The organism is Massilia luteola (assembly GCF_034420155.1).
GTDB lineage: Bacteria > Pseudomonadota > Gammaproteobacteria > Burkholderiales > Burkholderiaceae_D > Telluria > Telluria luteola.
Genome location: NZ_JAXOFN010000016.1, coordinates 57,672 through 113,889 on the forward strand (window position 1 = coordinate 57,672; position 56,218 = coordinate 113,889).

A 56,218-nucleotide genomic window follows, 5' to 3' on the forward strand; every position below is an offset into this window, starting at 1 on the left:
GATGCGCGCGGCGACATTCCAGGTGCGCTGTGGGGCCGCGCGGGCATCGAGGGCGACGTCAACAGCATGGCCGCGTTTCATCGGGCCGATGGCCGCATGAAGCCCGCACAGGACATCCGCGCCATGTGGCGGAGCGCCGGGATCCATGCCGGCCGGCCCGCGGTGTTTTATTGCGGCACCGGCTGGCGCGCATCGCTGGCGTTCTTCTACGCCTGGCTGATGAACTGGGAGCGCATCGCCGTGTACGACGGCGGCTGGTGCGAATGGAGCCGCGACGGCGCCAACCCGGTCGTGTGCAGGGCCGGTTGCCATGCCGCCGGCGCGCCGCCGGACGGCGCCGCACAAGCCATACCGGCCTGAAAAAAGCAACGCGGAGTTATCGATACCAAAAAAGCATTGTCGGCACAGCCGAGGTGGCATAGAATCGCCGAAAGTTATCGATAACCAATCGACGGCCCGTCACGCACTCCCCGCGATGCCTGCCGCGCCCCGCCGATAAACCCTGTTCCACCACCATCACGACCATGCTTAAACCAATTTCCTGCCGCCTGCTCGCCATCGACGAGGGACGCCAACAGTTGTCCCTCATCGACACGGCCACCGACACCTTTCACTGGACACTCGACCTGTCCCCCTACCCGCTCGCGCGCGACCTGCAACGGCTCGACGCGCGGCGCGTGCTGGTCGGCTACGACCGCGGCTTCTTCGAACTGGACATCGAATCCGGCCGGGTCCTGGCGGCCTGCGCGCGCTGGACGGACGTCACGGCCGTCCGCCGCCGGCCCGACGGCAGCACGCTGGTGACGGGCTGGAACCTGGACGGCACGGGCGGCGTCAACGTGCTGACGCTGGACCGCGACCTGCATCTCGCGGCCATCGCGCGCCGCGACGGCGATTACGTGCGCCTGATGCGGACGACGCCGGACGGCACCTATCTGCTGTGCACCAACGACCACATCCTCGAGACGGGGCCGGACCTGTCGGAACGGCGCCGCTTCGCCGCGCCGGGCTTCGAGCACGCGTGGAAGGCCGAGCGACTGGAGGACGGCACGACCCTCGTGGCGGCGGGTTATGGGGCGTTCATGGTGGCGTTCGACGCGGCGGGCAACGTCGTGCATCGCTTCGGCGATGCGGCCCAGGTGCCGGCGGAAGTCGATCCGTTTTTCTATGCGAGCTTCGAGCAATTGCCAAATGGCCACCTGCTGGTCGCGAACTGGCAGGGCCATGGGCCGGACAACGGCCACAAGGGACGACAGCTGCTCGAGTTCGACGCCGGGCGCCAACTGATCGGCGCCTGGTCGGCGCCGCAGCGTATTTCGTCGCTGCAGGGCATTCTGGTCGTGTAGCGGCTCGTCAACGATACTCGCCTGCGTTGCGGCCCTGCAGTTGCTGGGGAGGCCGCAACGCCAGGCAACAAAAAACCCGCTGTCTCGATGAGAACAGCGGGTTTTTTGATGTTCCTGAATGTTCAGGAACGGTGTTCTGGCGGAGGCGGTGGGATTCGAACCCACGATACAGGTTTAAGCCCGTATGCTTCCTTAGCAGGGAAGTGCCTTCGGCCACTCGGCCACGCCTCCAGTCAGCTTCAACGTTTATGCGTCAGCGCTGAGTGCACGCATATTAATGGCCACACCTCGTTTGGTCAAGGAAGCACGGCCATTTTTTTGAAAAAAGTTAAGCTTGTTCCAGGTTAAAAGCCTTATGCAGCGAGCGGACGGCAAGCTCCATGTATTTCTCGTCGATCAAGACCGAAATCTTGATTTCCGACGTCGAGATCATCTGGATGTTGATGCCCTCTTCCGACAGCGTGCGGAACATCTGCGACGCGACGCCCACGTGGCTGCGCATGCCCACGCCCACGGCCGACACCTTCGAGACCTTGGCATCGCCCAGGATCCGCGCGGCGCCGATTTCGGCCTGGATGCTTTCCAGCACGCCCATCGCGCGCTGGTAATCGTTGCGCGACACGGTGAAGGTGAAATCGGTTTTACCGTCGACCGACTGATTCTGTATGATCATGTCGACCTCGATGTTCGCTTCCGAGATCGGACCGAGGATGTGGTAGGCGACGCCCGGCTTGTCCGGCACGCCCAGGACGGTGATTTTGGCTTCATCGCGGTGGAAGGCGATGCCCGAGATGACGGCTTGTTCCATGTTGCTTTCTTCCTCAAACGAAATCAGGGTACCCGAGTTGGCTTCTTCTTCGAGCGGCATCAGGGGGTCGGTCAGCGACGACAGCACGCGCGTCGGCACGCGGTAGTTGCCGGCGAATTCCACGGAGCGCGTCTGCAGGACTTTCGAGCCCAGCGACGCCAGTTCCAGCATTTCCTCGAACGTGATCTGGGACAGGCGGCGCGCTTCGCTCACGACGCGCGGGTCGGTCGTGTAGACGCCGTCGACGTCGGTGTAGATCAGGCATTCGTCGGCCTTCAGCGCGGCCGCGATGGCGACGGCGGAGGTGTCCGAACCGCCACGGCCCAGCGTCGAGATATTGCCATCCTCATCCATGCCCTGGAAACCGGTGATGATCACGATTCTGCCGGCATCCAGGTCGGCGCGCACGCGGGTGTCGTCGATCGACTGGATGCGGGCCTTCGTGAAGGCCGAATCGGTCTTGATGCCCACCTGCCAGCCCGTGTAGGACACGGCATCCTTGCCGCGCGCCAGCAGGGCCATCGCCAGCAGGCCCACGGACACCTGTTCGCCGGTCGATGCAATCATGTCCAGCTCGCGCGGGTCCGGCTGCGACATGATCTCTTTCGCCAGGCCGATCAGACGGTTGGTTTCACCGGACATTGCCGACGGGACAACGACGACTCTGTGGCCGGCGTCGTGCCATTTGGCGACGCGGGCCGCGACGTTTTTAATGCGTTCCGTCGAACCCATCGACGTACCGCCGTATTTGTGGACTATTAAGGCCATGACTGAAGGGATTTCCGCTTGTAAAAAATCAAATGAGCCTTTTACTCTACATGCTGCGCCGCAGAATCACAAGCCGTCAGGACACGAAATCTATACCGAATAGGAATATGGTAATGCGGAAAGAGCATTAGCCCGGGATGGCTGCCGTGGCGCTTTCCCAACGCAATGCGACGCGTCCCGGCCCGTCCGCCACATGCCGGCAATCCATGCCGAGGCCCGCGGCGAACAGCAGGTCGACGCCGGCGTTGACGATGGGCAGGCGCCCCCGCTCCCAGGCCGGGATGCCGCTGGCCTGGTAGTGCATCTTGAGGCTGCGCGTCGGGCGGTTGTGTGCCAGCCTGAGCCGTTCGCCGCCCTTGCGGAAATCGATGGCGAGAGACTGCCCCTGCAGCCAGGCGGAATCGACCCCGCGCTCGGCGGGGTCGAAGTGCAGCGTGCCGCCATAGTCCGGAAAATCGATGGCCGCCTCACCGTGCCAGACGAAGGCCTGGGCGTGCCTGTCGATGATGCCGGCGTCGTCCGGATCGCGCAGGCCGGCGAGTTCCGGCGGGTGCGGCACGAGGTGCAGGAGGTCGCGGTGGCGGCGCACCTGCACGTCGGGGTGCTCGACGAGCAATTGCGCATCGTCGCGCGCGGACAGGATCTGCGCCACCATCTGCGCGAGCCACGCCGTCGACGGCATCGCCAGGCGGCGTGTCGTGAACCAGTGGCGCAGCAGGTTGTCGATGCGGTCGCGGCTGAGCAGGCGCGCGCGCGCGAGGTCGAGCGCATCGCCCGCCAGGCAGGCGGCGAGGTCTTGCTGGCCCAGTTCGTCCAGCAGGCGCTGGGCCGAGCGCGTGTGGGCGCTGCTGCGCGCGACTCTCTGCTGGTAACCGGGAAACGCGACGGCGAGCGCCGGCATCACCTGGTGGCGCAGCGCGTTGCGGGCGTAGCGCGGATCGGTGTTGGACTCGTCCTCGACCCAGGCGATGCCCAGCTCGCGCGCGCAGCGTTCGAGATCGGCGCGTGCGACGCCAAGCAGCGGCCGCGCCATCGCCAGGCGCTCGTCGCCCAGCAGGCCGGGGGCGCGGTTGGCGGGGTCCATGCCGGACAGCCCGGCCGGACCGGAACCGCGCAGCAATTGCAGCAGCACCGTCTCGACCTGGTCGTCGAGGTGGTGGGCCGTCAGCAGCACGCCCGCGCCGTGGGCCCGGCACATCTCGCCCAGCGCCGCGTAACGCAGCTTGCGGGCGGCCGCCTCGATGCCGCTCTTCCCTTTCGCGACGACGACAGCGCGCCAGTCGAACAGGATGCCCAGCCCGGCGGCGGCGGCCGCGCAATGGTCGCGCCAGGCGTCGGCATTCGGGCTCAGGCCGTGGTGGACGTGCAAGGCGCAGACATCCAGTCCGTGCGCGTGCGCGAGGCGCAGCAGCACCATCGAGTCGAGGCCGCCGCTGAGGGCGACCGCGACGCGCGGCATGGCGGCGGGGAGATAATCTGCGCGCAGGGCCTCGACGGCCTGCGCGAACTGGGCGGCCGGACCGGACGCGGCGCCCGGCCCCTGGATACGACGGCTCACTCTTCGCGCGGCGTCGTTTCCTTGAACTTGCCGTAGGACATCAGCTTGGCGTGACGGGCATCGAGCAGGTCGCGCGTCTTCATGCCCTGGAACTGGCGCAGCGTGTCGGCCAGCGCGCGCTTGAGCAATTGCGCCATCTGCTGCGGATCGCGGTGGGCGCCGCCCAGCGGTTCGTTGACGATCTTGTCGATCAGGCCCATCGCCTTGAGGCGGTGCGCCGTCAGGCCCAGCGCGTCGGCCGCTTCGGCCGCGCGTTCCGACGTCTTCCACAGGATCGACGCGCAGCCTTCCGGCGAGATCACGGAATAGGTCGCGTACTGCAGCATCAGCACGGCGTCGCCCACGGCGATCGCCAGCGCGCCGCCCGAGCCGCCTTCGCCGATGATCGTGGCGATCAGCGGCACCTTCAGCTCGGCCATCACGTACAGGTTGTGGCCGATGGCTTCCGACTGGCCGCGCTCTTCCGCCTCGAGGCCGGGGAACGCGCCCGGGGTGTCGACGAAGGTGAAGATCGGCAGGTTGAACTTCTCGGCCAGCTTCATCAGGCGCATCGCCTTGCGATAGCCTTCCGGCTTCGGCATGCCGAAGTTGCGCATCGCGCGCTCTTTCGTGTCGCGGCCCTTCTGGTGGCCGATCACCATGCACGACTGGCCGTTGAAGCGGGCCAGGCCGCCCACGATCGACTGGTCGTCGGCGAACGTGCGGTCGCCATGCAGTTCATGGAAGTCGGTGAAGATCGCGTTCACATAGTCCATCGTGTACGGACGCTGCGGATGACGCGAGATCTGGGAAACCTGCCAGGGGGTCAGCTTGGCATAGATGTCTTTCGTCAGTTGCTGGCTCTTCTTGGCCAAGCGATCGATTTCTTCCGAGATGTCGACGGCGGAATCATCCTGCACGAAGCGCAGCTCTTCGATCTTGGAATCGAGCTCGGCAATCGGCTGCTCGAAACTGAGGAAAGTTGTTTTACTCATTGTACCTCCGGGTGTGTTCGTGGCCGCGGAAGATCATCCGCGCGGCGGCAAGGGCGTTATTCTATACCGGAACCGGATCCAGACTACGCCACAAATACCATGTGGCAACTGTCCGCCAGGGTTCCCAGTTGGCCGCCACCTCGCGCGCATCGCTGCGCGAGACTGGCTCACCGGAAAAATAATTCTGGCTGATGCCCTGGATCAGGCCGGGATCGTCCAGGGGCAGGACGTTCGGTCTGAGCAGATTAAATATCAAAAACATCTCGGCTGTCCAGCGCGTGATGCCGCGGATCTGGACCAACTCGGCGATCACGGCCTCGTCATCCATCTGCGACCACTGGTCCGCGTGCACACGCTTCGCCTTGAAGTGATCGGCCAGGTCGAGGATGTATTCGGTCTTGCGCTTCGACAGCCCGCAGCCGGCGAGCTCTTCCGCGCCAGCCTTGATGACCTGGGACGGCGTCATCTTCGGGCACAGCGCGCGCAGCTTCGTCCACGCAGACTCGGCGGCCTTGACGGTCACCTGCTGGCCGACGATGGACCGGGCCAGCGTCGTGAACGGATCGGGGTGGCCGCGCAGGTGCATGTCGCCGAACTGCGGGATCAGCTTGTTCATGATGCGGTCCCGACGCATGAGCTCGGCCTTCGCCTCCGCCCAATAGGCTGGGACGGAAGGCTGTACGTCCGGCGGCGCTGGGGCGGCGCCCGCGAGTTCCTTGGAAAGTGCCATGCTCGTTATCTGTCCGGGCGCTCTGGCGTCAGGCGCGACGCCAGTTGGTGCTGCCGTCCGGCTTGTCTTCGAGCACGACGCCGCCCGCCGTCAACCCGGCGCGGATCGCATCGGCCTCGGCAAAGTTGCGTGCCTTCTTGGCCGCGGCGCGGCGCGCGATCGCGTCGACGATCGCGGCTTCATCGAGACCGTCCTCGCGCGGGCTGCCGGCCTGCAGGAAGGCTTGCGGGCTGCGTTCGAGCAGGCCCAGCACGCCGGCCAGCGCCTTCAGCTGGCGCGCGGCCGTGAGCGATTTGCTCTTGTTGACTTCCGACGCCAGGTCGAACAGCTCGGCCACCGCCAGCGGCGTGTTGAAATCGTCGTCCATCGCTTCGCGAAAGCGCAGCGCGTGCGGTTCGTCCCAGTCGACGCCGACCGCCGCGCCGCCGATATCCGCTTCGGCCAGCGCCGTGTACAGGCGGGTCAGCGCGCCCTTGGCGTCGTCGATGTGGGCGTCCGAATAATTCAGCGGGCTGCGGTAGTGGGCGCGCAGGATGAAGAAGCGGATGACTTCCGGATCGTATTGCTTGAGGACGTCGCGGATCGTGAAGAAATTACCCAGCGACTTAGACATCTTTTCGTTATCGACCCGCACGAAGCCGTTATGGATCCAGTAATTGGCCATGGGTGCGCCGAACGCGCCTTCCGACTGGGCGATCTCGTTCTCGTGGTGCGGGAACTGGAGGTCGGCGCCGCCGCCGTGGATGTCGAAGTGTTCGCCCAGCATGGCGCACGACATGGCCGAGCATTCGATGTGCCAGCCCGGACGGCCCTTGCCCCATTTCGAATCCCATTTCGCCTCATCCGGCTCGGATTCCTTGGCGGCCTTCCACAGCACGAAATCGAGCGGGTCGCGCTTGCCCGTGTTCACGTCCACGCGCTCGCCGGCACGCAGGTCGTCCACCGACTTGCCGGACAGTTTGCCGTAGCCCGGGAAATTACGCACCGCATAGTTCACGTCGCCGTCGTCGCCCTGGTAGGCGAGTTCCTTCGTCTCCAGCCTGTCGATGATGGACAGCATCTGCGGCACGTACTCGGTCGCGCGCGGCGCGGCATCCGGCGCCAGGATACCCAGTGCGGACGTATCCTCGTCCATCGCCTTGATGAAGCGCGTCGTCAGCGCCGTCATGGTCTCGCCGTTCTCGACGGCGCGCTTGATGATCTTGTCGTCGATGTCCGTGATGTTGCGGACATATTTGACGTCGTAGTCCGATGCCTTGAGCCAGCGATAGATGACGTCGAACGCCATCATCATCCGGGCGTGACCGACGTGGCAGTAATCGTAGACCGTCATCCCGCACACGTACATGTTGACCTTGCCGGGTTGGAGGGGAACGAAAACCTGCTTGTCACGCGCGAGCGTGTTGTAGATCTTGAGTTGGCTCATCGGATGTTTGCTAGAGGGTTGGAGCATGACGCTCGAAACGCTGCCTTGCGGCGATGCCGGGACGTGGCGGGCGCGTCGGGAGTGTCAGGACCGCGATTCGGGGAAACCTTGTTCTTTTTGATAGAATCCGCAGTCCGTCGCAAAGTATAGCATTGATAAAATCCCGACTGGCCGCATATGCCTTAGGTTTATTTTTCTGCAAAACCCTTGACAGCACTTTGCTCTATATCCACCGAGAGGAAGCTACGATGCACGTCCTGAAATCGCCCGGCGCCCCGTTTGCCACCCGGTTTGCCACCCGTTTCGCCGCCGGCCTGGCCGCGCTGGCCCTGTCTACGGCCGCGTTCGCCGCCGAGCCGCAAGTCGCGTTGAAAACGTCGATGGGCGAGATCGTGCTGGAACTGAACCAGGAAAAGGCGCCCATCGCGGTGGCCAATTTCCTTAAATATGTGAAGTCCGGCTTCTACAAGGGCACCATTTTCCACCGCGTGATCGACGGCTTCATGATCCAGGGCGGCGGCATGGATGCCCAGTTCCACGGCCGGCGCACGAACAAACCGATCAAGAACGAGTCCAACAACGGCCTGTCGAACGAAAAGTATTCGGTCGCCATGGCGCGCGAATCGAATCCGGATTCGGCCACCTCGCAATTCTTCATCAACGTGGTCGACAATCCGGGGCTCGACTATCCAAACATGCAAGGGTCCGGCTATACCGTGTTCGGCAAGGTCGTGAAGGGCCAGGACGTCGTCGACAAGATCAAGGGTGTCCTCGTCGACGACATCCACGGCCTCGAGAACGTGCCCGTGACGCCCGTCACGATCCAGTCCGTGACCGTCCTCAAGGGCGATAAGCTAGTAAAATAACGAACTCGCAACTCCAACCGCGACAAGCTGCTGCGCCTTGTGCCGGCCGTCGAGGCATCACCAACCATCACAGGACAAAAACATGACCACCTTACTCATGACCACCAACAAGGGCAACATCAAGGTCGAACTGGACGCCGAGAAGGCACCGAAGACCGTTGCCAACTTCCTGGACTACGTGAACAAGGGTCACTTCACCAACACCATCTTCCACCGCGTGATCAAGGACTTCATGATCCAGGGCGGCGGTTTCGAGCCGGGCATGAAGCAAAAGCCAACCGAGCAGACCGTCGAGAACGAAGCGAAGAACGGCCTCAAGAACGACAAGTACACGCTCGCCATGGCCCGCACGATGGCCCCGCACTCGGCCTCGGCCCAGTTCTTCATCAACACGAAGAACAACGATTTCCTGAACTACCCGGGCCAGGACGGCTGGGGCTATGCCGTGTTCGGCAAGGTCGTCGAAGGCCAGGGCATCGTCGACCAGATCAACAACGTCAAGACCAGCCGCTCGGGCATGCACTCGGACGTGCCGAGCGAAGACGTCATCATCGAAAAAGTCGAAGTCGTCCAGTAAGCACGTCGAAAAACCTGCTGCGCGTTGCATATGTGGCCTGCGATTCTCCGCTACGGCGGACCGGCTGTACAATCGTACAGCTGCGGTTCCCGACCAGATCTGCTGCCGCTCGCCACGGTTTTTCGAAGTGCTTGATAACTCTGAAAGGCAGGCATGACGCGCGGGCGCCCTGCTCCGGCGATTGATCCTGGCAGCACATGACCGCACCCGCGCGCACGCTCGCACTCTTCATTTCCGACCTGCACCTGCAGGCATCCCATCCGCGTACGGCCGAGGCGTTCTTCCGCTTCCTGACCGAACGCGCGGCACATGCCGAGCGGCTTTATCTGCTCGGCGACATCTTCGAGTACTGGGCCGGCGACGACGACCTCGACGATCCGTTCAACGCGAGCGTCGCCGCTGCGCTGCGGCGCGTGAGCGACGGCGGCACGGCCGTCTGCTGGCTCGCCGGCAACCGCGACTTCCTCGTCGGCACCGGCTTCGCCGAGGCGGCCGGCCTCACGCTGCTGCCCGAGCCGCACGTCGCGACGTTCGCGGGCCGCGGGGGCGCGAGCCGCGCGGTCGTGCTCGTGCATGGCGACGCCCAGTGCACGGACGACGTCAAGTACATGGCGTTCCGCGCGCAGGTGCGCGATCCGGCGTGGCAGCGCCAGTTCCTCGCCATGCCGCTGGCCCAGCGCAAGGCGATCATCGCCGGCCTGCGCGAGGGCAGCCGCGCCGCCCACGGCGACAAGTCGTACGAGATCATGGACGTCACCCCGGCCGCCATCGCCGCGCTGCATGCGGACAGCGGCGCGGACGTCATCATCCACGGCCATACGCACCGCCCTGCCCTGCACGACGCCGGCGGCCGGCAGCGCTACGTGCTGCCCGACTGGGAGCTCGATGAGACGCCCGTGCGTGGCGGCTGGATCGCGATCGACGAAGACGGACGCATCCTGCGTTTCGACCTCGACGGCCAGGTGATCCGACCCGAATCGACCTGATTCCGCCTGATCCGACCGTTTGACCTCCCGGTCCGGCTCCCGTTCCGGACCTGAACCTACCCCTCTCAATCCTGCTAGGTCGTCCCTGGCGATCCGCGTATTGACTCGGGTCGACTAGGTGTTATACTTAACTACAACACCACAACTCTACATCACTAACATGGAGGCAGGCATGACATGGACTGCACCACCACGACGAAAGGGGGCCGGCGATGACGATCGGCTGGAATGACAACGCTCCGATCTATCGGCAGTTGAAGGACAAGGTGATCGGTATGATGCTCGATGGCGCCTTGAAGGCCGGGGACCCGCTCCCGTCCGTGCGCCAGATCGCGGCCGAATACCAGCTGAATCCGATCACGGTCTCGAAGGCTTACCAGGAACTGGTCGACGACAACTTAGTAGAAAAGCGAAGGGGGATCGGTATGTATGTCACGGAAGGCGCGAGCGAAAAACTGCTCGCAAGCGAAAGGGAACGCTTCCTGCGCGAGGAGTGGCCGGCGATGCTGGAACGGATCCGCCGTCTCGGCCTCAACATCGAGCAATTGCTGCGTGAACCAAACGGAGGCGCGCAATGAGCGCCGTCATCGAAGCCAAGAGCCTGACGAAGCGCTACGGCAAGCGCACGGCCGTGGACGGCATCGACTTCACCATCCCCGCCGGCCGCATCGTCGGCCTGATCGGCCCGAACGGCTCGGGCAAGACCACCACGCTGAAGGCCGCGCTGGGACTGATCCCGTTCGAAGGCCAGCTGTCCGTGCTGGGCCTCGATCCGCGCACCCAGCGCGACGAACTGATGCAGGATGTGTGCTTCATCGCCGACGTCGCGATCCTGCCGCGCTGGCTGCGCGTACGGGACGCCATCGACTTCGTGGCCGGCGTGCATCCGCGCTTCAACCGCGACAAGGCCGAACGCTATATCGCGAACACGAAGCTGCTGCCGTCGATGAAGGTCAAGGAAATGTCCAAGGGCATGATCGTGCAACTGCACCTGGCCCTCGTGATGGCGATTGACGCGAAACTGCTCGTGCTCGACGAGCCCACGCTGGGCCTGGACATCATCTACCGCAAGCAGTTCTACCAGAACCTGCTGGAAGACTATTTTGACGAGCACAAGACGATCATCATCACGACGCACCAGGTCGAGGAAGTCGAGCACATCCTGACCGACCTGATGTTCATCCGCGACGGCCGGATCGTGCTGGCCGCGTCGATGGAAGAGATCGGCGAGCGCTATGTCGAAGTGATGGTGCCGCAGGAAAAACTGAGCGCCGCCAACGCGCTGCAGCCGATCGACCGCCGCACCGTGTTCGGCAAGGCCGTGCTGCTGTTCGACGCCGGCCCCGGCGGTGCCTCGCGCCAGCAGCTGGCCGCCCTCGGCGAAACCCGCAATCCCTCCGTCGCCGACCTGTTCGTCGCGACCATGAAAGGAACCTACGCATGAATACGACTACCAGCGCGGACACCATGAAATGGCTGTTGCGGCGCGAGTTCTGGGAGCACAAGGGCTCGATGTTCTGGGCGCCGCTCATCGTCGGGACATTGCTCGTCATATTGATCGGCGGCGGCATCACCTACGGCATCATGACGCATCACTTGCCGACGCACGTGACGATCAACGGCCAGCCGCTCGATCACGCGCGGCTGGAGACACTCTTGCCCGACGAAACGGCAAACGTGGTCGCGCGGATGGCCACAGGCATGTACATGGGCGGCATGGCGCCGCTGTTGGTCGTCCTGACCGCGGTCGTATTCTTCTACTGCCTGGGCGCCCTGTACGATGAACGGCGCGACCGCAGCATCCTGTTCTGGAAATCGCTGCCCGTTTCCGATTCGATGACGGTACTGTCCAAGACCATCACCGCAGTGGTCGTCGCCCCCGCGATCACGATCGCGCTGGCCATCGTCGCGGCACTGATCCTGCTGCTCGTCACCTGCATAGAACTCAGCGCACAGGGCCTGAATCTGTTCGCGACAATGCTGGCGTCACCCAACTTGTATCTCGCGCCGCTGCGCCTTGTCGCCCTGCTGCCGGTGTACGTCGTGTGGGCACTGCCGACCGTGGGCTGGCTGATGCTCGTGTCGAGCTGGGCGAAATCGAAGCCGTTCCTGTGGGCAGTCGGCGTGCCGGTGGTCGCGCTCGTCACGATCAAATGGATCAATGCGGCACTCGAGAACTTTTCCGGCCAGACGCTGCTGCTGGCACATTATGCGAGTGACGTGGTCGCACGCATCCTCGGCGGCATCGTGCCGGGTATCTGGTTCCAGTTCCAGGGCGGCCTGCCGGCGGCGATTCAGCCGACCAGGAACGGCATCGACATGAGCGGCCTCGTACCCCAGTCGTACATGTCGCTGGCCGGCCCCGACGCCTGGATCGGCGTCGTGCTCGGCGTGGCGATGCTGTACGCCGCGATCCGCGTGCGCCGCTGGCGCGACGAGGGCTGAGCGATGCGACCGACCTTGTCGGGATTGATCCTGCTGACGGCCTGCGCCCTCCCCGCCGCGCGGGCCGACGAACCCGTGCCGTCGGTCCACGTCGCCGGCATCGCCGACCCGGAGATGCGCTCCTACCGCAACGTCGCGGCCGGCCTCGACGCCTTCGACGCCAACCGCGCGCTGGCGCCGAACGCGACCCTGCGCTTCCGCATGCGCCATGCCGATGGCGGCCCGGCGAATGCGGACGACGGCCTGCGGTTGCGGCTGGCGAGCGACGACGGCGCGTTCCAGGAAAACGTGCCGATCGACGCCGGCGGTCTGCTCACCGTGCAGCGCAGCCAGGCCGCCTACGATGCCGACGCCACGTTCATCCTGAACCGGAAGAACGGCCTGTACACGGGACACCCGGAGGTGCGCACGGCCGGCCTGCCGGACAACGTCCGCCGCCTGGGCGACCTGCGCCTGGAATGCCGGGTGACCATCGCCATCGTCAAGGAACAGATGCCGTTCATGGCGAAGGCGGCCATCAACACCTTGATGATGACGTCGGACTGGTGCGCCAAGAAGGATTTCAACTACGGCGTCATGGCCGCGCAGCCGGGCGCGCGGGCGGTGCTGCGCGCCGGCGAGCGCTCGCGCACGCTGGAGACCCACGGGTGGAATGTGCTCGCGCCGATCGGCGATCCGGCATGGCCGGACGACGCGCTGGTGGAGATGAACGACGGCGGCACGTAAGGCCGCCGTCGCCGTTATTCGAACTGCTGGCGGAACGCGGCGAACTGCGCCTTGAGTTCGTCGACTTCGCCGCGCAGCGCGGCCACTTCCTGTTCCAGCTGGGCCACGCGGGCGCCGGTCGAGCCGCCGGCCGAACCACCGCCGGCGGCGCCGCCGCCAGCGTCCATTTTCGCGACGTCGATCGCACCGCCCAGCAGCTGGCCGTAACGCGGCTCCTTGGTGCCGGGCGCACGATCGAGCCGCGCGACGAGCGGCGGATATTTGTCGATCAGGAATTGCAGCGCGCTTTCCGCTTCCGCCACCGACTTGAATTCATGCAGGCGGCCGGTACGGCTGCGGATCTCGCCCGCGGTCTGCAGGCCGCGCAGCATCAGCACGGCCAGCACGGCCACCTTGTCCTGCTCGAGCGTCCACTTGATGCGCATGCGGTGCTCGTACTTGATGACGCGCGCGCCAGCCTGGGCGATACCGTTCACGAGCTTGCGCTGCATGAGGCGCTGCAGCGTGTCGTGGACGACGTCCTCGGACAACTGCATCACGGGGTCGCGGCTGGACAGCTGGTTGCAGCCGTTCATCACCGCGTTCAGCGACATCGGATAATTATCGGGCGTCAGTGCCTCTTTTTCGGCGAGCACGCCCAGCACGCGGATTTCGTTGGGGTCGAGGTCGGATGCCGGGTCGAAGCTGCCCGGGATATCGTCTTGCATCGGTGTCCTTTGTGTGTTCGCGGTCGCTTACTCGACGAGCCGGTTCAATTGTGCCTGGTCGAGTTTATCACTCTCGTCCGGCGTATGGCAGCGGATACCGGCCGCCTTCATCGTCGCGCACATGCGCTCGATCTGCTCGTCCTGCTGGGCCACGTGGTTGATCAGGTTGCGCAACGCCTTCGACAGCGGATCGTCGCCGTTCGGCGTGACGCCGTAGGCGGCGAACATCTGGGCGCTGCGTGACTGGTCTTCCTTGCGGATGATGTGAGCCGGATTGCCGACGGCCGTGGCGCCGGCCGGAACCGGCTTGACGACGACGGCGTTGGAGCCGACCTTGGCATATTCGCCGACGGTGAACGCGCCGAGCACCTGCGCGCCGGCGCCGACGATCACGCCGCGCTCGAGCGTCGGATGGCGTTTCGTGCCGGCCACCAGGGTCGTGCCGCCCAGGGTGACGCCCTGGTAGATCGTGCAGTCGTCGCCGACGACGGCCGTCTCGCCGATCACGACACCGAAGCCGTGGTCGATGAACACGCGCCGGCCGATCGTCGCGCCCGGGTGGATTTCAATGCCGGTCAGCACACGCGCGAAATAGGAGATGAACCTCCCGAGCCAGCGGAAATTGGCACGCCAGCAGGCGTGCGCCCAGCCGTGCAGGACGACGGCGTGCAGGCCCGGGTAGCAGGTGAGCACCTCCCAGGCGTTACGGGCCGCGGGGTCGCGTTCGATGATGCTCTGGATATTTTCGCGCAGCTTGGAAAACATAGTCGGGATTCGGGCAAGTGACACCGCATGGTAGCCGATCCGCGCCGTATTTGCTTATGAGGGAATCATTTTTGGGGCCGGCGTCATGCGGGCGCCTGATGGGCTCGGGGAGCCCATCCTACGGCCGTGCCGTCCACGCGCGGCAAATTCGACGCCGCGTATTACCGCGTGGACGGCGCGCCGTACACAGCGGCAGATATCGTAGGCTGGGCACCCCGTGCCCACCCTCCACGCCAGGATTATCGCGGCTCGTGCGCCAGGCGCTGGCGGCGTGCCTCGTACAGGCACACGCCCGAGGCCACCGACACGTTCAGGCTCTCGACCGAGCCGAACATGGGAATCGACACCAGCAGGTCGCAGGTCTCGCGGGTCAGGCGGCGCATGCCCTCGCCTTCCGACCCCATCACGAGCGCCGTCGGGCCCGTGAAATCGCCTTCGTACAGGCCCTTGTCGGCATCGTCGGACGTGCCGATCAGCCAGATGCCCCGTTCCTTCAGGTCGCGCATCGTGCGCGCGAGGTTCGTCACGGTGATGTACGGCACGGTTTCGGCGGCGCCGCTGGCCACCTTGGCGGCCGTCGCGTTCAGGCCCACGGAACGGTCTTTCGGGGCGATGACGGCATGCGCGCCGACGCCGTCGGCCACGCGCAGGCAGGCACCCAGGTTGTGCGGGTCGGTGATGCCGTCCAGGATCAGCAGCAGCGGCGGACCTTCCACGGCATCCAGCAGCTCGTCCAGGTTGCGCGCCAGCGACAACTGGCTGGCGAACGCGATCACGCCCTGGTGGCGGCGGGTGCCGACGATCTTGTCGAGGCGCTCGGCTTCGACCGGCATGACGCGCACGCCGGCCGCCTTCGCGTTGGCGATCAGGTCCTGCATGCGGCGGTCCTGGCGGCCGGCATCGACGAAGATCTCTTCCACGCTGGCGGCCTCGTGGCGGAGGCGCGAGGTCACGGCGTGGAAGCCAAAAATCATTTTATTTTTCATGCGTTACTTCTTCTTCCTGGTTTTGGACGCGCTCTTTGTGGAAGCGCTTTTTTTCGCCGCGGTCTTCTTGGACGCGGTCTGGTTTGCTGCGGGCGAGGCATTGCGGGCACCGCGGCGACGGCGCGTCGGCGGCACGAACACGACGTCTTCCTCGTTCTCGTCGGTGGCGCCGAACGAGGATGCGGCCGGCTCGGCCGGGGTCACGCGCGCTTCCTGCTGCGACACGGGCACGGCGCCGTCCCTGGCTTTACGCCGGCGCGGCGGTTTCGAGGCCGACGCGTCCTGCGCGGCGGCGCGGGCACGCTCCAGCGGCGCCGGCACGTTGCCGTCCTTCGCGGGTTGCGCCAGCACGAGGTCGATCTTGCGCGATTCCAGGTCGACGCGCGCCACCTGCACCGTCACGCGACCGGTCAGCTGGTACACCTGGCCCGTGCGTTCGCCGCGCAGTTCGTGGCGGGTCTCGTCGTACTGGAAGTAATCGGTGCCGAGGCCCGTGATGTGCACGAGGCCTTCGACGAATAGCTGGTCGAGCTGGACGAAGATGCCGAACGGCGTCACGCCCGAGATCACGCCCGTGAATTCCTCGCCGAGGCGATCCTTCATGTAGTAGCACTTGAGCCAGTTCTCGACGTCGCGCGACGCCTCGTCGGCGCGACGCTCGTTGGCCGAGCAGTGCACGCCCAGCGCGTCCCAGATCGTCAGGTCCTTCGGATCCTTTTGCCTGCCTTCCGCCTTGTCCTTGGCGGCCTGCTTGCGCACCGTCTTCGATACCGTCGTGTTCAGCTTGGACAAATCGATGCCGGTCGGCTCGTACTTCTTGCCCTTCAACACAGCCTTGATGGCGCGGTGCGTCAGCAGGTCGGGATAGCGGCGGATCGGGCTCGTGAAGTGGGCATACGCCTCGTACGCGAGGCCGAAGTGGCCGACGTTGTCCGGGCTGTAGACGGCCTGCTGCATCGAACGCAGCAGCATGGTCTGCAGCAGCGTGGCGTCCGGACGCTCCTTGATGCGCACCATCAGTTCGGCATAGTCGCGCGCCTGCGGCGTCGTGCCGCCGCCCAGGTTCAGGCCGACCTGCTTGAGGAAGGTCCTCAGCTGGTTCAGCTTTTCCTCGGTCGGCACGGCGTGGATGCGGAAGGTGCTCGGCTGGTCGTGGCGGATCAGGAAGTCGGCCGCGCACACGTTGGCGGCCAGCATGCATTCCTCGATCAGGCGGTGCGCGTCGTTGCGGGTGCGCGGCAGGATCTTTTCGATCTTGCCCATCGCGTTGCAGACGATATAGGTCTCGGTCGTCTCGAAGTCGATCGCGCCCCGCTCCTGGCGCGCCTGCAGCAGCGCGCGGAACACCTCGTTCAGGTTCAGCAGGTGCGGCACGATGCCCGGACGGCGGCCCGCTTCCGGCCCGTTCGTGTTGCCCAGGACGGCGGCGACCTCGTTATAGGTCAGGCGCGCCGCCGAGTGCATCACGGCCGGGTAGAACTGGTAGGCTTTCACTTCGCCGCCGGTCGTCACGACCATGTCGCACACGAGCGTGAGGCGGTCGACGGCCGGGTTCAGCGAGCACAGGCCGTTCGACAGTTTTTCCGGCAGCATCGGGATCACGCGGCGCGGGAAATACACCGACGTCGAGCGTTCGATCGCATCGCCGTCGAGCGCGTCGTTCGGCTTGACGTAATGGCTGACGTCGGCGATCGCCACGAGCAGGCGGTAGCCCTTCGTGCGGCCGATCTTGACCGGCTCGCAGTACACCGCGTCGTCGAAGTCGCGCGCGTCCTCGCCGTCGATCGTGACGAGCGGCACGTCGCGCAGGTCGACGCGGTCGCCCAGGTCGGCGTCGCGCACTTCGTTCGGCAGCTTGTTCGCCTGCTTGACGGCGGCCGGCGAAAAGATGTGCGGCACGCCGAACTTGCGCACGGCGATCTCGATCTCCATGCCGGGGTCGTCCAGGTCGCCGAGCACTTCGACGATCTTGCCGGTGGGCTGGCGGAAGCGCGACGGCTGCTCGACCAGTTCGACGCTGACAATCTGGCCGGACTTGGCCTTGCCGGGCGAGCCGCTGACGAGGATGTCCTGGCCGATGCGCTTGTCTTCCGGCGCGACGATCCAGACGCCGTTCTCGTTCAGCAGGCGGCCGATGACGTGGGTGTTGGCCCGTTCCCTGACCTCGACGATCGTACCTTCGGCGCGCCCGCGGCGGTCGGTGCCGACGACGCGGGCCAGCACGCGGTCGCCGTGCAGGACCTTCTGCATTTCCTTGTCCGGCAAGAAGAGGTCTTCGCCGCCCTCGTCCGGGATCACGAAGCCGAAGCCGTCGCGGTGCGCGCTGATGCGGCCGGAAATGAAGCTGGAGTGGTCCGTGAGCGCATATTCGCCCGCGGGATTGGCGCGCAACTGGCCGTCACGCTCCATCGCATTCAAGCGGCGCGCCAGCACGCCTTCCGCGTCCGGGTTGACTTGCAGGGCTCGGGCGAGGGCGCCGCTGTCGAGCGGTCCCTGGGCCTGGCGAAACACGCCGAGGATTTCCTCGCGGCTTGGAATGGTATGAGTTGGGTGCTTCAAATTTGTATTCTTATCTTCTCAGTGGTGGCACCGTCCATCTGACGGCACGGATATCGTTACATTGACACGTGGGTGCGCGTAGTGTAACGGAGGACCGGCGGATTCGCCTAACTTCGCCCACGAAGCGTGCAGGCACTGTCCCGTTCAGGGGACTTTGACATTTGCCATCCATCCGCTATACTTTCGGTCTCTTCGGATACGGCACAGCCGAAAACGGAGAACGCTGCGCAGGCGATGCGCGCCGGGCCGAAACGAAAGTTGGTCTAGCGCAAAACGGCAAAGCCTGATATCGTAGCGGAATTCGACGGCAACGTCGAGCAATGTAAGCAAAGCGGTCCAATGCCCACGTGGCGGAATTGGTAGACGCGCATGGTTCAGGTCCATGTGCCGCGAGGTGTGGGGGTTCGAGTCCCTCCGTGGGCACCAGCTGGCGAGCATTGTGAAGGTTGTTTGATTGCCCACGTGGCGGAATTGGTAGACGCGCATGGTTCAGGTCCATGTGCCGCGAGGTGTGGGGGTTCGAGTCCCTCCGTGGGCACCAAAAGCTACCCGGTTGTATTGAAGTACTGATGTGTTGCATGCCCACGTGGCGGAATTGGTAGACGCGCATGGTTCAGGTCCATGTGCCGCGAGGTGTGGGGGTTCGAGTCCCTCCGTGGGCACCAAAAGCTACCCGGTTGTATTGAAGTACCGATGTTTGCATGCCCACGTGGCGGAATTGGTAGACGCGCATGGTTCAGGTCCATGTGCCGCGAGGTGTGGGGGTTCGAGTCCCTCCGTGGGCACCAAAAGCTACCCGGCCATGACGGCCACCAGAGTTCTGGCGCAAAACGCCGCAATCTTTGCACAAGGATTGCGGCGTTTTGCGTTTCAGCGTCCGGCGGTTATCGGCACCGGATCGAGATGGTGCGCCAGGAATGCGCCGATGCGCCGTTCGTACGCCGCGGGCGCATAGGCATGCAGGTCGACGTGCGCGGCGCCCTCCACCACCCACAAGTCCTTCGGCTGCGCGGCCGCGGCGAACAGGCGCCGCGTCTCGGGCAGGGTCGTGTGCAGGTCGGCACCGCCGGCGGCGACCAGCACCGGCGCGTGCAGGTCCGCGATGCGCGCGATCGGGCGCAGCGCATCCGGCCGGATGCCTAGCCGCAGCGGCAACTGCCATAGCAGCAGCGCGGACAACGGCCCGCCCATGGGTCCCAGCCGCATGCGCAGGCGGTTCGCGACGGCTTCCTCGATCGTCGGATACATCGATTCCAGCACCACCGCGTCGACCGGCGGACAGTCGCGGCACAGCACGAGCGACGCCGCCCCCAGCGACACACCGATCACGCCGATGCGCTGCCCCGGCGCGCGGCGCCGCAATTCCTCGAGCGCGGCCCGCACGCCGAGCGCCTCGCGCAGGCCGAACGTCACGGCGGACGCCGTACTGGCGCCCTGGCCCGGCAGGTCGATCAGCAGCACGGCATAGCCTTGCGCGTGCAGGAATCGGGCGCGGGCGGCCATGTCGCGGCGGTCGCCGTGGATCCCATGCAGCAGCAGCACGGCGCCGCGGCCGCGTCCCGCCAGGAAGGAGCCGGCCACTTGCTGGTCGGGCGCGGGGCGCAGCAGCACGTCTTCGGCATCGAGTCCGGGCAGCGCCACGGGATGCGGTTCGACGGCGATCAGCTTCGATCCAATCGCCCAGACGACGGCGGCGCCGAGCAGAACGACGACGGCGAGCGCGATCAGGCAGGCGGACAGTGACAGGCGGAAAGGCATGGCAGCCATTAGACCGCAATGCCGCGCCGCGGTCCAGCGGCTCAGTGGGCGGCGAGGTCGTCCAGGATGGGGCAGTCCGAGCGCGCATCGCCGTGGCAGGAACCGGCCAACGTGGCCAGCGTGCGCTTCATCGCTTCCAGCTCGGCGATCTTGCGGTCCAGTTCGGCGATGTGGGCGAGCGCGAGGCGGCGCACGTCGGCGCTGGCCCGGTCCTTGTCGCGCCACAGCGCCAGCAGGTCGGCGATCTGGTCCAGCGAAAAACCCAGCGCGCGGCCGCGATGGATGAATTGCAGCATGCGCACGTCGTCGCTGCCATACAGCCGGTAGCCGGCCTCGGTGCGCCGCGCCGGCGGCAGCAGGCCGATCGACTCGTAGTGGCGCACCATCTTGGCGGTCACGCCGGACGCGCGCGCCGCTTCGCCGATATTGAACCAGGTATCCCGTGCCGAATCGTTCATGGTGTCGTCCTTGCCGAATGTGGCCAGCATACACCTTCCCACAATGGGAAGCTCAAGCCTGCTTGACTTACAGCACGAAGCGGTTAAGCTCGGCGAACCATGAAGAACACCGTCCTGATCGCACTGGGCCTCATCCTGGCCTGTCCCGTCGTCCTGAACGCGGCGCCGGCGCCGTGGTATCACTGGCGCAGCAAGAGCACCGGCGTGCTCGTCTGTTCGCAGACGCCGCTGGGCCCCGGCTGGGCCCGCGCCGACGGACCGTATCGTGACGCCCATTGCGAAAAACCATCGCGTGCTAAATAATTGAAATGCATCAACGAGGCGGCGCAAGTCCGCCCGACATCGTCCGAAACGAAGGGGAGCAATACCTGGTCGCCGTAGATTCCTAACCGAGGAGAAATCGATGTTCAACAATCCCGAGCAATTCGCATCCGCCACCAAGACCCTGTTCGACCTGCAGATGCAGACCTTCAATGCCCTGGCCAGCAAAGCCGTGCAAGGCGTCGAGCAGGTGGTGGCGCTGAACCTGGCGACCGCCAAGCAATCGATGGAAAACACGCTGGAGGCAGGCCGCCAGTTCAGCCAGGCGCCGGATCCCAGGGCGGCCATCGATGCCCTGTCCGCCCGCGTGCAGCCGGGCGTGACGGAAGCGACGGCCTACGGCGACCAGCTCAAGCAGATCATCGGCGACATCAAGAAGGAATTCGAGCAGGCCGCCGACACGCATCTGGCCGAAGCGAAGAACACCTTGTCCGCGCTGATCTACGACGTCACCCAGAACGTCAAGCCGGGCCAGGAAAACGCCGTGGAGATCATCAAGGCCGCGATCGAGAACGCGTTCAAGGGCTACGAGCAGGTGACGCAATCGACGCGCGACGCGATGCACCGCGTCGAGGAACAGGTCGCGCGCGCGACCGAGCAGCTCAGGGCCGCCCAGTCGCAGACGCCGCCGTCCGCCACCCACTGAGGTCCAACGGTCAGGACGGCCGCATGCCGACGCCCAGCATCTCTTCGATGTGGGCGAAGGCCGCGTCGTCCTTGACCACGGCCCGCAACCACACGTGCAGGGGCTGCTCGCCCCAGTGCGCGGCCTTGTCGGCCAGGTAGGCGACGGGGCTGTGCGGCTCCGTGCGGCGGAAGTAGTCGGCCACCGCGCGCAACTGGGCCAGCGCCTGGGCGCGCGATTGCAGCGGACCGGCGGCAGTCGCCGCCGTCTGCGCCGCTGCCGCCACCACGACCTCGCCCGCGGCCGGCACCGACGCCGCCAACGCCTCATTCAGCGCCGGCTTGATGAACATGACGACGCTCTCCAGGGCCGAACGCGCGGCGCTGAAGCTGGGGCCATCCGCTTTCAGCACGGCGTCGACGCTCTTTTCCAGCCGGTCGATCGCGGCCGCGCAGTGTTCGCAATCGCGCATCAGGTTCGTATAAAACGCCTGCGACGTGCGTTGGCGCGCCCCTTCCAGCTTCGCCGGCGCATCGCCGCCCTCCATGCGCGCGACGTCGACATCGCGCAGCGCATGGCCGCCCGCGCCTTCCGTCAACGGCACGCCGCGCAGCCACGGCGCGATGCGCGCGGCCAGCCAGGCCAGGTTGCCGATGCGCCGCTCGACGCCATCCTCGTCCGGCAGCGGATACAGGCCATCCCAGTAACGCTCGCACAACGTGGCCGTCAGCAGCAGGCTGTCGCCGAAGGCGCGCAAGCCGGCCGTGCGCACGCAGGCTTCCGCCAGCCAGACGGCCAGCTGCAAGTCCTTGCTGCGCGTTGCGATCAGCTCGGCGCATTGGCGGCCGACGAATTTCCAGTCCGCTTCCTTGAGCTCCGTGACCCATGCGCCCTGCTGCAGCGAGGGATCGTCGGCCTGGCGCGCACGCACGATGGCGTCGATCTCGCTGGAAAACGCGAGGTCTTCGCCGCAGGGCTGCGCCGCGCTGACCGGCGCAAGCAGCCGTTCGAGGTTCAGCATGATGGTCTCCTCACGCCGGCTCGATGGCGTACTTGATCTTGCCCGCCTTGGTCGCGCCGACTTTCACCTTGCCGATCGCGCCGCCTTCGGCCATGCGCGCCAGCACCGCGTCGGCGATCTCGGGCAGCAGCGTGCCGCCCAGGATCGTGTCGACGTTGCGCGCGCCGGAATCGACCTCTGTGCAGCGCGCCAGCACGGCCGCGACGAGCGCGTCGTCGTACTCGAAACGCGCGTCGTGGTTGATGGCGACGCGCTGCTTGATGCGGTCCAGCTTCAGGCGGATGATGTTGCCGAGGACGGCGTCGTCGATCGGATAGAACGGGACCACGGTCAGCCGGCCCAGGAACGCGGGCTTGAAATGCTTCATGAGCGTGGGCCGGATCAGTTCCGCCAGCGCGTCCGGCGCCGGGCGCTCGGCCGGCGTCTTATTCAGGCAGGCCTGCATGATCTGGCCCGACGCCGCGTTCGACGTCAGGATGATGATCGTGTTGCGGAAGTCGATCTGGCGCCCCTCGGCATCGTCCAGCACGCCCTTGTCGAACACCTGGAAGAACAGTTCGAGCACGTCCGCGTGCGCCTTCTCGACCTCGTCCAGCAGCACGACGCTGTATGGATTGCGCCGCACGGCTTCCGTCAGCACGCCGCCTTCGCCATAACCCACATAGCCCGGCGGCGAGCCTTTCAGCCCGGAGACGCTGTGCGCTTCCTGGTATTCGCTCATGTTGATGGTGACGAGCTTGCGCTCGCCGCCGTACAGCAGGTCCGCCAGCGCGAGCGCCGTCTCGGTCTTGCCGACGCCCGAGGTGCCCACGAACAGGAACACGCCCTTGGGCTTGTTCGGGTCCTCGAGGTTCGCGCGCGCCGTGCGCACGCGCTGGGCGACGATGCCGCTGGCGTGCGCCTGGCCGAGGATCCGCTCATCCAATAAACCCTGCAGATTCATCACGGTGCGGATCTCGTCCTTCACCATGCGCCCGAGGGGAATGCCGGTCCACGCGGCGACGATGGCGGCCACCGTCTGGCCGTCGACCTGCACCGGCACGAGCGGCGTTTCTCCCTGCAGCGCGTGCAGTTCCGCGACCTTGGCGCGCAGCGCGGGACTGTCGCCCTGCCCCGCTTCGAGGCGCGCGCGCATCGCGTGGATCTCGGCGCACAGCGCCTGCTCGGCGTCCCAGCGCGCATGCAGCCGGTGCTGCTGTTCCAGGGCCAGCACCCGTTCCGCACGCAGCGCGGCCAGCGCGGCCGCGTGGTCCGCGCCCGCGCTCTCTTCGCGCACGAGCGCCTGGATGCGCGCGTCCAGGCGCTCCATCCCGCGCGTGCAATCTTCCAGCATGGCCGGCGTCGCCTTCTGGCCCAGCGCGACCTTGGCGCACGCGGTATCGAGCACGCTGACGGCCTTGTCCGGCAGCTGCCGGCCGCTGATGTAGCGGTGCGACAGACGCACGGCTTCCACGATCGCCTCGTCGTAGATGCGCACGCCGAAGTGCGCCTCCATCAAGGGCGCCATCGCGCGCAGCATGGCGCACGCCGTCTCCTCGCTCGGTTCCTCGACCTTCACGACCTGGAACCGCCGCGCCAGCGCCGCATCCTTCTCGAAGTATTTCTTGTATTCGCTCCACGTGGTGGCGGCCACGGTGCGCAGTTCACCGCGCGCCAGCGCGGGCTTGAGCAGGTTGGCGGCATCATTCTGGCCGGCCGCGCCGCCGGCGCCGATCATCGTGTGCGCCTCGTCGATGAACAGGATGATCGGATGCAGGCTTTTTTTCACCTCGTCGATCACGTTCTTCAGGCGGTTCTCGAACTCGCCCTTGACGCTGGCGCCGGCCTGCAGCAGGCCCAGGTCGAGCACATGGATCTCCACGCCGCGCAAGACGTCCGGCACGGCTTCTTCAGCGATGCGCAGCGCCAGGCCTTCGACGACGGCCGTCTTGCCCACGCCCGCCTCGCCCGTCAGGATCGGATTGTTCTGGCGCCGGCGCATGAGGATGTCGATGACCTGGCGGATCTCGGCATCGCGCCCGATCACGGGATCGAGCCTGCCTTCGCGCGCGCGCGCCGTGAGGCAGGTCGTGTACTGGTCGAGCGCGGGCGTCTTGCCGGGCGCGCTCGCCTGCAGTTCGGTGACCGGGTCCGCGGACGGCGCCGGCGCGTCCGGCACCAGCGCCGGTGCTTCGTCGGAACCATGCGTCAGCTTGTCGAAATCGTGTTTCAGGCGATCGAGCGGGAAGCCGGCGAACTGGCGCGACGCGCGCTGCGCCAGCTGGGCGAGGCCCGGTTCCGTCAGCAGCGCGAGCAGCAGGTGGCCGCTGCGGATCCGCTGCGTCCGGCCCGAGGCGTCCAGCGACGCGATCAGCCAGGCGTGCTCGAACAGCACCGGCAGATGGCGCGAGAACACCGGCGTGCGCGCGCTGCCCGCCGGCAGGCGCTCGACTTCGCGGCGCAGGTCGGATTCGAGGCTGGCGGGACTGATGCCCGCCGCGCGCGCCACCACCACGAAATCGCTCCCCGGCTGCTCCAGCAGCGCCAGGAACAGGTGCTCGATGTCGACTTCATACTGGCCGAGTCCGACGCAGATGCCGGCCGCGCGCGTGGCGGCAGTGCGCGTGACGTCGTTCAACTTGGCGATCAGGGTCTTGAGATTGATGTCCATCGTCGATGTCCTTTGGTGGCGGTCACGGACGCACGGGGCGGCCGGCCTTGGTAATCACGTAATTCAGCGAAGAGGGCTGCAGCACGGCGTTGAAGTTGACCGGCTCGGCACCGGGGCCGGGGCCGGGGCCGGCATGCAGCGTCGCGTTGATCACGAAGCTGAGACGGTTCACGCCGCCCTGCTCTCCTTCCAGTGCGGCGCTGACGTTCCGCAGGCGCGGCTCGTGGCGCCCGATCGCGTCCTCGAGGCAGGCGCAGATCGCGGCCCGGTCCTCGCTGCTGGACAGGCAATACGCGGCGAAATCGGTCAGGCCGTAGTTCAGGATCGAGGCGCGCGCCAGCGGGTAGGCGTCGAAGGCGGCGGGCGGCATGCCGGCGCGGGCGTTCAGCAGGGCTTCCAGGTCGCGCGCGACGTTGTCCTTGAGCTGGTCGGCGCCGGCACGGCCGGGGTGGGGCTGCTGCCCCATCAGGCGGTCGAGCAGGCCGGGAAGATAGGCGGTCATCGCTGCTCCTTGCAAAGCCGCAGGAAAAAAACCGCGGCCTTGCGGCCGCGGGAAACGCGGGGAAATCGAAGGAAAAGCGCGCGTCAGACGACCCGGTTGGTCGCGAGATCCCAGCCGCCCGACGTGTTGCCGCCGGCGCCGCCGCCGATCTTCTGCTGGGTGTACTTCCACTTGATCTTCGAGAATTTCAGGCCGACCGTCTCGTGCAGGAAATCGCCTTCCGCGACCTGGGGCTTGACGGTGCCGATCAGGACATTCTCGATCTCGATTTCGAAGTATTTGACCCGTTCGCCCTGCCCGTCGGCGCGCATGAATTCGAATTTCGCCTTGGGGATGGTCTTGCCCGACGAGCAGGTCTGCAGCAGCAGCGGCGAAGACAGGTCGGCCAGCTTGGCGATCTCGATCTCGTCGTGCTCGCAGCGCTCGGCGGTGTGGCCGCCGCCCGTCGATGCCGTCGCCGACTTGGGCTGCGTCACGCCCCAGTTGACCGATTTGCACTCGATCCAGTCCTTGTGCTTGTCGTCGGCCGACTCGCCCTTGATGCCGTCGATTTGCAGGTACACGTCAATTGCCATGTTCTACTCCAGTTCAGGTTATTGAAAGAATCAGTTCTTGGTCGATTGCGGCAACTCCGCGACCAAACGGAGCGAAACGGACAATTCGTCGAGCTGGAAATGGGGCCGCAGGAACGACACGGCCCGATACACGCCGGGCCGGCCCGGCACCTCGGCCACCTGTACGCTCGCTTCGCGCAGCGGGAATTGCGCCTTCTGTTCCTGGCTGGCGTTGTCGTCCAGGAGGACGTATTGCGTGAGCCAGCGGTTCAGGTAATCCTCGACGTTCGAGGCGGCCGCGAAGCTGCCGATCTTGTCGCGCATCATGGCCTTCATGTAGTGGGCAATGCGCGACACGGCAAAGATGTATTGCAGCTGCGACGACAGCAGCGCGTTCGCGTTGGCCGCATCGTTCGCGTACTTGCGCGCCTTCTGCGCCGACTGCGCGCCGAAGAACGCGGCATACGACGTGTTCTTGCAGTGCACGAGCGAGATAAAGCCGAGGTCCGACAGCTCTTTCTCGCGGCGGTCCGTGATCGCCAGCTCGGTCGGGCACTTGAGGGCGATCTCGCCTTCGTCCGTCTTGAACGTGTGCGTCGGCAGGTTCTCGACGAGGCCACCGCCTTCGACGCCGCGGATCGCCGCGCACCAGCCGTAATCCTCGAACGCCTTCGTCAACTTGGTCGCGAAAGCGTAGGCCGCGTTACACCACAGGTATTTCTGGTGATCGGTGCCGTCCACGTCCTCGACGAAATTGAAGCCTTCCGTGGCCGTGCCGTCGGCCGGGTTGTACGGCAGGCGGCCCAGGAAACGCGGCAGCGTGAGGCCGACGTAGCGCGCATCTTCCGATTCGCGGAACCCCTTCCATTTCGCGTATTCGACCGTGTCGAACACCTTCGCCAGGTCGCGCGGCTTGCCCAGGTCGCCGAAGCTCTCGACGCCGAACAGTTCCGGTCCGGCCGACGTGATGAACGGCGCATGGCTGGCGGCCGCCACGTGCGACATCTGCTCGAGAAAATAGATGTCCTCGGGCTGGCGCGTGATCTCGAAGTCGCCGATCAGGGTGCCGTAAGGCGCGCCGCCGAAGCTGCCGAATTCCTCTTCGTAGACCTTCTTGAACAGCGTGCTCTGGTCGAATTCCAGCGCCGACTGGAAGTCCTTCACCAGCTCGCGCTTGCTGGCGTTGAGCATGCGCACCTGCAGCCCGGTGCTCGTCGCCGTGTTCTTGACGAGGTAATGCAGGCCGGTCCAGCTGCGTTCCAGCTTCTGGAATTCGGGCGCATGCATGATCGCGGACAGTTGGTCGGAAATCATCCGGTCCAGCTCCGCCAGCCGCGCATCGATCGTGGCCGACAGGTTCGTCGACATGACCATCGTGCCCTCCATCACCTGGCTCACCAGCTCGGAGATGATGTCGCGCGCCCGTTCATGTTCGCTGGTCGATTTCGCGACCCGGCTCTGCTCGACGATCTGGTCGAGCAGGGACACGTCCAGCTGGTCGGCGTGGGCCGCCTGCGCCGATGCCGTTTGTGCGGTATCGAGGATCGCGCTCATGCTTCCTCCTTGCCCGGCTTGCCGCTGCCCTTGCGCAGGCTGTCCAGCTTTTCCGTGTTGGTCAGCACGTCGTTCAGGAGGTCTTCCAGCTTGTCGTTGCCGGCCAGCTTGTTGCGCAGATCGGCCAGTTTGGCGCGCGCATCCAGCAACCCCTTCAGCGGCGCCACCTGCTGCACGACGGCTTCCGGGCGAAAGTCGTCCATCTGCTTGAACTGCAGCTGCACGGCGAACTCGCCGCCTTCCGCCGACAGGTGGTTCGGCACGCGGAAACTCGTGGCCGGCGCCACGCCGCCCAGCACTTCGTCGAAGTTGTCGGCGTCCACGTTGACGAACTTGCGGTCCTTGAGGCGCTTCTTGGCTGCGTCCGGATCGGTGCCGAAGTCGCCCAGCACGCCGACCACGAACGGCAACTCCTTGTTCTCGATCGCGTCGCCGATCTCCACGTCATACGTCATCTGCACGCGCGGCGCGCGCACTTTCTGCAGGCGCTTCTGCACGCTTTCATTCTTGGCCATGGGGTCTCCAGTGCGGTGGTCGGGTTATTTGAGTGCGCCGAACGGATCGTTCGATGCGGTGGCGCGCGTCGCGGCCGCGGCGCCGCGCCGGGCCGTCTCACGCACGCGCGAGGCAACCGGACGGTTGTTCGGCACCAGCACGTCTTCGTTCAGGCTCGTGCGCAGCAGCTTGGCGAGGTCCTGCGCCTCCGTCCGCACGTTGCCGGTCAGGTTGTTCTTGCGGCTCAGGTCGGCCAGCGCCTTGCTCGTCACGCGCAGGCCGCTCACGGCGACGATGCTGTTCGCCAGCGTGTCGTCCGGGTCGCGCTCGAGGGCTTCCAGCGCGTCGACGATCGCTTCGCCGTAGCTCGTGCTGTCGAAATGCATCTGGGCCATGCGCACCCAGGGCGTCTTATCGGTCGGGAACGTGCTGCCGGCGTGCTCGAGGATCGTATAGGCCTTGTCGTTCTGGCCCGCCAGCACCGCGGCGTCGGCATCCGCCATCGCGGACGCCATCGTCGGCACCGGTTTGATCGCGGCCTGGCTGGCCACCGACGCCGTGCTGGCGCAGGCCGACAGCAAGGCGATACAGGTAAGGGGCACCGCGGCAAGCGGCATCAGGCGTTCGAATGTCATCTGGCTCTCCCGGTTTGAAATCAGACGCCATTATTGGTGAACGATTTCCGGAGAGAATTGCGTGTCGTCAACGCACCTTTGCCGCCGCATTGCGCGTTGTCGAAAAGGCTGTTGCGCCTGCTCAGGGTGCATGGCGGACAATCCCGTTAAATCTTCCTGTCCTCTTTACCAAATGCAAGGAGTGCAGATGAAGCGATCATGGATCGGATTATGTTGCCTGGCCTGGATGCTCGGCGGCTGCGCCGGCGGCGGCGCGCTTGAGGCCATCGGCCTGCGCAGGCCGCCGCCTCCCCTACCGGAATCCCAGCAGCCGCCGCGCAACGTCGTCGTGCACCTGTACGCCGCGCCGCGGCTGAACGTCGACGCGCGCGGGCAGCCCCTGGCGCTGCTGGTGCGCATCTACAAGCTGCGCCAGCGCGGCGCGTTCGAACAGGCGCCCTACGCCGCCTTCCTGTCGCCGCAGGCCGAACGCGACGCCCTCGGTGCCGACCTCGCCGACGCCAGGGAGGTCACGCTGGTACCGGGCCAGCGCCTCGACGTCAGCGACCGGCTGGCGCGCGATACGCCCTGGCTCGGCGTCGTCGCCCTGTTCCACGCGCCAGCCGAGCACGGCTGGCGCGTGGCCTTCGCCGCCGCCGATGTCGAACAGGCCGGAGCGACCATCGGCCTGCACGCCTGCGCGCTGACGGTCGGCTCCGGTGCCGCGCCGGCCGGCGCTGCCGTCAAGCCTTTGTCGCTTGTCCACTGTCAATAAGCGCCGCAACGTTTCCAGCAATCTAGAGTTTTGTGGAAGGAGGCACATGAACATTCCATCGAAAGTCTTGTGGGGCGAGGGCCTGTTCCTGCGCCCCCAGCACTTCCAGCAGCAGGACCGCTACCACGAGGCGCGCCTGAACGAGACCGCCAACGCCCTGCATCCGTATTGCTGGGGCGTACGCAGGCTGGTCATCAATACCGATGCGCTCAAGGCCGATACGCTGCGCGTGACCGAGCTGTCGCTCATCTTCCCGGATGGCGACCTCGTGCGCGCTCCGGACCAGGATCCGCTGCCGCCGCAGGCGCGCCTGGACGAGCTGCCGCCGGACGTCCAGACGATCACGTTTCACGCCGCGCTGCCCGTGCTGAAGCCGCACGGCGAGAACTGCGCGGCACGCGGCGACACCCGGCCCGACGTCCGCTTCGGCCAGCGCGAGCACGACACGCTGGACCTGTTCAGCCAGGCCGCCCCGGCCCCGGTGGCGTTCCTGACCCGCACGGTGCGCCTCGTGTCCGAGCTCGAATCGCTCGATGCCTACGACAGCTTCCCGCTCGTGCGCCTGCAGCGCGTGGCTACGGGCGGCTTCGAAGTCGACCCGACGTTCACGCCGCCCAGCCTGTCCATCGCCGGCGCCCAGGGCCTGCACGCGCGCCTCGTGCGCCTGATGGAAAAGTTGCTGGCCAAGGTGAACGCCCTGTACGGCCATTACCGCGAACCGGGCCGGCACGTCGTCGAACTGCGCGGCGGCGACGTCGCTTCGTTCTGGCTGCTGCATACGGTCAGCACCGGCTACGCGGCGCTGACCCATTACCTGGCCCACCGCGAGCTGCATCCGGAGCGCCTGTTCCAGGAACTGCTGGCGCTGGCAGGCGGCCTGATGACATTTTCGCGCACGGCCAGGCTGGAAGACCTGCCGGCCTATGCGCACCAGGACCCGGGCCCGGCCTTCGCCCGCCTGGACGGCATCCTGCGCGAACTGCTCGACACCGTGATCTCGTCGCGCTACTTCGCGGTGGCGCTGTCGAACGAGCGGCCGTCCTACCACCTGGGCGCGCTCGACTCCGGCAAGATCAACGCCCAGACGACGCTGTACCTGGGCGTGGCGGCCGACCTGCCGGCGCTGCAGCTCGTCGACATCGTCCCGCTGCGCTTCAAGATCGGCGCTCCCGAGGACGTCGACAAGCTGGTGCTGACGGCCATGCCCGGCGTGAAGCTGGCGCATGCGGCCCAGGTGCCCAGCGCACTGCCGGTGCGGCCGGACATGGTGTATTTCGTCCTGGACAACCGCGGGGTGCTGTACGACAGCATGCTCAAGGCGCAGGCCATCTCGATCTACGTGCCGAACGGTATCCGTGACCTCAAACTCGAACTGATTGCGATCGCAGCATGAGCCATCCCGTCGAACGGCGCGCCGCGCCCACCCAACGCGGCGCCGCCGGCACCGCACCCGCCTCCCTCGTCGACCTGATGGTTGAAGGGTTTTATGCCCTGTTCCTCCTGAAACGCGGCTGCGGCCCGCAGGACCAGGCCGGATTCGCCGACCGCATGACCGGCTTCCTCGGCGAAGTCGACCGCAGCGCCCGGACGCTCGGCATCCCCGCCGACGACGTCACGGCCGCCAAATATGCGTTCTGCGCGGCCGTCGACGAGATCATCCTCGGCTCCGACTACGCCATCCGCGAAGCCTGGGAAACCCGCCCGCTGCAACTGCGCCTGTTCGGCGACCAACTGGCGGGCGAACATTTTTTCCAGCGGCTCGAAGACCTGCGCGCACGGGGCAGCGCCCACCTGCAGGCGCTCGAGGTCTACCACCTGTGCCTGCTGCTGGGCTTCCAGGGCCGCTTCGCCCTGGACGGCCGGGACAAGCTGAACTACCTGACGGCGCGCCTGGGCGACGAGATCGCGCGCATGCGCGGTAAAAACCGCGCGTTCGCGCCGCATGCGGAACGGCCCGACCAGATCGCCCACAAGCTTTCCAGCGACATGTCGCTGTGGGTGTTGTGCGGCATCTTCGCGCTGGCCGGCATGGGTGCGTATCTGGGCTACCGCAGCGCACTCGGCCACGAGACCGACCGTGCGCTCGTCAGCTACAACGATCTCATCAAGCTGCCGCCGCGGTCGGCCAACGTGACGATCACGCTGCCTTGAAACGGCGCCGTGGCGGGACGCGCTACTGGACGACCTTGAACTCGATCCGCCGGTTGCGCGCCCGTCCTTCCGGCGTGCGGTTGTCGGCCACGGGACGGTCCGGCCCCTCGCCGGACACGGCGACCATATCGGGCTTGATGCCGCGTTCCACGACATAGGCCTTGACGGCCTCCGCACGCGCCTGGCTGAGCGACAGGTTGCCGGCACGCGAGCCGGCATTGTCGGTATGGCCGATGACTTCGACCCGCTTGTCCTTGAGGCGCAGCAGCGCCATACTCATCTGGTCGAGGATCGCCTTGCCGGAGTCCGTCAGCGTGGCCTGGCCGGATTCGAATTCGATGATGCGGTTGGCCAGCGCCGCGTCCAGCATGCCCTGTTCCGAGGCCGCCACGCGCAGGCCGTTGTTGACCGTGTAGCCGGGGTCGAGCGCCAGGGCGATGTCGCTGGCGACCTGCGTCCGCTGGGCTTCGCTGGCGACGTCGCCGCGCAGGCTGACGCTGGTGCCGTCGACCTGCAACTGGCCGCGGCTGATCAGTTTCAGGTTCGGGCCGATCAGCTTGCCGACATGCTCGTTCCAGTTTGCCGGCATCGAGACCCGGCCGACCGTGAGCTGGTCCACGATCCGGTCGGCGCCGTAGACGGTTCGGAGGCGGGCCAGCAACGCGGCCTTGCTGGCGTCGTCGCCGACGGTGCCGGAGACCACGATGGGGGCGGCCGTATTCGCCAGGGCGGCGAACGGCACGCAGGTGGCAGCTGCGACGGCCGCGTACAGGATGTATATTTTCGGATTCAAGGCGCGGCTCCGATGAAAGTTTTCAGGAACAATTCTCGCGCCAGGCGCAGGGGCAGCGCCGGCTGTTCGAGGTAGCTGGCCAGCGTGCGCACGTCGACGTCCAGGCCGAGCTGCTCGTCGATCCAACCGTTGTCATCCAGATGCACCTGCTGGTCGGCGGCCACGAGCGGATCGATCAGCGCATGGAGCGTCCCGGCCGCCTCGCCACCGAAGCCGACGACGAGGGCCGGACGCTCGCGCACGCGGGTGAGGAACAGCGCAAGGTCGAAGCCGCTGCGCCGGATGAACGGCAGCACCAGCTCCAGCCAAAAGGCGGCGGCCGCGTGCCGGTTGGCGCCGTCGCGCGGCAGCGGCAGCACGAGGCTCTTGTGGAGGCTCGCGGGACGGCTGTGCAGGACAGGCTGCAGCAGCAGGCCGAGCCCGAGGATCATGCGGTTCGTCGCGACTTCCAGCTGCGCCGTCAGTTCGCCCACGGTCGACAGGGCAAGATAACGGTCCAACGCGGTATCGTACTCGCCCAGCGCCACGGGCGAGTCCGCGATCGCCTGCAGGTAGGCGCTCGGATCGCCGCTGCCCAGGACACGCGGCGCCATGTCTTCGAGATAGTCCCACAACGGTCCGAAGGCCAGCGGACTGCGCGCGGCGAAGCCGGCCGGATCGGGCACGTCGACGGTGCGCATCATCAGGAACGGGAAACGGCGCCCCGAACGGTCGTGGCTGGCGACGAGATGGCCGGCCACGGCGTGGCGCCGCTGCGGCCCGACGAAGGCGAAGCTGGCGGGCGCCATCGCGTCGTAATTGAGCTTCCAGCGCGCATCGGACGGCAGCCGCGTCATGACCTGGGCGATCCAGTCGTCCAGCATGCCGATGACCGGCTGGTCGTCGGCATGCTTGATGAAGTCGCTGTGCGCCGGGACCTTGCCGAAATAGCCGATCCGGCTCACGGCAGGCACGCGCTGCGAGGTACGGGTCACGGTGCGATTCACGGCGTCGCTCCCGCCAGCGCGGGACCGCCGCCGGCCGCTGCGCGGCCGACGACGCCGTCCGGCAGGCGCAGGCCGCGGAAGCCCTGGCTGGCCTGGGCGTCGCCGCTCGCGGTGTCCGTGCTGCTGACGCGCTTGAGGTTGACCGCAACCGAGACGTTGCCGACACTCCAGCGCAATTCGAACGTGCTCGCGTCGAGGCGTCTTTTCGCCGCCGCCTCGATCATCTTCTGCAGGCCGAACTGGCCCGGCTCGTTGAACAGTTCGACGGTGCGGCCATCGAACGTGACGGCGCCGATCTTCGCACCGCTGCTGCCCTGCGGGCCGGGATGCACCATGTTGACCCAGGCCGGCGGCGTGTTGCGGTAGCGCAGCTGCTGGCCGTCGATCTCGATCGTGTACTCGGTGACGCCGGGCGCGGTCAGCGGCAACAGCTGGAACACGGACTGCGGACCGTTGCCGGCCGCCACGCCGTTGGCCGACAAGGGCGCGACCCAGCCGGGGAACCCGCTCACGACCTGCGGCACGAGCGTAATGCCGATGTCGGCCCACGTGCGGCTGCTGAGGACATCGCCGCGGCGCACGACCAGCGGCTCCATCGTCGTGCCCACGAATTTCGCGACGACGCCGTCCGGGCCGAACACCTGGCCGATCTCGGCCGGCGTGGCCTGGATCTGGGCCGACGCCGCGAACGGATACTTGGCCGCCAGCGTCTTCTGGAACGGCTCGACGACCTGGGCCTGCCACGTCTTGTTGATTTCCGATTCCGACGGCAGCACGATCATCGCGAAGGTCTGCACGAGGGGGCGCACGAGCAGCGGACGCAGCATCTGCTTCTGTGTATCCGTCATGCCCGTCAACATCTGTTCGTCGACGTATTTCAGGGCGTCGGCCAGTTCGGAGCCATTGCCTTCCAGCGTCTGCTGCATCAGTTGCTTGGCGCCGGGGCCGGGATCGCCCTGATTCTTGAGCTGGTTCAGGCGGCTGCGCAGCTTCGACAAGGCATCGAGATAGCCGGTCATCAGCGACGCGTCCTTTTCCTTCACGCCGACGAGGCGCGCGACGCCGGCGAACTCGCGCCCGACCGGCCCTGCCGCCTGCACGCCGCCGACCGGCAACGGTCCCATCGCGTCGGCCACCTGGCGCGCTTCGCCGGGCGCCTGCCTCAGCACGACCTCGCGGAACCAGCCCGTGAGGCCGCGCTTGAGCTTGACGCTGTCGATCCGCGCCTGTGCGGGATCGTCCCACGACGTCTGTTCGTGGACGGCCTTGAGGACCTTGGCCAGCGGCGAGGTCAGCGGATCGCCAAGGCGATTCATCGCCTGCACGCTGGCGTCGAAACCGTTCAGGTCGGCGATCGTCACGCCCTGCACGAACTTGCCCCATTCGCGCGCATAATCGGCCTTGTACATCTCGACGAGCGCCTTCTGGATCTGTTCCGGACTGCCCTCGAGCGTGAGGTCGTCCTTGGCGACGCTCTTGAGCACCCAGTCGCTGCTTTGCAGCTCGTGGGTCGACGCCTCGCGGATCGCGCCCTGGACGAATTTTTCCCAGGCGTCGCGGGTGTAGGCGCCGCTGACGGCGTAGCTGCCCACGACCAGCGCCTGGTCCTGCTCGCCGACGATGCGCGCCACCGTCACGCCCGGAAAACGGGTCGAGGCACGGGTGCGGATGTCGGCATACACGCGCTCGCGCGCCGGCGTGCCGCGCACGACGCGGCGCAGGTTCTCGCGCGCGGTGTCCAGCAGGCTGAGCTTGGGCGTGATCTGCGGCCAGGCCTGGTCGTCGATATGCGCCAGCACGAAGGTCAGCTGGCGCTCGGCGCTGCGGATCATCTGCTCGCGCGGCATGGCGCCCCGGTTCGCTTCCAGCCAGCCGCGCCAGAACCGCGTCAACTGGTCGTTCAGGTGGCCGGGTTCGGCATGGGTCTTGTCCGCCAACATCAGGTACGTCTTGAGCGCGTTGTAGGCGTCGCCGACATTCGTGGCGGAGACGTCCTGGTACGGCTGGCCCGGCTTGGCCGCCGGGGTCGCACGCACGTTCGGATCGAGCTGGGCGGCATTTGCATTCATCTCGGCGAGCAGGTTCTCCAGCGCCCCCGCCACCGGCTGCACCATCACGTCGCGCACACCGGCGAAATATTCGTCGCGCAATTTGCGCTCGAGCGCCCCGCCCTGGTACAGGCCGAACGCCAGCGCCCACGGGCGATCCTGGCGGTATTTCTCCAGCTGTTCGATGCGGTCCTGCAGGATGTCGAGGCCTTCCAGCCGCGCCTGCAGGTCGGTTCGTCCGGCCTGCAGCTTCGTGACCTTGTCCAGGTCGGCCTTGACGTTGGCGACCAGTTGCCGGTTCCCCATGTACGACCAGCTCCAGCCGCCCAGCGCGCAGCCGAGCAAGAGGGTGGCGGCAAAGAATGCGCCGATCTTCATGCGCGTGGCGGCCGGACTGGTGTAGCGTTTGACGAGGTCGCGGTCGGCGAAGATCACCTTGCGGAACAGATGCAACAGGAAGAAACCGGATTGCTCCGCGCCCTGCGCGGCGGCGTCGCCGGCGGCCTTCTCGCCAAGCGGGCGCAGCTGCAAATCGAACCGCCCCGCGACGCGCCGCGCGGACAGGTTCTCGACGCTGCCTTCCTGCAGGGCGCTGGTGAAATAAAAGCCGCGGAACACCGGTTTGAATTGCCATGTGTTTTCTTCAAACAGTGTGGCAAGGAATGCTCGCAGCTGTGGCTTGAGCGCCGCGAATTCGAGCGGGAACGTGAACACGCCGGAACGCAGCGCGGTGCTGCGGTTGCCGGCCATGCTGGCCAGGCTCATCTCCTTGAGCCCGTCGTACAATTCGTCGAAATGCTGCTCGAAGAACGACAGGACGTCATGCGGCGTGCTGCGCCGGTTGTAGCGCAAGGTCGCGCCCCACACGCGGTCGCGCTCCGTCCGTTCGCAGTCATGGAAGAAGTCGGCAAAGCCGGCGATCAGGTCGGCCTTCGTGAAGATCACGTACACCGGCCCGTGGACGCCCAGCCGCTCGGTCAATTCCTGCACGCGTGTGCGCAGGCTCTTGGCCAGCTCGATCGAGGCCTCGGGACTGCCGCCGGCCAGCTCGGCGACGCTGACCGCGATCAGGATGCCGTTGATCGGCGCGCGCGGACGATGCTTGCGCAGGAGTTCGAGAAAACTGAACCACTCCGCGCGATCCGCTTCGAAGACGGAGTAACGTCCCGCCGTGTCGAGCAGGATGCCGTCGGTGGTAAAGAACCAGTCGCAGTTGCGGGTGCCGCCGACGCCTTGCACGGCCTTGCTGCCGGGGATCGGGAAGGTCAGGCCGGAATGCTTGATCGCACTGCTCTTCCCGGCCGCCGGGTTCCCGATGATCATGTACCACGGCAGTTCGTACAGCGCCGCCGCGCCGCGCATCAGGCCCAGCTTCGACGTCTTGATCGTGCCGATCGCTTCCAGCATACCCTTGCGCAACACGGCAGCATCGTTGCGCGCCGCCTGGGCCTTGCCGTCGGCCTCCGTCCCGGTGAGGATCGCATCGCCCAGCCGGCTGGCCGCGCGCTTGCGCAGCCAGGCACGGACGAGCCAGGCAAGCCCGCCCGCACCCAGCAACAACAGCCCGAGCAGCGCGGCCCAGATCAGGGCGACGTCGAGGGATTCCGCGCCCAGCAGCAGGAATGCCGCGAGCACGCCGATGCCGGTTACGGCCAAAACACGTCGGTCGGTAAGGAACTGCCAGAGTCGGGCCATCATGTTCGCTCGGAGAGTGGTGAATACCATCGGCAATACTGGCACTATTTCCCAATCGAAAATTTGAGATGAGACAACGCCCGGGGAACCCCGTCCACGATCAATGACGCATGACACCGCGCATCCTCAACTCGGTATGGCCGAAATCCATCATGGTCCAGCGTCCGCCCCAGGTCAGGCCCAGCGATTCCGCGACCTCGCCGTAGTGCTGGTAACCACGCATGGCCCAGGGATCTTTTTCCGAGATCACGAGCTTGCCGTCGCGCCAGAACGCGCAATCGGCCGCCAGGCCGTACTGGTGCCAGCTCTGGAATGCGCGCGCGTTGGTCACCTGCGTGCCCATGCCGGCCAGCAGGTCCTGGCGGGCGGGGCTGCGATAGCCTTCCAGCAGAGCCATCTCATAACCGTATTTCTCTTTCATGATCTTGAAAACCAGCAACAGGCGCTGGCTGTACTCCGGCCGCATGAGCCCCCAGTTGCGGCTGGCATCGACCAGCATCGGACGCAACAGTTCCACTTCGCGCGTGCCGAATGCGAGCGGCGGCAACGCGGCCGGCGGCACCAGTTGCTCGCCCTTCAGCAGCGCGGCGACCTGCGCGTCGACGACGGTGTCGACGGGTTCGTAATCCGGCAGCATGTCCGGCCGGCGCATCAGCAATGCGAGCAGCGTCGGAATCAGCACGAGCGGCACGCCGACGGCGCACCAGGCCCAGTGCCGGCGCAACACCTTGCGGCTGTCGTACAACAAACCCCGGGCACCCGACCAGGACGCCTGCAAGGTCGCATTGCCGCTGCGCTGCCAGCCGCCCACGCGCCATTGCAGGCGGCGCTGCAGCATGCCGAGCACCTGCAGCACGGATGCCCTTCCGCCCGGAAACAAGGCGAACCAGATGAGGCTGCAGGCCAGGCAAAAGTACAAGAATGCGACGAAGATCAGCATCGATTTCTCCGGTTTGTTTCTAATTGGAACTAGTTTTCCAATCTTAGGAGTAACGCGGTGCGCCCTACAGATGAAAATCAATCCGGCTCCAGACGTCCCAACCTGATGTCCTCCTCGCGGCGGCATGGCGGCGAAATCAATATCCTGGCCATGCTGGACGGCCAGGCGCCCGGCCGCCGGCTCCGCGCCGTGCCGGCCGTATTCTGGTACGGCGCCGCCGGCATACTCGCCTGCTCACTCCTCGTCGTGCTGGCGTGGCTCGTACGCGGCGCGACGCCGGCCCGGGACGCGGAGGCGGCCGGCACGGCGCAGGTCGCCCCGCGGCCCGAAACCGCGCGCCCAGGCACGGCCGCCGCCACCCGCGACGCAGCGGGCGACGCCATCCACGTCAATGTGCCGACCATGCATACGACGCTGGCCGGGGAAACGCCGGCGCCCGCGTCGATGCCGGCGCCGCCGCAAACAGCCGAGCCACCGGACACACCGGTCCCCGCAACCGCGCGCGGCGCCGTCATCGTCGATGTGGCACCGTCCGCGGCGCCTCCGTCCGCAGCGGCCGCGGCAACGCCTGCCGCGGCGGCACGCGCCGCCGGCGCGCCGTCCAGCTCCGCGCCGGCCGCGGCGGGTTACACACCGACGCGGAACGCGGCCGCGGCCGTCCCACCGGCACGGCCGCAACCGGCGTACCGCGCCGTGCCGCCCCAGACGCCGTTGCTGGCGCATGGAGAGCCGGCGCCATCGCGCCAGAAGCGGGCCGCGGCCGCGTCCAGGGCAAGGCCGCCGGCGGCCACGGTGGATACGGATGTCGCCCTGATCTCGGCCATCCTCCAGCACGCCGGCGCCGGCAACGACGGCGCCGATGCCGCGGGAACGCCCGCCTGTACCGGCAAATCCTGCAACCCGCGCTTGCCGTCCCGTCAATAGAACCGCAGCGGCACCGCGGCGGCGGTACGGAAAACCACGCCGCACGCCGCCGCGGCACCAAAACTGCTGGGACATCGTCGCCGCCACCGTTATACTGTACAAAAGTACAGTTGGCGCGGTATGACGATGATCAGAGTCCTGGAAAACGAGTTTTATTATCTGGATAACTTCCAGCGCGTGCTGGACTGGATCGCCGAGCGCTACGCCGACCTGCTCATCGATGATGAACACGCTTTCATCGCCGCCTTTCCCCGGCTGCCGCAGCCGGCGCGCGCGCTGTTCGTACGGATGGTGATGCGCAAGGGCACCTTGTTCCGGGCCAGCAAGCTCAACTACGCCGAGATCGGCTGCCCGGTCGAGGCGGCGCGCGCCCTGCTGCCCAGCGGCTGGATCGAGTCCGATCCGGTCCTGACGCTCGACGAATTGTTCGGCCTGTTGGCCAAGCCGGAACTGGCCGAGGCCTTCGGCCTGACGGGCGCGCGCAAGGGCGCGCGCAAGGCCGACCAGCTCGAAGCGCTGCGCGCCGAGCCGGCGCATGGCGCGAACCGCCCGTTCTCGCAGTGGTATGCCGGCTGCGACGACCTCGCGCTGCGCCTGCTCGTGCAACCCCTGTGCGACCGGCTGCGCCTCATCTTCTTCGGCAACCTGTCGCAGGACTGGACCGAGTTCGTGCTGTCCGACCTCGGCCTGTTCCGCTACGAGCGCGTCGAATTCTCGCCGGCGTCGCGCGGATTCCGGGCGCGCCAGGACATCGATCATTACCTGCAGCTGCACGCCTGCAAGGAACGCTATTACGGCGACGAGCCGGCGCTGGACGTGCTGGCCGACCTGCCGCGCCACGCTTTCGGCAACGACTGGCTCGACAGCCGCCGCGAGCGCCTGCTGTTCCAGCTCGGGCAACTGCTCGAAAAGGAAAGGGACTGGGACAACGCGTACGCCGTGTACGCGGACTGCCGCTATCCGGGGGCGCGCGGACGCGCCATCCGCGTGCTGGAAAAGCACGAGAAATTCGACGACGCCCATGCGCTGTTCGAGACCGCGCGGCAAGCCCCGGAAAGCGAAGCGGAACGCCAGCATTTGTTGCGTATCGGTCCCCGCCTGGCGCGCAAGCTGGGCCACCCGACACGCCCCGCGCGCCGCGCGCCGCCGGCCGCGCGGCTCGACCTGTGCCTGCCGCTGCCGGGCGGAGAATGGCGGGTCGAAGGCGTCGTGCTGGAGCACCTGTGGCGCGACGACGCGCCCGTCTACTACGTCGAAAACACGCTGGCCAACACGCTGTTCGGCCTCCTGTGCTGGCGCGCCGTCTTCGCGGCCATACCGGGCGCGTTCTTCCACCCGTTCCACCGCGGCCCGGCCGACCTGTTCGCGGCCGATTTCTACCTGCGCCGCAAGGACGACTTCGAAACCTGCCTCGCGCTGCTCGACGACGGCGGCCACCGCGCCGCCATCCTCGCGACGTATGACGAGAAGGCCGGCCTGCAGTCACCGTTCGTCGCGTGGGACTGGCTCGGGCGCGACATCATCGAACTGGCCCTCGATTGCATCCCGGCCGCGCACCTGGAGCTGTGGTTCCGCCGCATCCTGCAGGACGTGAAGGAAAACCGCACGGGCTTCCCCGACCTGATCCAGTTCTGGCCGGGCGAAGCGCGCTACGACATGATCGAAGTGAAGGGCCCGGGCGACCGCCTGCAGGACAACCAGCTGCGCTGGATCGACTACTGCGCGGCGCACGGCATGCCGGTCACGGTGTGCTATCTGCAGTGGGAGCAGGCCGCGGCATGAGTGAAAACGACAGCGGCGCGCGCTACGTCGTCGCGGTGCGCGCCCTGTGCGAATTCACCGCCAAGCAGGGTGACCTCGACCTGCGCTTCACGCCCTCGCCCACGGCGCAGGAAGGCATCGCCGGCCATGCCGTCGTGGCGTCCCGGCGCGGCGAGCAGTATCGCAGCGAGGTGACGCTGGCGGGCGACTGGGGCCCGCTGCATGTGCGCGGCCGGGCCGACGGCTACGACCCGGACCGGAACCTGATCGAAGAAGTCAAGACGTACCGCGGCCAGTTCACGAGCATCCCCGACAATCACCAGCGCCTGGCATGGGCCCAGCTGCGCGTCTATGGCCATTTGCTGTGCGGGCAGCTCGGCATGGACGAGGTCAACCTGGCGCTGGTCTACTTCGACATCGGCAGCCAGCAGGAGACCGTGCTGCGCGAGACCCGCACGCGCACCGAGCTCGCGGCGCTGTTCGAGGATCAATGCCGCCGCTTCGTCGCCTGGGCCGGGCAGGAACTCGCGCACCGCGCGGCGCGCGACGCGGCGCTGGCGACGCTGCGCTTCCCGCACGCGGACTTCCGTCCCGGCCAGCGCCAACTGGCGGAAGAGATCTTCCGCGCCAATGCGAACCGGCGCAGCCTGCTCGCGCAGGCCCCGACCGGCATCGGCAAGACCGTCGGCACGCTGTTCCCGGTGCTGAAGGCGGCGCCCGCGCACCGTCTCGACAAGGTCTTCTTCCTGGCCGCCAAGACCCCGGGACGCCAGCTGGCGCTGGACGCCGCGGCCACGTTGACGTCCGGCGGCACGATCCCGCTGCGCGTGCTCGAACTGAGCGCGCGCGACAAGGCCTGCGAGCATCCGGACAAGGCCTGCAACGGCGACTCCTGCCCGCTCGCCAAAGGCTTCTACGACCGGCTGCCGGCCGCGCGCGAAGCCGCCGCCGGCGCGCGGATGCTCGATCGCGCCGCCCTGCGCGACATCGGCCTCGCGCACGACGTCTGCCCGTACTACCTGGGCAGTGAAATGGTGCGCTGGAGCGACGTCGTCGTGGGCGACTACAACTACTGGTTCGACGGCGGCGCCATGCTGTACGCGCTGGCGCTGGAACGGGGCTGGAAGGTCAGCGTGCTGGCCGACGAGGCGCATAACCTGGTGTCCCGCGCGCGCTCGATGTACACCGCGACGATCCAGCGCGGCGACCTGCGCGCGGCCCGCGGCGTCGCGCCGCCATCGCTGCACAAGCCGCTCGACAAGGTCAAGCGCGCGTGGACGGACGTGAGCAAGTCCGCGCCCCTGCCCTACCAGGTGCTGGACGGCCTGCCCGACAAATTCCTGAATGCGCTGCAGGGCGCGGCCAGCGCCATCACGGAACACATGGCAGCGTTCCCCGTGCCGCTCGATCCCGCCCTGCAGGATTTTTATTTCGGCGCGCTGCAGTTCGGCCGCCTGGCCGAATCCTTCGGCGACCACTCGCTGTTCGACGTCGCGCGCGCGAATTTTCCGGGACACGAACGCGATACGGCGCTGTGCATCCGCAACGTGGTCCCCGCCCCCTTCCTCGGCCCGCGCTTCGCGTACGCCCATTCGACGACCCTGTTCTCCGCCACGCTGAGCCCCTGGCATTATTTCGCCGACTTGCTCGGCATGCCCGCGGACACGGCCTGGATCGACGTCGATTCCCCGTTCAGCGCGAGCCAGCTGGACGTGCACGTGGCGCACGGCATCTCGACGCGCTATCAGGAACGCGCCGGCTCGCTCGCGCCGATCGCCGCCCTGATGGCCGACCAGTACGACGCCCGGCCCGGCAACTATCTCGCCTTCTTTTCCAGCTTCGACTATCTGCAGCAGGTCGCCGACCGCTTCGAACACGAGCATCCGGACATCCCGGTCTGGCGCCAGGCGCGCCGCATGAGCGAGCCGGAACGGGCCGACTTCCTCGCGCGCTTCGTCACGGGCGGCCGCGGCATCGGCTTCGCGGTGCTGGGCGGCTCGTTCGGCGAAGGCGTCGACCTGCCGGGCGAGCGCCTCATCGGCGCGTTCGTCGCGACCCTCGGCCTGCCCCAGGTGAACCCGATCAACGAGCAGCTGCGCCGGCGCATGCAGGCGATGTTCGGCGCCGGCTACGACTACACCTATCTCTATCCCGGCATGCAGAAGGTCGTGCAGGCGGCCGGCCGCGTGATCCGCACGGAGCAGGACCGCGGCGTCGTGTGGCTGATCGACGACCGCTTCGCGCGGCCGGAAGTCCAGGCCCTGCTGCCCGCGTGGTGGCACGTCGGCAAGGCGGCTTAACGCATCAGGTCCCGGACTTTCTGGTAGCCGCTGCGGCTGATCGGGATGCGCGCGCCGGACTTCAGCACGGCGCAATGGCCATCCTTGCCCGTCGGCTCGATGCGCGCGATGGCGGCCAGGTTGACGATGTACGAACGGTGCACGCGCAGGAAGGCCCGCGGATCCAGCTGGCTTTCCAGTTCGGCCATGCGCTGGTTCTTCAGCCACTGGCGGCCTTCGGCGAAGAACGCGACGTAATCGTCCTGGGCCTCGACATAATCGATGCGCGCGACGGGAAGCACCTGCACGCGCGCGCCGTCGCGGATCAGCACCCGTTCGATCGGCTGGTGGCGCGCCTGGGCATCGTTCACCAGCGCACGCATCGCCTCGTCGCCCTGGGTCGCGGACGCCGGCGCGGCCAGGCGCTCGCGCGCGTGCGCCAGCGCCTGCGCGAGGCGGTCGCGGGTGAACGGCTTCAGGAGATAGTCGAGCGCATGGACGTCGAACGCGCGCAGCGCGAACTGGTCGTACGCGGTGACGAACACGTAATGCGTCTTCGCGCCGGCCAGCTCGACGACTTCGAAGCCGTCCAGCTTGGGCATCTGGATGTCGAGGAATGCGAGATCGGGCGCCAGTTCGGCGATCGCCTTCACGGCCTCGAAGCCGTTGGCGCATTCGCCGACGATCTCCACGTCGGCGTGCAGGCCCAGGTGCTCACGCAGCACGGCGCGCGCCAGCGGTTCGTCGTCCACGATGATCACGCGCATGCGTCAGGTCCCTTCCATATCGGTTGCGATGTACGGCTCGGTGGCCGTGACGGCCGGCAGCGCCAGCTCCACGACGAAGCGGCCGTCGCGCCGCGCCCAGTGCGCGCTGGCCTCGTGGCCATGGGCCGCGGCCAGGCGCTGGCGCACGTTGACGAGACCCAGGCCCGTGCCGCGCGCATCGCCGGCAGCGTCGGCATCGACGTCGTTCTCCACGCGGATGCGCAGGATCGATCCGGCGCGCACCGCCACGATGCGCACGCGGCCCGTCTCGACCATCTGGCCGATGCCGTGCTTGATGGCGTTTTCCACGAGAGGCTGCAACAGCATCGGCGGCAGGAGGCAGGCGCCGGCCGCCGGATCGATGTCGGCCTCGAATCGCAGCCGGTCGCCGAAGCGCACCTGTTCGATGGCGACGAAATGGCGCACGAGCTGCAGTTCGTGGTCGAGCGTGACCTTGCGGTCGGCGCGCAGGCCCAGCGTGTGGCGGAAGAACTCGGCCAGCTGCACGGTCATGTCGCGCGCGGCCGCCGGATCGAGCGACGTCAGTGCGCTGACCGAGTTCAGGCTGTTGAACAGGAAGTGCGGATCGACCTGGGCGCGCAGCATGCGCAGCTCGGCATCCTGCGCCATCAGCTTCATCTGCAGGCGCTGCGTTTCGAGCTGGCGCACCCGCTCGGACTCGATGAGCAGATAGTTCACGGCGGCCGCCAGGCCATACAGGATGATGCCGAGGCCGAACATCGACGCGAGCACCGGGGCGCTTGCGACCGGCAGGTAACCCTCCGGCGCCAATGCGGTCAACAGGCTGTTCCACGCTGCGCCGATGGCGCACCACAGCGCCGCCGCGCAGGCCGCCGTCATGCCGACGCCGGCGGCGATTGCCGGCGGGCGGCGCCGGTCAAGCGGATAGGCGCGGCACACGTAATAGGCGGAAAAGCCCGTGGCGTACGCATACACGAGGGCCAGCGGCACGGCGAACGCCAGGCTCGCGCCCCAGCCCGCGCCGCTGACGGCCAGCATGGCCGCGAGCAGCAGGCCCAGCATCAGCCAGGCCAGCAGGTAGAGCAGCGCCGCGCGCCAGTTGGCGAAGACCCCGTGCACCGGCGGCGCCTCTAGTTGCGCACTTCCACGCCGCCCATGATGGCGTAGCCCGTGATGACGAGGCGCTTGCTGCCGTCGGGCGGCCGGGCGGTCTTCTCCGAAAAGCCGCCCATCAGCGGCGTGCCGTTCAGGACGACGGTCCAGTCGGGCGGCACCTTGATGTTGATGCCGCCCCAGATCGTGAAGACGTTGATCACGGCTTCCTTGACGATGGACGCTTCGCGCAGGTCGAGCGCGCAGCCGCCCATCACGGCCGTGATCTCGCCGCCGCGGAAATCGGGCGCGCTGACGCGGCGCTCGAAGCCGCCCAGGACCGCGACGATGTCGACGACGTTGTCCAGGCCCGTCCCCGCCACGGCGGCGGAGCGCGCCACCCGTCCCGGGCCGAGCGAGCGAAACAGCACGAGGCCGCCCAGCGCGATCATCACCAGCGGCCACAGCGTGCCCCAGCTGATGTAGAAGAACCCGAGGCGCCCGAGGATCATCAGCACGCCGACCGCGATCAGCACGCCGCCCATGTAATTGCCGCTGCGCGGCCCGTTGCCGAACAGCGCGGCGCAGCCGGCCACGATGAAGACGAGCGGCCAGAAGCCGATCGCGTGGCGAAAATTCAGGATGTCCAGGTTATCGAGCAGGAACAGGACGCCCATGCCCACCACGAGCAGGCCCAGCACGACCTGGCTCGAGGCACGGTTCGTATTATTTTCCATGACCGTTCCCTCCCTTCGGACCGAAGCGGCGCTCCGCGATCGGCCGGATCGCCATCGTGATGCCGCTGATGATGATGAACAGCGGCCAGCTGTTGCGGAATGTGAGGCCCCACAGGCCTTCGAGCACGGCGAACAGCCACAAGCCGATGAACACAGTCCACAGTCCGTTGGAAAATTCGCGGGCACTCGGGTAGCCGATGGTCTGGTTGATGCCCACCACGACCAGCAGCAGCGGCGCGTAATGCCATAGCGCGCGGATGTCGAACACATCCATCTGGTCCAGCAGGAAGGCCACGCCCAGCCCCACCAGCACCAGGCCCCACAACACCTGGCGCCGCAGGTGGTAGGAAGCTTCGCTATTCATGTTACCTCCGGATTGTCGTCGAATCGAATGACGACACGATAACGGAGATGCGGCCGGCGGGGGAAGCGCTTTTCGGCCAACGGTGGCGCGGTGCCGGTGAACGACGCAAAAAAGCCCGCCATGTCGCCATGGCGGGCTTGCGCGGAGCGGGTGATGCGGCGGGCGGATCAGGCCATGATCACGCGGCCGCGGCGGCCAGCGGGCGCCGGCCCTTCTGCTGGTTGCGGTATTTGGCGCTGGCGGCGGCGATCTTGAGGGCTTCGCGCGCGATGTTCATCTTGTGGATTTCCTCGCGCTCTTTCTTGCCGCGGTGCTGGGCGATATGTTTGCTGCCGATCTTGGCGGTCATGGGTTTCTCCTGTTCGGTGACGGTCAAACTGCAAATCGTTTTCAGGAGCGGGAGGTGCCAATCCGCTCGTCCGCCGGCATCAGCATGCCCCAGCCCAGCTGGCGCCGGATTTCTTCCGGCGTCGGCGGCGGCGTGGAGTCCTTCGAGCGCCGCTCGAGATATTCGCGCACGAGATGCTTGGGTGGATGGCTCGTCGTGGTCGTAGACATGGCAACCTCCGCTTCCGGTGAGGCCGGCGCGTTCGCGGCTCGATGACCGCGGCCCCGCGCCGGCGTGGGAATCTGGTGCCGATCCTCGAGGCGACCGGCTGACCTGTCGAGGTGGTTGGCCGCCTGCGGAAGATCGCTGGTGCCTCACTCGACGCCTCCATCGTAGCGGCACGGTGGGGATGCGGACCGTTAGGTGCCGCACACTGTTCGCCCCCTTGAGTTCCAGTCCTACAAACCACCTTCAGCTGCGCCTACGCGACAACGCGCAGCATGAAAAAAAGGGCCCGAAAGCCCCTTCTTCATGCCGTCACGGCGCCGTCAGAACCGGTATGTCAGCTTCAGGTAGAACTGCCGGCCGCTGACGTCAAGCTTCTGCTGTTCCTCCTCGCTGTAACGATAGTAGGCGCGCTTCACGTCGGTCAGGTTCGTCGCGTCGAACGCCAGCACCAGATCGGGCCTGACGTTCCAGCTGGCGTTGAAGGCCAACGTCGTCACCGGCGCGGCCATCGTCGGCGCGGTCGGCATCAATACGCCGTTGACGCTGTACAGGCCCTGGCTGTTGGCCGTCGGCGCCGGCGCCGTGGAGCTGTTCACGTATTCGCTGCGGTAGTTCGCCACGAGGCGCAGCGACACCTTGTCGTTCTCGAAGTAGCCGCCCAGGTTCGCGGCCCATTCGGATGCGCCGACCATCGGCCGGCCGTCGTCGACCTTCGTGTGCGCGCGGCTCACGTTGCTGGTGAAGCCGAAGCCCGTCGTGCCGATCGGCTGCTCGTACGCCAGTTCGAGTCCCGCGATGTGCGCGCCCTGCTGCTGCGACGTCTGCACGGCGTACGTCTTCATCGCCTGCGCCGCGGAATCCCACAGGTCGATCGTGGCGCCGCCGGACGTGCCGGTCTTCGCATAGCCCTGGATACGCGAGTAGAACAGGTTGACGGCGACGAGCGAGCGGCGCGCGAAGTACCAGGCCCACGATGCGTCCAGGTTGTCCGCCGTGAGCGGCTTGATGTCCGGGTTCGGTCCCGTCACGCGGCAGCCCTGGGCGTCGCAGGTCGGTGAGCCGAAGCCCGCGCCGAGCAGGTTGTAGTTCTGGCGGCCCACCGTGCGGCTCGCGCCGAGTCGCACGATCTGCTCCTTCGTCAATTCGTAGCGCAGGTTCATGCTGGGCAGCCAGTTGTCGAAGCGGCGGTCCGTCTTGATGAAATAGTAGGTGTTGCCGGTGTTGTTCTTGAAGGCCTCGTTGTCATAAAAAGGCTGCAGGTCGCCCGAGTTCGTGATCGCGTCCGGATAGGCCGCGCAGGGAATCGCCGGCTGGCCGGGCGCGGCGCGCAGGCAGACGCCGGCCGGGATCGGCGTCGGGATGTCGGCATTGATGCGGGTCTGCACGAAGCGCAGGCCGACGTTGCCGGACCAGCGCTCGCCTTCCAGGTTCGCCATCACATAACCCGCGCTCTGGCGCTCGCGCATGTGCAGTTCGGACGCGATGCGGCGCTCGTAGTCGTCGGTGGTCGTCTTGGTGGCGCCCTGGAAGTAAGCCATCAGCACGGCAGGATCGAACGTATAGCCCGTGTTGTCCCAGCCGGCCGGACCGTCCAGGCCCGCGCCGAAGTTCGACGGCCAGGGCACGGTGCTCGTCGGCGCGCCGAGCGTGATGTCGCGGTCGTGGTAGGCCGGATAGCGGCGCGCGCTGTCGCGGTGGTGGTCGGCGTAGCGCAGGCCGCTGGCGACCGACTGGAGCCAGCCCCGCGCGACGCGGTACTCGCCGTCGATCTGGCCGCTCGTCTCGCGGTCCGTGGTCTTCAGGCCGGAAATCGTGCGCACCACGAGCTGGTCCGGCTTGACGCCGGTGCCGTAGTACTTCACGTATGGCGCGTTGTCGACGCCGGCCAGCGCATACGACACGCCCGTGCCGAAGCTGGCGTAGGTCAGGCCCTGGTCGAAGTCCGTCTTGCCGACGCCGCGCGTCGTGGACAGCAGCGTCTTCAGGGTCAGGTCCGGATTGACGCGCCACTTGCCGTCCAGGTCGAGGAAGGAACTGGTGGCACGCGCGCCCTGGCGATAGAAGCCTTCGGAGTTGCCGATGTACTGGGGCGTCGTCCCGTCCGCGAACATGATGTCGGCGCTTTTCAATACGCGCAGCTGGTCGCCGTACATCGTCGTCTCGGTCACGATGACCGGGTTGCGGATAGCCGCGAACACCTGCTGGCCGTTCGAGTTCGTGTTCGGCGCGGACGCGCCGGTGGCGCCGTCGGGCAGCGAGGCTTTACCGAGCAGCATGCTGTACATGGCGCCGGCCTTGAGGCGGCCGTAGTTCGGCGCCTTCAAGGTTGACGTGAACCCCGTCATGGTGACGTCCAGGTCCTGGTTCGGCTTGAACTCCAGCGAGAACATGCCGCCCTTGCGGTCGCGCACGCCCTCGACGAACTCCGTGCTCATCGAACCGGGCAGGCGCACGCCATTCAGGTCCGCGGCCTTGTAGCCGCTGCCGGCCAGCGACGCGTCCGTGATGCCCTTCATGGTCGCCGTGTTGATGACGTCCCAGCCACTGCTCGTGCCATAGGCGAGGCGCGATGCGGAATCGCGGCGGATGTAGCGCTTTTCCGCGAAGGCCTGGACGATGAAGCCGAACGTGCCGGCCTCGTTCTTCCAGTTGACGGACGCGTTCAGGTCCGGTGCCGTCTTGCCCGGCAACGTGGCATAGCTGGCACCCGCGCTGACCAGGCCCGACAGGCGTTCCTTCTGCGCCAAGGGTTTGCGCGTCGTGACGTTGATGGTGCCGGCCAGGCCGCCGTCGACGATGTCGGCTTGCGACGTCTTGTAGACGATGGCCTGGTTCAGCACCGACGAGGGCATCAGCGACAGGCTCGTCGACCGGCTGCTCGACGCCTGGTCGGCGATGTACCAGTCGCCGCTGCTGACCGTGTGGCCGTTGAAGACGATGAGGGACATGTCCGGATTGGTGCCGCGCATCGCCACCTTTTCCGCTTCGTCGTAATCGGTGCGGACGGCCACGCCGGGCAGGCGCTGCAGCGAGTCGGCCAGGTTCTTGTCCGGCATCTTGCCCACGTCCTCGGCCGTGATCACTTCGACGTTGGCGGTGGCGTCGCGCTTGACGGCCAGCGACCTGGCCATCGACGCGCGGATGCCCGTCACTTCGACCGTCTGCATCGGGGTGCTGCCGGCGCCGGTCTGGGCCAGCGCGGGCGTGCCCGCCACGGCCAGCCACGCCATCGCGACAGCGGCCGCGAGCGGCTTCTGCTTCAACATGTCTCTCTCCTCCATTGATCGTCATGGGCCGGTGTGTCCCGGTCGCGCGCTCAGTATTGACGATGACAAAGTCGTTGGATAATGAGTACTGTTGAAGAATCTATAACTTAAAGGAATGCTCGGCTGGCGGATCACGCGGGGTTATCGCCGTATGAATAGTTTCATTTTGACAGCATCATTCGGCCGGGTTAACGTAGCGCTTTATTGTCCCTCCGAGGAATGCCATGCGTCGTAGCCGCGCGCCGTCCGCGCTGTTGATTCCCACCCTGATCGCCCTGCTGGGCGCCGGTTGCGCGACGCCGCCCGCCGCGCCGCCCACGGCGCAGGCCGCGGCCACGGAACCGCTCGATACGGTCCTGGCGAAGCCTTTGTACCGCATGGATCCCGTCGAAGCGGGCCGCTACATCGCCTGGGTGCACGAGGCCGAACCCGACCTGCGCAAGCGCATCGCCGCGATCGCCCGCAAGAACCTCGGCCAGCCCTACCGCCTGAACCTGCTGGGCGAATTCCCGTACCAGGTGCACGACAATTTGCCGATGTTCAGCCTTGACCACAGCGATTGCGTCGTATTCGCGGAGCACACCTATGCGATGGCCCTGTCGCAGTCATGGGAAGAATTCTTCTGGATGCTGCAGCGCATCCGCTACCGCGACGGCATCATCGGCGTGGCCACGCGCAACCACTACACGGAAATGGACTGGAACGTCGCCAACCGCTGGCTCGTCACGGACGTCAGCGCCGAGCTGGCCGGCCCGGACGGTCCGGCCTACACGATGACGATCGACCGCGCCCGCTTCCTCAAGACGCGCCACCACACGGACGTGAACATCCCCGTCGAAACGAGCCGCCAGGCCTATGTCCCGAAAGACCGGGTGGCCGCCATCGCGGGCCAGCTGCGCGAAGGCGATCTCGTCAACGTGATCTCCACGCGCGACGGCCAGTACTGGGCGTCGCACGTGGGCCTCGTCGTGCTGGGTGCCGACGGCCAGCGCCACTTCCTCCATTCGTCCGACCCGCAGGTCCGCGAGGAAACGTTCGAATCGTACATCGCGCGCGCCGCCGCCCGCGAAGAACGCAACCGCCAGGCGGGCAAGAACGGCCAGGTGCTGGCCGGCTTCAAGTTCCTGCGCCTGAACGACGACATCGTGGTGCCGCCGATGGCACCGCAGCCGCGCCCGGGCCATCCGGCCGGCGCCTGAGCCTCCCCGTCCGGCGCGGCCCGCGACCGCCGGACGGGCATCCCCCGCCTCCTTCCCGACGCCTGCGCCTGCGCCTGCGGCGCACCAGCATGACCACGCCGTCGTGCGTCGCCGGCCATTCCGCGTTTCCCGTTTTCTCTAAATTCATTTCCAATAAAGAATTCGTTGTTCGCAATTGCGAATTAACCCTGGATATATTCCTTAATTCAATTTCCTATTTTTATGTTCGTGTCATTCGCGACAAATTCCGTTTAGGCGGTTGAGCATGGTCAAACCCGCATTTCATATACGCCCGGATAATAAACTTACTCAGCAATATTTAATCTAACAGGCGGCATATTCCATCCACCAATCGATCACCCCGGAAACAAAAACGCACGCTCGATAAGCCGTTATTTTTTACCGACGGATATTCATCTTCGCTAACTCACGCCGCGTTTCAGAATCATGATCAAGCTAAATCAAGCGCTTATCAGTCGATTTTGCTCCAGAATGGTATCCCTGCATCGCACGACGAAAATCGCGCTGATGATCTCGGCTGATCTGATCGCTTTGCCTTTCTGCTTCCTGATCGCAATGCTGCTGCGCGGCGGCGATTTGAAACTGGCGTCCCATTTCGGGCCGGCCTCGTATATTCTGGTCGCGGTCGTCACGATCGCCGCGTTTTCCGTTTCCGATTTATATCGTGCCGTCATTCGTTTCATCGACCAGCGTTTATTGAGCGTCACCGGCATCGCGCTGGCCGTCGCCATTTTATGTGCCTATGCCGTCACGTTCTCGATCAAGGAAGAAAATTTCCCGCGCAGCGCATTGGCCATTTACTGGTTCATCGTATTTTCATATGTCATCGCCTCGCGGCTCGGCGTGCGTAATTTCCTGCGCAACCAGCATGCCGACCGGCGCAGCGCCACCGAAGTGGTTGCCATCTACGGTGCCGGCGAGGCCGGCGCACGGCTGGCGCTGGCGATGCGCAACAGCGACGAATACCGCCCGGTCTGTTTCTTCGACGACAAGCACGCACTGAACGAACGCAGCATCGGCGGACTGCGCGTGTTCCATACCGACCGCCTGGTCGAGATCGTGGGCGCGATGTGCATCCGCTCGATCGTGATCGCCATCCCGTCCGTGTCGCCGGAGCGCCTGCGCGACATCATGCAGCGGCTCGCGCTGGCCGGCATCAGTACCAAGATCCTGAGCCGCCTCGTCGACCTCGCCGACGACAAGGCGTCGCCGCGCGAAACCATCCGCGACCTCAAGTTCGAGGACCTGCTCGGCCGGCCGCCCGTGCCGCCGCGCCTCGACCTGTTCTCCCGCTGCGTGCACGGCAAGACGGTGCTCGTCACCGGCGCGGGCGGCTCCATCGGCAGCGAGTTGTGCCGCCAGATCGTCACCCTCGGCCCGACCCGGCTGCACCTGCTCGACCACTCCGAGTTCGCGCTGTACACGGTGCGCCAGGAGCTCGCCACCCTCTTCCCCGACATCCCCGTGGAGGCGCACCTGGGCTCCGTCTGCAACGCGGACCTGGTCGAACGGATCCTGCGCGCAGGTCCGGTCGACACGATCTACCACGCGGCCGCGTACAAGCACGTCCCCCTCGTCGAGACGAACATCGTCGAAGGCCTGCGCAACAACGTGCTGGGCGCCCAGGTGATCGCCTCGCAGGCGGGCCGGCACGGCGTCGGGACCTGCGTGCTCATCTCGAGCGACAAGGCGGTGCGGCCGACCAACATCATGGGCGCCAGCAAGCGCATCGCGGAGCTGATCTTCCAGGCCGCCGCAGCCCGCCACGGGCCCGGCAAGCCGGTGGCGACGACATTCTGCATGGTCCGCTTCGGCAACGTGCTCGGGTCGTCGGGCTCCGTGATTCCCCTGTTCCAGCGCCAGATCGCGCGCGGCGGGCCCCTCACCATCACGCATCCCGACGTATCGCGCTACTTCATGCTGATCCCCGAGGCGGCCCAGCTGGTGATCCAGGCGGGCGCCATGGCCAAGGGCGGCGACGTGTTCGTGCTCGACATGGGCGAACCGGTCCGCATCGTCGACCTGGCGCGCACCCTGATCGCCCTGTCCGGCCTGACGGAAAAGTCGCCGCAGAACCCGGATGGCGAAATCGAGATCCGCTACGTCGGCCTTTTCCCCGGCGAGAAGCTGCACGAGGAATTGCTGACGGACGGCGTCGTCTTCCCGAGCGACCATCCCCGTATCATGCGCATGAAGGAAAGCGCCCTGCGCCCACGCGTGCTGGACACCTTCATTACCTGCCTGATGATGGCCTGCGAGACCCATGAGCGGGCCATGATCGAGGCGATGGTCAAGGCCATCGTCACCGAATACAGCCCCAACCGGCCCGCAGTGGAGCCGGCCGCGGCCCCCGCCTCGGTGGCCACGCCCGCCGCCGCCGCGCAGCTCGCGACGCCGCCGCGGCGACTGGGCCTGATCAAGAGATTCGTGCCGTTCCGGATTTGATGACGGCGCGGCACCTTCCACCCACCCGTTTGGCGAGGACACACATGCGTGACGAAAGCAAACCGGCCTGTCTCGAACAGCTCACCACCCGGCTGAGTGAGCGCACCGCCGTCATCGGCGTCATCGGCCTGGGCTACGTCGGCCTGCCGCTGACGCTGCGCTATGCCGAAGCCGGCTTCCGCGTGCTCGGCATCGACATCGACGGCGCCAAGGTCGAACGCCTCAACCACGGGGAAAGCTACATCAACCATATCGCCGCCGCCGACATCGTCCACGCGCGCGAGCGGGGCTTCGAAGCCACCACCGACTTCACCCGCGCCGGCGAACCGGATGCGCTGATCATCTGCGTGCCGACGCCCCTCAACGCCTACCGCGAACCGGACCTGTCCTTCGTCCTCGACACGACGGACGCCCTCGTGCCCTTCATGCGGCCGGGCCAGGTGCTGTCGCTGGAAAGCACGACCTATCCGGGCACCACCGACGAGGAGCTGAAGCCGCGGCTGGAAGCGCGCGGCTTCACGATCGGGCAGGACGTCTTCCTCGTGTTCTCGCCCGAGCGCGAAGACCCGGGCAACCCCGACTTCCATACCCGCACGATCCCGAAAGTGTGCGGCGGCGTCACGCCGGCCTGCCTGGAAGCCGGGGTCGCGCTGTACAGCCCGGCGATCGACCGCATCGTGCAGGTCAGCTCGACCCGCGCGGCCGAACTGACCAAGCTGCTGGAAAACATCCACCGCGCCGTCAACATCGGCCTCGTGAACGAGATGAAGATCATCGCCGACCGCATGCAGATCGACATCCACGAGGTGATCCGCGCCGCCGCCACGAAGCCCTTCGGCTTCACACCCTACTACCCCGGCCCCGGCCTGGGCGGGCACTGCATCCCGATCGACCCGTTCTACCTGACGTGGAAGGCACGCGAATACGGCCTGCACACGCGCTTCATCGAACTCGCCGGCGAGATCAACAGCGACATGCCGCACTGGGTCGTCGGCAAGCTCACCGACGCGCTGAACCGGCGCGGCAAGGCCGTGATGGGCAGCCGCGTGCTGGTGCTGGGCATCGCCTACAAGAAGGACGTCGAGGACATGCGCGAATCGCCGTCGGTCGAACTGATGGAAATCCTGCGCGAGAAGGGCGCCGTGGTCGACTACGCCGATCCGCACGTGACCGTGTTCCCGCGCATGCGCGAGCACCACTTCGACCTCAGGAGCGTCGAGCTGACGCCGCAGCGGATCGCCTCCTACGACGTCGTGCTGGTGGCCACCGCGCACAGCGCCTTCGACTACGAACTGGTGCGCCAGTACGCCGGCCTGATCGTCGATACGCGCGGGGTCTATACGTCCCCGTTGCCGAACCTCGTCAAAGCCTGAGGAGCCGCCATGCGCCAGTATCCCGCTCCCATCACGGACCGCAAGATCCGCTTCGCCCTCGTCGGATGCGGCCGCATCGCCGCCAATCACTTCGAGGCGCTGCGCCAGCATCAGGACCGTGCAGAACTGGTCGGCATCTGCGACGTCGATCCGCGCGCCCTGGACCGCGCCGTCGGCGCCACCGGCGCGTCCGCGTACACGAACCTGGAGACGATGCTGCGCGATTGCGCGGCCGACGCCTTCGTCGTCACGACGCCGTCCGGCCTGCATCCCGAACAGGCGATCCGCATCGCCCGGGCCGGCCGCCACGTGATCACGGAAAAGCCGATGGCCACGCGCTGGGAGGACGGCAAGCGCATGGTGACGGCGGCCGACGCGGCCGGCGTGCGCCTGTTCGTCGTCAAGCAGAACCGCCGCAACGCCACGCTGCAGCTGCTCAAGCGCGCCGTCGACAAGAAGCGCTTCGGCCGCATCTACATGATCAACCTGAACGTGTTCTGGACGCGTCCCCCCGAATACTACCGGAGCGCCAGCTGGCGCGGCACATGGGAATTCGACGGCGGCGCCTTCATGAACCAGGCCAGCCATTACGTCGACCTGATCGACTGGATCGTCGGCCCCGTCGAGAGCCTGCAGGCCTACACGGCCACGCTGGCGCGCGACATCGAAGTCGAGGACACGGGCGTGCTCAGCCTGCGGTGGCGGAACGGCGCGCTCGGCTCCATGAACGTCACGATGCTCACCTACCCGCGCAACCTGGAAGGCTCGATCACCGTGCTGGGCGAGCACGGGACGGTGCGCATCGGCGGCGTCGCCGTCAACGACATCCAGCAGTGGGAATTCGCCACGCCCGACCCGGACGACGCGCTCGTGACGGAGGCCAGCTACCAGACGACGTCCGTGTACGGTTTCGGCCATCCGCTGTACTACGACAACGTGATCCGCGTGCTGCGCGGCGAGGCCGAGCCGGAAACGGACGGCCGCGAAGGCCTCAAGTCGCTGGAAGTGCTCGTGGCCGCCTACATGTCCGCACGCGACGGCAAACGCGTCGCCCTGCCCCTGGAGTACTGACATGAACCTCAACGAAACCCAGGCCGTCCATGCCAGCGCCATCGTCGACGCGGGCGCCGTCCTCGGACCGGGCACGCGCGTGTGGCACTTCAGCCACGTGTGCGGCGGCGCCCGCATCGGCGCCGACTGCTCGCTCGGCCAGAACGTCTTCGTCGGCAACGACGTCGTGATCGGAAACGGCGTCAAGATCCAGAACAACGTGTCCGTGTACGAC

The 56,218-nt window shown here is 66.6% G+C and carries 51 protein-coding genes and 5 tRNA genes (2 of these 56 only partly in view); 26 read left to right on the top strand and 30 right to left on the bottom strand.

Going from position 1 to position 56,218, the window contains the following annotated elements:
* Window positions 1-360, top strand: partial view of a sulfurtransferase gene (locus tag U9J41_RS16940; RefSeq protein ID WP_322403351.1) — the end only. The gene continues 609 nt to the left of window position 1, outside the view; the window shows 360 of its 969 coding nt (coding positions 610-969); the start codon falls outside the window, past its left edge; its stop codon occupies window positions 358-360.
* A gap of 164 nt (window positions 361-524) precedes the next feature.
* Complete coding sequence (locus tag U9J41_RS16945; protein ID WP_322403352.1) at window positions 525-1,346, top strand: hypothetical protein; 822 nt, start codon at window positions 525-527, stop codon at window positions 1,344-1,346.
* Between the two features lie 137 nt (window positions 1,347-1,483).
* Here the strand turns inward: U9J41_RS16945 and U9J41_RS16950 are convergent.
* The 6 genes from U9J41_RS16950 to cysS form a co-directional block, all read right to left on the bottom strand.
* Window positions 1,484-1,577, bottom strand: a tRNA-Ser gene (locus tag U9J41_RS16950).
* A 97-nt stretch (window positions 1,578-1,674) separates the two neighbouring features.
* Entirely contained in the window at window positions 1,675-2,922 is a 1,248-nt protein-coding gene (locus U9J41_RS16955) for an aspartate kinase (protein ID WP_322403353.1), read from the bottom strand.
* 127 nt (window positions 2,923-3,049) lie between these two features.
* Window positions 3,050-4,480, bottom strand: a complete 1,431-nt coding sequence (tilS, locus tag U9J41_RS16960; RefSeq protein ID WP_322403354.1) for a tRNA lysidine(34) synthetase TilS — start codon at window positions 4,478-4,480, stop codon at window positions 3,050-3,052.
* Window positions 4,477-5,454 (bottom strand): acetyl-CoA carboxylase carboxyltransferase subunit alpha, encoded by a 978-nt coding sequence (locus U9J41_RS16965; protein ID WP_056435188.1) that lies wholly within the window; start codon window positions 5,452-5,454, stop codon window positions 4,477-4,479. Before U9J41_RS16965 ends, tilS begins: the two co-directional genes overlap by 4 nt.
* Before the next feature lie 61 nt (window positions 5,455-5,515).
* Window positions 5,516-6,184 (bottom strand): DNA-3-methyladenine glycosylase family protein, encoded by a 669-nt coding sequence (locus U9J41_RS16970; protein WP_322403355.1) that lies wholly within the window; start codon window positions 6,182-6,184, stop codon window positions 5,516-5,518.
* A gap of 28 nt (window positions 6,185-6,212) precedes the next feature.
* The gene (gene cysS, locus U9J41_RS16975; protein ID WP_322403356.1) at window positions 6,213-7,610 is read right to left on the bottom strand and encodes a cysteine--tRNA ligase; all 1,398 of its coding nucleotides are present in this window, start codon (window positions 7,608-7,610) and stop codon (window positions 6,213-6,215) included.
* A 248-nt stretch (window positions 7,611-7,858) separates the two neighbouring features.
* Here cysS and U9J41_RS16980 point away from each other — a divergent pair, with 248 nt between their 5' ends.
* The 7 genes from U9J41_RS16980 (at window position 7,859) to U9J41_RS17010 (ending at window position 13,210) form a co-directional block, all read left to right on the top strand.
* Window positions 7,859-8,476, top strand: a complete 618-nt coding sequence (locus tag U9J41_RS16980; protein ID WP_322403357.1) for a peptidylprolyl isomerase — start codon at window positions 7,859-7,861, stop codon at window positions 8,474-8,476.
* Between the two features lie 82 nt (window positions 8,477-8,558).
* Window positions 8,559-9,053: a peptidylprolyl isomerase gene (locus U9J41_RS16985; protein WP_322403358.1), complete on the top strand. Its 495-nt coding sequence runs from the start codon at window positions 8,559-8,561 to the stop codon at window positions 9,051-9,053.
* A 197-nt stretch (window positions 9,054-9,250) separates the two neighbouring features.
* On the top strand, window positions 9,251-10,039 hold the full coding sequence (locus U9J41_RS16990) for a UDP-2,3-diacylglucosamine diphosphatase (RefSeq protein ID WP_322403359.1): 789 nt from the start codon (window positions 9,251-9,253) through the stop codon (window positions 10,037-10,039).
* Between the two features lie 212 nt (window positions 10,040-10,251).
* Window positions 10,252-10,617, top strand: a complete 366-nt coding sequence (locus U9J41_RS16995) for a GntR family transcriptional regulator (protein WP_322403360.1) — start codon at window positions 10,252-10,254, stop codon at window positions 10,615-10,617.
* Window positions 10,614-11,483, top strand: a complete 870-nt coding sequence (locus U9J41_RS17000) for an ABC transporter ATP-binding protein (RefSeq protein ID WP_322403361.1) — start codon at window positions 10,614-10,616, stop codon at window positions 11,481-11,483. The genes U9J41_RS16995 and U9J41_RS17000 overlap by 4 nt, the downstream gene beginning before the upstream one ends.
* The gene (locus tag U9J41_RS17005; protein ID WP_322403362.1) at window positions 11,480-12,484 is read left to right on the top strand and encodes a hypothetical protein; all 1,005 of its coding nucleotides are present in this window, start codon (window positions 11,480-11,482) and stop codon (window positions 12,482-12,484) included. Before U9J41_RS17000 ends, U9J41_RS17005 begins: the two co-directional genes overlap by 4 nt.
* A gap of 3 nt (window positions 12,485-12,487) precedes the next feature.
* Complete coding sequence (locus tag U9J41_RS17010) at window positions 12,488-13,210, top strand: hypothetical protein (RefSeq protein WP_322403363.1); 723 nt, start codon at window positions 12,488-12,490, stop codon at window positions 13,208-13,210.
* A gap of 14 nt (window positions 13,211-13,224) precedes the next feature.
* Here the strand turns inward: U9J41_RS17010 and U9J41_RS17015 are convergent, their stop codons facing one another.
* The 4 genes from U9J41_RS17015 to rnr all read right to left on the bottom strand — a co-directional run bounded on the left by U9J41_RS17015 (window position 13,225) and on the right by rnr (window position 18,227).
* Complete coding sequence (locus tag U9J41_RS17015) at window positions 13,225-13,917, bottom strand: YceH family protein (RefSeq protein ID WP_322403364.1); 693 nt, start codon at window positions 13,915-13,917, stop codon at window positions 13,225-13,227.
* Between the two features lie 27 nt (window positions 13,918-13,944).
* Window positions 13,945-14,682, bottom strand: coding sequence for a serine O-acetyltransferase (gene cysE, locus U9J41_RS17020; RefSeq protein WP_322403365.1), 738 nt, complete (start codon window positions 14,680-14,682; stop codon window positions 13,945-13,947).
* 239 nt (window positions 14,683-14,921) lie between these two features.
* Complete coding sequence (gene rlmB / locus U9J41_RS17025; protein WP_322403366.1) at window positions 14,922-15,668, bottom strand: 23S rRNA (guanosine(2251)-2'-O)-methyltransferase RlmB; 747 nt, start codon at window positions 15,666-15,668, stop codon at window positions 14,922-14,924.
* Window positions 15,669-15,671: 3 nt separating this feature from the next.
* Complete coding sequence (gene rnr, locus U9J41_RS17030; protein WP_322403367.1) at window positions 15,672-18,227, bottom strand: ribonuclease R; 2,556 nt, start codon at window positions 18,225-18,227, stop codon at window positions 15,672-15,674.
* 341 nt (window positions 18,228-18,568) lie between these two features.
* On the opposite strand from rnr, the gene U9J41_RS17035 reads away from it, so the two are divergent.
* The 4 genes from U9J41_RS17035 to U9J41_RS17050 all read left to right on the top strand — a co-directional run bounded on the left by U9J41_RS17035 (window position 18,569) and on the right by U9J41_RS17050 (window position 19,015).
* Window positions 18,569-18,653, top strand: a tRNA-Leu gene (locus U9J41_RS17035).
* 30 nt (window positions 18,654-18,683) lie between these two features.
* Window positions 18,684-18,768: transfer RNA gene (locus U9J41_RS17040), tRNA-Leu, on the top strand.
* Window positions 18,769-18,807: 39 nt separating this feature from the next.
* A tRNA-Leu gene (locus U9J41_RS17045) sits at window positions 18,808-18,892 on the top strand.
* Between the two features lie 38 nt (window positions 18,893-18,930).
* Window positions 18,931-19,015: transfer RNA gene (locus U9J41_RS17050), tRNA-Leu, on the top strand.
* An 82-nt stretch (window positions 19,016-19,097) separates the two neighbouring features.
* Here U9J41_RS17050 and U9J41_RS17055 read toward each other — a convergent pair.
* A complete protein-coding gene (locus U9J41_RS17055; RefSeq protein WP_322403368.1) occupies window positions 19,098-19,985 on the bottom strand; it encodes an alpha/beta hydrolase in 888 nt (295 codons plus the stop codon).
* Between the two features lie 41 nt (window positions 19,986-20,026).
* Window positions 20,027-20,473 carry a Cu(I)-responsive transcriptional regulator gene (cueR, locus tag U9J41_RS17060; protein WP_322403369.1) on the bottom strand — a complete coding sequence of 149 codons (447 nt, stop codon included), beginning with the start codon at window positions 20,471-20,473 and terminating at the stop codon, window positions 20,027-20,029.
* A 69-nt stretch (window positions 20,474-20,542) separates the two neighbouring features.
* Here cueR and U9J41_RS17065 point away from each other — a divergent pair, with 69 nt between their 5' ends.
* Together U9J41_RS17065 and U9J41_RS17070 are read left to right on the top strand one after the other, a co-directional pair.
* Window positions 20,543-20,746: a hypothetical protein gene (locus tag U9J41_RS17065; protein ID WP_322403370.1), complete on the top strand. Its 204-nt coding sequence runs from the start codon at window positions 20,543-20,545 to the stop codon at window positions 20,744-20,746.
* A 100-nt stretch (window positions 20,747-20,846) separates the two neighbouring features.
* A complete protein-coding gene (locus tag U9J41_RS17070; protein WP_322403371.1) occupies window positions 20,847-21,410 on the top strand; it encodes a phasin family protein in 564 nt (187 codons plus the stop codon).
* 10 nt (window positions 21,411-21,420) lie between these two features.
* Here U9J41_RS17070 and tssA read toward each other — a convergent pair whose 3' ends face one another.
* The 7 genes from tssA to U9J41_RS17105 form a co-directional block, all read right to left on the bottom strand.
* On the bottom strand, window positions 21,421-22,410 hold the full coding sequence (gene tssA, locus U9J41_RS17075) for a type VI secretion system protein TssA (RefSeq protein ID WP_322403372.1): 990 nt from the start codon (window positions 22,408-22,410) through the stop codon (window positions 21,421-21,423).
* A 10-nt stretch (window positions 22,411-22,420) separates the two neighbouring features.
* Window positions 22,421-25,060, bottom strand: a complete 2,640-nt coding sequence (gene tssH / locus U9J41_RS17080) for a type VI secretion system ATPase TssH (RefSeq protein ID WP_322403373.1) — start codon at window positions 25,058-25,060, stop codon at window positions 22,421-22,423.
* Between the two features lie 22 nt (window positions 25,061-25,082).
* On the bottom strand, window positions 25,083-25,562 hold the full coding sequence (gene tssE, locus U9J41_RS17085; protein ID WP_322403374.1) for a type VI secretion system baseplate subunit TssE: 480 nt from the start codon (window positions 25,560-25,562) through the stop codon (window positions 25,083-25,085).
* 83 nt (window positions 25,563-25,645) lie between these two features.
* Window positions 25,646-26,137 (bottom strand): Hcp family type VI secretion system effector, encoded by a 492-nt coding sequence (locus U9J41_RS17090; RefSeq protein ID WP_056435243.1) that lies wholly within the window; start codon window positions 26,135-26,137, stop codon window positions 25,646-25,648.
* 30 nt (window positions 26,138-26,167) lie between these two features.
* Window positions 26,168-27,670, bottom strand: a complete 1,503-nt coding sequence (gene tssC / locus U9J41_RS17095) for a type VI secretion system contractile sheath large subunit (RefSeq protein ID WP_322403375.1) — start codon at window positions 27,668-27,670, stop codon at window positions 26,168-26,170.
* Window positions 27,667-28,185: a type VI secretion system contractile sheath small subunit gene (tssB, locus tag U9J41_RS17100; protein ID WP_322403376.1), complete on the bottom strand. Its 519-nt coding sequence runs from the start codon at window positions 28,183-28,185 to the stop codon at window positions 27,667-27,669. Before tssB ends, tssC begins: the two co-directional genes overlap by 4 nt.
* 24 nt (window positions 28,186-28,209) lie before the next feature.
* Window positions 28,210-28,800, bottom strand: a complete 591-nt coding sequence (locus U9J41_RS17105) for a tetratricopeptide repeat protein (protein WP_322403377.1) — start codon at window positions 28,798-28,800, stop codon at window positions 28,210-28,212.
* A gap of 187 nt (window positions 28,801-28,987) precedes the next feature.
* On the opposite strand from U9J41_RS17105, the gene tssJ reads away from it, so the two are divergent.
* The 3 genes from tssJ to icmH are packed head-to-tail and all read left to right on the top strand — an operon-like array spanning window position 28,988 to window position 31,705.
* A complete protein-coding gene (gene tssJ / locus U9J41_RS17110; protein WP_322403378.1) occupies window positions 28,988-29,554 on the top strand; it encodes a type VI secretion system lipoprotein TssJ in 567 nt (188 codons plus the stop codon).
* A gap of 46 nt (window positions 29,555-29,600) precedes the next feature.
* On the top strand, window positions 29,601-30,947 hold the full coding sequence (gene tssK, locus U9J41_RS17115; protein WP_322403379.1) for a type VI secretion system baseplate subunit TssK: 1,347 nt from the start codon (window positions 29,601-29,603) through the stop codon (window positions 30,945-30,947).
* Window positions 30,944-31,705, top strand: coding sequence for a type IVB secretion system protein IcmH/DotU (gene icmH / locus U9J41_RS17120; RefSeq protein ID WP_322403380.1), 762 nt, complete (start codon window positions 30,944-30,946; stop codon window positions 31,703-31,705). The genes tssK and icmH overlap by 4 nt, the downstream gene beginning before the upstream one ends.
* A 22-nt stretch (window positions 31,706-31,727) precedes the next feature.
* On the opposite strand, the gene U9J41_RS17125 is transcribed toward icmH, so the two are convergent.
* From U9J41_RS17125 to U9J41_RS17140, 4 genes are all read right to left on the bottom strand, one after another.
* A complete protein-coding gene (locus U9J41_RS17125) occupies window positions 31,728-32,498 on the bottom strand; it encodes an OmpA family protein (RefSeq protein WP_425260610.1) in 771 nt (256 codons plus the stop codon).
* Complete coding sequence (gene tagF / locus U9J41_RS17130; protein ID WP_322403381.1) at window positions 32,495-33,484, bottom strand: type VI secretion system-associated protein TagF; 990 nt, start codon at window positions 33,482-33,484, stop codon at window positions 32,495-32,497. The genes U9J41_RS17125 and tagF overlap by 4 nt, the downstream gene beginning before the upstream one ends.
* Window positions 33,481-37,227, bottom strand: a complete 3,747-nt coding sequence (gene tssM / locus U9J41_RS17135) for a type VI secretion system membrane subunit TssM (protein ID WP_322403430.1) — start codon at window positions 37,225-37,227, stop codon at window positions 33,481-33,483. Before tssM ends, tagF begins: the two co-directional genes overlap by 4 nt.
* Window positions 37,228-37,327: 100 nt before the next feature.
* Window positions 37,328-38,167, bottom strand: coding sequence for a M15 family metallopeptidase (locus U9J41_RS17140; RefSeq protein WP_322403382.1), 840 nt, complete (start codon window positions 38,165-38,167; stop codon window positions 37,328-37,330).
* A gap of 105 nt (window positions 38,168-38,272) precedes the next feature.
* Here U9J41_RS17140 and U9J41_RS17145 point away from each other — a divergent pair, with 105 nt between their 5' ends.
* From U9J41_RS17145 to U9J41_RS17155, 3 genes are all read left to right on the top strand, one after another.
* Entirely contained in the window at window positions 38,273-39,091 is an 819-nt protein-coding gene (locus U9J41_RS17145) for a hypothetical protein (RefSeq protein ID WP_322403383.1), read from the top strand.
* A 126-nt stretch (window positions 39,092-39,217) separates the two neighbouring features.
* Entirely contained in the window at window positions 39,218-40,873 is a 1,656-nt protein-coding gene (locus U9J41_RS17150; RefSeq protein WP_322403384.1) for a VRR-NUC domain-containing protein, read from the top strand.
* Window positions 40,870-43,152, top strand: coding sequence for an ATP-dependent DNA helicase (locus U9J41_RS17155; protein ID WP_322403385.1), 2,283 nt, complete (start codon window positions 40,870-40,872; stop codon window positions 43,150-43,152). Before U9J41_RS17150 ends, U9J41_RS17155 begins: the two co-directional genes overlap by 4 nt.
* Here the strand turns inward: U9J41_RS17155 and U9J41_RS17160 are convergent.
* The 7 genes from U9J41_RS17160 to U9J41_RS17190 all read right to left on the bottom strand — a co-directional run bounded on the left by U9J41_RS17160 (window position 43,149) and on the right by U9J41_RS17190 (window position 49,895).
* Window positions 43,149-43,898: a LytR/AlgR family response regulator transcription factor gene (locus tag U9J41_RS17160; protein WP_322403386.1), complete on the bottom strand. Its 750-nt coding sequence runs from the start codon at window positions 43,896-43,898 to the stop codon at window positions 43,149-43,151. The two genes, U9J41_RS17155 and U9J41_RS17160, sit on opposite strands and share 4 nt — an antisense overlap.
* 3 nt (window positions 43,899-43,901) lie before the next feature.
* On the bottom strand, window positions 43,902-44,999 hold the full coding sequence (locus U9J41_RS17165) for a sensor histidine kinase (protein WP_322403387.1): 1,098 nt from the start codon (window positions 44,997-44,999) through the stop codon (window positions 43,902-43,904).
* Between the two features lie 11 nt (window positions 45,000-45,010).
* Window positions 45,011-45,709, bottom strand: a complete 699-nt coding sequence (locus tag U9J41_RS17170; protein WP_322403388.1) for a LiaI-LiaF-like domain-containing protein — start codon at window positions 45,707-45,709, stop codon at window positions 45,011-45,013.
* On the bottom strand, window positions 45,699-46,073 hold the full coding sequence (locus tag U9J41_RS17175) for a LiaF transmembrane domain-containing protein (protein ID WP_322403389.1): 375 nt from the start codon (window positions 46,071-46,073) through the stop codon (window positions 45,699-45,701). Before U9J41_RS17175 ends, U9J41_RS17170 begins: the two co-directional genes overlap by 11 nt.
* Window positions 46,074-46,251: 178 nt before the next feature.
* Window positions 46,252-46,422 (bottom strand): hypothetical protein, encoded by a 171-nt coding sequence (locus U9J41_RS17180; RefSeq protein WP_322403390.1) that lies wholly within the window; start codon window positions 46,420-46,422, stop codon window positions 46,252-46,254.
* 41 nt (window positions 46,423-46,463) lie between these two features.
* Window positions 46,464-46,631: a hypothetical protein gene (locus tag U9J41_RS17185; protein WP_322403391.1), complete on the bottom strand. Its 168-nt coding sequence runs from the start codon at window positions 46,629-46,631 to the stop codon at window positions 46,464-46,466.
* 318 nt (window positions 46,632-46,949) lie between these two features.
* Window positions 46,950-49,895 (bottom strand): TonB-dependent receptor, encoded by a 2,946-nt coding sequence (locus U9J41_RS17190; protein WP_322403392.1) that lies wholly within the window; start codon window positions 49,893-49,895, stop codon window positions 46,950-46,952.
* A 224-nt stretch (window positions 49,896-50,119) separates the two neighbouring features.
* Here U9J41_RS17190 and U9J41_RS17195 point away from each other — a divergent pair, with 224 nt between their 5' ends.
* The 5 genes from U9J41_RS17195 to U9J41_RS17215 form a co-directional block, all read left to right on the top strand.
* On the top strand, window positions 50,120-51,094 hold the full coding sequence (locus tag U9J41_RS17195) for an N-acetylmuramoyl-L-alanine amidase-like domain-containing protein (protein WP_322403393.1): 975 nt from the start codon (window positions 50,120-50,122) through the stop codon (window positions 51,092-51,094).
* 492 nt (window positions 51,095-51,586) lie between these two features.
* A complete protein-coding gene (locus U9J41_RS17200) occupies window positions 51,587-53,560 on the top strand; it encodes a polysaccharide biosynthesis protein (protein ID WP_322403394.1) in 1,974 nt (657 codons plus the stop codon).
* 44 nt (window positions 53,561-53,604) lie between these two features.
* On the top strand, window positions 53,605-54,933 hold the full coding sequence (locus U9J41_RS17205) for a nucleotide sugar dehydrogenase (protein WP_322403395.1): 1,329 nt from the start codon (window positions 53,605-53,607) through the stop codon (window positions 54,931-54,933).
* A 9-nt stretch (window positions 54,934-54,942) separates the two neighbouring features.
* Complete coding sequence (locus U9J41_RS17210) at window positions 54,943-56,004, top strand: Gfo/Idh/MocA family protein (RefSeq protein WP_322403396.1); 1,062 nt, start codon at window positions 54,943-54,945, stop codon at window positions 56,002-56,004.
* Between the two features lies 1 nt (window position 56,005).
* On the top strand, window positions 56,006-56,218 hold the 5' portion of the coding sequence (locus U9J41_RS17215; protein WP_322403397.1) for an N-acetyltransferase. 393 nt of this gene lie beyond the right edge of the window; only the first 213 of its 606 coding nucleotides appear in the window; the start codon lies at window positions 56,006-56,008; its stop codon lies off the right edge, out of view.

Excerpts from the sequence above, each read along its gene's own strand:
- U9J41_RS17190 (WP_322403392.1), bottom strand. The coding sequence starts at position 49,895 with ATGTTGAAGCAGAAGCCGCTCGCGGCCGCTGTCGCGATGGCGTGGCTG.
- U9J41_RS17090 (WP_056435243.1), bottom strand. The coding sequence starts at position 26,137 with ATGGCAATTGACGTGTACCTGCAAATCGACGGCATCAAGGGCGAGTCG.
- U9J41_RS17150 (WP_322403384.1), top strand. The coding sequence starts at position 39,218 with ATGATCAGAGTCCTGGAAAACGAGTTTTATTATCTGGATAACTTCCAG.
- U9J41_RS17175 (WP_322403389.1), bottom strand. The coding sequence starts at position 46,073 with ATGAATAGCGAAGCTTCCTACCACCTGCGGCGCCAGGTGTTGTGGGGC.
- tssB (WP_322403376.1), bottom strand. The coding sequence starts at position 28,185 with ATGGCCAAGAATGAAAGCGTGCAGAAGCGCCTGCAGAAAGTGCGCGCG.
- U9J41_RS17155 (WP_322403385.1), top strand. The coding sequence starts at position 40,870 with ATGAGTGAAAACGACAGCGGCGCGCGCTACGTCGTCGCGGTGCGCGCC.
- U9J41_RS17065 (WP_322403370.1), top strand. The coding sequence starts at position 20,543 with ATGAAGAACACCGTCCTGATCGCACTGGGCCTCATCCTGGCCTGTCCC.
- tssM (WP_322403430.1), bottom strand. The coding sequence starts at position 37,227 with ATGGCCCGACTCTGGCAGTTCCTTACCGACCGACGTGTTTTGGCCGTA.
- tssC (WP_322403375.1), bottom strand. The coding sequence starts at position 27,670 with ATGAGCGCGATCCTCGATACCGCACAAACGGCATCGGCGCAGGCGGCC.
- U9J41_RS17005 (WP_322403362.1), top strand. The coding sequence starts at position 11,480 with ATGAATACGACTACCAGCGCGGACACCATGAAATGGCTGTTGCGGCGC.
- U9J41_RS17015 (WP_322403364.1), bottom strand. The coding sequence starts at position 13,917 with ATGCAAGACGATATCCCGGGCAGCTTCGACCCGGCATCCGACCTCGAC.
- U9J41_RS16995 (WP_322403360.1), top strand. The coding sequence starts at position 10,252 with ATGACGATCGGCTGGAATGACAACGCTCCGATCTATCGGCAGTTGAAG.
- U9J41_RS17140 (WP_322403382.1), bottom strand. The coding sequence starts at position 38,167 with ATGCTGATCTTCGTCGCATTCTTGTACTTTTGCCTGGCCTGCAGCCTC.
- U9J41_RS17055 (WP_322403368.1), bottom strand. The coding sequence starts at position 19,985 with ATGCCTTTCCGCCTGTCACTGTCCGCCTGCCTGATCGCGCTCGCCGTC.
- U9J41_RS17180 (WP_322403390.1), bottom strand. The coding sequence starts at position 46,422 with ATGACCGCCAAGATCGGCAGCAAACATATCGCCCAGCACCGCGGCAAG.
- tssA (WP_322403372.1), bottom strand. The coding sequence starts at position 22,410 with ATGCTGAACCTCGAACGGCTGCTTGCGCCGGTCAGCGCGGCGCAGCCC.
- tssK (WP_322403379.1), top strand. The coding sequence starts at position 29,601 with ATGAACATTCCATCGAAAGTCTTGTGGGGCGAGGGCCTGTTCCTGCGC.
- cueR (WP_322403369.1), bottom strand. The coding sequence starts at position 20,473 with ATGCTGGCCACATTCGGCAAGGACGACACCATGAACGATTCGGCACGG.
- cysS (WP_322403356.1), bottom strand. The coding sequence starts at position 7,610 with ATGAGCCAACTCAAGATCTACAACACGCTCGCGCGTGACAAGCAGGTT.
- U9J41_RS16965 (WP_056435188.1), bottom strand. The coding sequence starts at position 5,454 with ATGAGTAAAACAACTTTCCTCAGTTTCGAGCAGCCGATTGCCGAGCTC.
- U9J41_RS17145 (WP_322403383.1), top strand. The coding sequence starts at position 38,273 with ATGTCCTCCTCGCGGCGGCATGGCGGCGAAATCAATATCCTGGCCATG.
- U9J41_RS17160 (WP_322403386.1), bottom strand. The coding sequence starts at position 43,898 with ATGCGCGTGATCATCGTGGACGACGAACCGCTGGCGCGCGCCGTGCTG.
- U9J41_RS17210 (WP_322403396.1), top strand. The coding sequence starts at position 54,943 with ATGCGCCAGTATCCCGCTCCCATCACGGACCGCAAGATCCGCTTCGCC.
- tssE (WP_322403374.1), bottom strand. The coding sequence starts at position 25,562 with ATGACCGCCTATCTTCCCGGCCTGCTCGACCGCCTGATGGGGCAGCAG.
- tssH (WP_322403373.1), bottom strand. The coding sequence starts at position 25,060 with ATGGACATCAATCTCAAGACCCTGATCGCCAAGTTGAACGACGTCACG.
- U9J41_RS17000 (WP_322403361.1), top strand. The coding sequence starts at position 10,614 with ATGAGCGCCGTCATCGAAGCCAAGAGCCTGACGAAGCGCTACGGCAAG.
- U9J41_RS16985 (WP_322403358.1), top strand. The coding sequence starts at position 8,559 with ATGACCACCTTACTCATGACCACCAACAAGGGCAACATCAAGGTCGAA.
- U9J41_RS16945 (WP_322403352.1), top strand. The coding sequence starts at position 525 with ATGCTTAAACCAATTTCCTGCCGCCTGCTCGCCATCGACGAGGGACGC.
- U9J41_RS17105 (WP_322403377.1), bottom strand. The coding sequence starts at position 28,800 with ATGACATTCGAACGCCTGATGCCGCTTGCCGCGGTGCCCCTTACCTGT.
- U9J41_RS17205 (WP_322403395.1), top strand. The coding sequence starts at position 53,605 with ATGCGTGACGAAAGCAAACCGGCCTGTCTCGAACAGCTCACCACCCGG.
- U9J41_RS16970 (WP_322403355.1), bottom strand. The coding sequence starts at position 6,184 with ATGGCACTTTCCAAGGAACTCGCGGGCGCCGCCCCAGCGCCGCCGGAC.
- U9J41_RS17185 (WP_322403391.1), bottom strand. The coding sequence starts at position 46,631 with ATGTCTACGACCACGACGAGCCATCCACCCAAGCATCTCGTGCGCGAA.
- tssJ (WP_322403378.1), top strand. The coding sequence starts at position 28,988 with ATGAAGCGATCATGGATCGGATTATGTTGCCTGGCCTGGATGCTCGGC.
- U9J41_RS16955 (WP_322403353.1), bottom strand. The coding sequence starts at position 2,922 with ATGGCCTTAATAGTCCACAAATACGGCGGTACGTCGATGGGTTCGACG.
- U9J41_RS17070 (WP_322403371.1), top strand. The coding sequence starts at position 20,847 with ATGTTCAACAATCCCGAGCAATTCGCATCCGCCACCAAGACCCTGTTC.
- rlmB (WP_322403366.1), bottom strand. The coding sequence starts at position 15,668 with ATGAAAAATAAAATGATTTTTGGCTTCCACGCCGTGACCTCGCGCCTC.
- U9J41_RS17010 (WP_322403363.1), top strand. The coding sequence starts at position 12,488 with ATGCGACCGACCTTGTCGGGATTGATCCTGCTGACGGCCTGCGCCCTC.
- U9J41_RS16980 (WP_322403357.1), top strand. The coding sequence starts at position 7,859 with ATGCACGTCCTGAAATCGCCCGGCGCCCCGTTTGCCACCCGGTTTGCC.
- U9J41_RS17195 (WP_322403393.1), top strand. The coding sequence starts at position 50,120 with ATGCGTCGTAGCCGCGCGCCGTCCGCGCTGTTGATTCCCACCCTGATC.
- U9J41_RS16990 (WP_322403359.1), top strand. The coding sequence starts at position 9,251 with ATGACCGCACCCGCGCGCACGCTCGCACTCTTCATTTCCGACCTGCAC.
- U9J41_RS17200 (WP_322403394.1), top strand. The coding sequence starts at position 51,587 with ATGGTATCCCTGCATCGCACGACGAAAATCGCGCTGATGATCTCGGCT.
- U9J41_RS17170 (WP_322403388.1), bottom strand. The coding sequence starts at position 45,709 with ATGGAAAATAATACGAACCGTGCCTCGAGCCAGGTCGTGCTGGGCCTG.
- icmH (WP_322403380.1), top strand. The coding sequence starts at position 30,944 with ATGAGCCATCCCGTCGAACGGCGCGCCGCGCCCACCCAACGCGGCGCC.
- cysE (WP_322403365.1), bottom strand. The coding sequence starts at position 14,682 with ATGTTTTCCAAGCTGCGCGAAAATATCCAGAGCATCATCGAACGCGAC.